Annotated in this window: 50 protein-coding genes and 1 riboswitch (1 of these 51 cut by a window edge); of the genes, 34 read left to right on the top strand and 16 right to left on the bottom strand. The window is 70.2% G+C overall.

Going from position 1 to position 56,752, the window contains the following annotated elements:
- Nucleotides 1-1,536 carry the 3' portion of a cation acetate symporter gene (locus tag ACGFU7_RS28625; protein ID WP_393699450.1) on the top strand. Its footprint begins 57 nt before the window's first position, so the window shows 1,536 of its 1,593 coding nt (coding positions 58-1,593); its start codon lies off the left edge, out of view; it ends in the stop codon at nt 1,534-1,536.
- Nucleotides 1,537-1,565: 29 nt separating this feature from the next.
- On the opposite strand, the gene ACGFU7_RS28620 is transcribed toward ACGFU7_RS28625, so the two are convergent.
- Both ACGFU7_RS28620 and ACGFU7_RS28615 read right to left on the bottom strand, forming a co-directional pair.
- On the bottom strand, nt 1,566-2,249 hold the full coding sequence (locus ACGFU7_RS28620) for a response regulator (protein WP_393699449.1): 684 nt from the start codon (nt 2,247-2,249) through the stop codon (nt 1,566-1,568).
- A complete protein-coding gene (locus ACGFU7_RS28615; protein WP_393699448.1) occupies nt 2,246-3,937 on the bottom strand; it encodes an ATP-binding protein in 1,692 nt (563 codons plus the stop codon). Before ACGFU7_RS28615 ends, ACGFU7_RS28620 begins: the two co-directional genes overlap by 4 nt.
- A 117-nt stretch (nt 3,938-4,054) precedes the next feature.
- Here ACGFU7_RS28615 and ACGFU7_RS28610 point away from each other — a divergent pair, with 117 nt between their 5' ends.
- Nucleotides 4,055-5,074: a LacI family DNA-binding transcriptional regulator gene (locus tag ACGFU7_RS28610; RefSeq protein ID WP_393699446.1), complete on the top strand. Its 1,020-nt coding sequence runs from the start codon at nt 4,055-4,057 to the stop codon at nt 5,072-5,074.
- Between the two features lie 64 nt (nt 5,075-5,138).
- Here the strand turns inward: ACGFU7_RS28610 and ACGFU7_RS28605 are convergent, their stop codons facing one another.
- Nucleotides 5,139-6,455 carry a citrate/2-methylcitrate synthase gene (locus ACGFU7_RS28605; protein ID WP_393699445.1) on the bottom strand — a complete coding sequence of 439 codons (1,317 nt, stop codon included), beginning with the start codon at nt 6,453-6,455 and terminating at the stop codon, nt 5,139-5,141.
- Between the two features lie 109 nt (nt 6,456-6,564).
- Between ACGFU7_RS28605 and ACGFU7_RS28600 the strand changes: the two genes are divergently transcribed.
- Together ACGFU7_RS28600 and ACGFU7_RS28595 are read left to right on the top strand one after the other, a co-directional pair.
- Entirely contained in the window at nt 6,565-7,725 is a 1,161-nt protein-coding gene (locus tag ACGFU7_RS28600) for a citrate synthase/methylcitrate synthase (RefSeq protein WP_393699444.1), read from the top strand.
- 21 nt (nt 7,726-7,746) lie between these two features.
- On the top strand, nt 7,747-8,880 hold the full coding sequence (locus ACGFU7_RS28595; RefSeq protein WP_393699443.1) for a CobW family GTP-binding protein: 1,134 nt from the start codon (nt 7,747-7,749) through the stop codon (nt 8,878-8,880).
- A 29-nt stretch (nt 8,881-8,909) separates the two neighbouring features.
- On the opposite strand, the gene ACGFU7_RS28590 is transcribed toward ACGFU7_RS28595, so the two are convergent.
- The gene (locus ACGFU7_RS28590) at nt 8,910-11,360 is read right to left on the bottom strand and encodes a DNA topoisomerase (ATP-hydrolyzing) subunit A (RefSeq protein ID WP_393699441.1); all 2,451 of its coding nucleotides are present in this window, start codon (nt 11,358-11,360) and stop codon (nt 8,910-8,912) included.
- Between the two features lie 270 nt (nt 11,361-11,630).
- On the opposite strand from ACGFU7_RS28590, the gene ACGFU7_RS28585 reads away from it, so the two are divergent.
- From ACGFU7_RS28585 to ACGFU7_RS28570, 4 genes are all read left to right on the top strand, one after another.
- Nucleotides 11,631-13,013, top strand: coding sequence for a M16 family metallopeptidase (locus ACGFU7_RS28585; protein ID WP_393699439.1), 1,383 nt, complete (start codon nt 11,631-11,633; stop codon nt 13,011-13,013).
- 26 nt (nt 13,014-13,039) lie between these two features.
- Entirely contained in the window at nt 13,040-14,422 is a 1,383-nt protein-coding gene (locus ACGFU7_RS28580) for a M16 family metallopeptidase (protein ID WP_393699554.1), read from the top strand.
- A gap of 360 nt (nt 14,423-14,782) precedes the next feature.
- A riboswitch (cyclic di-AMP (ydaO/yuaA leader) is annotated at nt 14,783-14,949 on the top strand.
- Nucleotides 14,950-14,962: 13 nt separating this feature from the next.
- Entirely contained in the window at nt 14,963-15,769 is an 807-nt protein-coding gene (locus ACGFU7_RS28575; RefSeq protein WP_393699438.1) for a M23 family metallopeptidase, read from the top strand.
- A gap of 225 nt (nt 15,770-15,994) precedes the next feature.
- Nucleotides 15,995-16,708 (top strand): GntR family transcriptional regulator, encoded by a 714-nt coding sequence (locus ACGFU7_RS28570; RefSeq protein ID WP_393699436.1) that lies wholly within the window; start codon nt 15,995-15,997, stop codon nt 16,706-16,708.
- Between the two features lie 142 nt (nt 16,709-16,850).
- Here ACGFU7_RS28570 and ACGFU7_RS28565 read toward each other — a convergent pair whose 3' ends face one another.
- On the bottom strand, nt 16,851-17,132 hold the full coding sequence (locus tag ACGFU7_RS28565) for an HPr family phosphocarrier protein (RefSeq protein WP_393699435.1): 282 nt from the start codon (nt 17,130-17,132) through the stop codon (nt 16,851-16,853).
- A 172-nt stretch (nt 17,133-17,304) separates the two neighbouring features.
- Here ACGFU7_RS28565 and ACGFU7_RS28560 point away from each other — a divergent pair, with 172 nt between their 5' ends.
- From ACGFU7_RS28560 to ACGFU7_RS28540, 5 genes are all read left to right on the top strand, one after another.
- Entirely contained in the window at nt 17,305-20,259 is a 2,955-nt protein-coding gene (locus tag ACGFU7_RS28560; protein WP_393699433.1) for a GNAT family N-acetyltransferase, read from the top strand.
- A 129-nt stretch (nt 20,260-20,388) separates the two neighbouring features.
- Nucleotides 20,389-20,985: a DUF5998 family protein gene (locus ACGFU7_RS28555; protein ID WP_093898945.1), complete on the top strand. Its 597-nt coding sequence runs from the start codon at nt 20,389-20,391 to the stop codon at nt 20,983-20,985.
- Entirely contained in the window at nt 20,985-22,172 is a 1,188-nt protein-coding gene (locus tag ACGFU7_RS28550; protein ID WP_393699431.1) for an alkaline phosphatase family protein, read from the top strand. Before ACGFU7_RS28555 ends, ACGFU7_RS28550 begins: the two co-directional genes overlap by 1 nt.
- A gap of 68 nt (nt 22,173-22,240) precedes the next feature.
- Complete coding sequence (locus ACGFU7_RS28545; RefSeq protein WP_393699429.1) at nt 22,241-22,891, top strand: thymidine kinase; 651 nt, start codon at nt 22,241-22,243, stop codon at nt 22,889-22,891.
- 43 nt (nt 22,892-22,934) lie between these two features.
- A complete protein-coding gene (locus ACGFU7_RS28540) occupies nt 22,935-23,813 on the top strand; it encodes a PaaX family transcriptional regulator C-terminal domain-containing protein (protein ID WP_393699427.1) in 879 nt (292 codons plus the stop codon).
- Nucleotides 23,814-23,833: 20 nt separating this feature from the next.
- On the opposite strand, the gene ACGFU7_RS28535 is transcribed toward ACGFU7_RS28540, so the two are convergent.
- Complete coding sequence (locus ACGFU7_RS28535) at nt 23,834-24,610, bottom strand: VOC family protein (protein ID WP_393699425.1); 777 nt, start codon at nt 24,608-24,610, stop codon at nt 23,834-23,836.
- A 233-nt stretch (nt 24,611-24,843) separates the two neighbouring features.
- Between ACGFU7_RS28535 and ACGFU7_RS28530 the strand changes: the two genes are divergently transcribed.
- On the top strand, nt 24,844-25,671 hold the full coding sequence (locus ACGFU7_RS28530) for a sulfurtransferase (RefSeq protein ID WP_393699424.1): 828 nt from the start codon (nt 24,844-24,846) through the stop codon (nt 25,669-25,671).
- Between the two features lie 188 nt (nt 25,672-25,859).
- On the opposite strand, the gene sepH is transcribed toward ACGFU7_RS28530, so the two are convergent.
- Nucleotides 25,860-26,921, bottom strand: a complete 1,062-nt coding sequence (gene sepH, locus ACGFU7_RS28525; protein ID WP_393699423.1) for a septation protein SepH — start codon at nt 26,919-26,921, stop codon at nt 25,860-25,862.
- A 497-nt stretch (nt 26,922-27,418) separates the two neighbouring features.
- On the opposite strand from sepH, the gene ACGFU7_RS28520 reads away from it, so the two are divergent.
- Nucleotides 27,419-28,372, top strand: a complete 954-nt coding sequence (locus ACGFU7_RS28520; protein WP_393699421.1) for a hypothetical protein — start codon at nt 27,419-27,421, stop codon at nt 28,370-28,372.
- Nucleotides 28,373-28,385: 13 nt separating this feature from the next.
- On the opposite strand, the gene ACGFU7_RS28515 is transcribed toward ACGFU7_RS28520, so the two are convergent.
- Both ACGFU7_RS28515 and ACGFU7_RS28510 read right to left on the bottom strand, forming a co-directional pair.
- Nucleotides 28,386-29,708 (bottom strand): D-arabinono-1,4-lactone oxidase, encoded by a 1,323-nt coding sequence (locus tag ACGFU7_RS28515; RefSeq protein ID WP_393699419.1) that lies wholly within the window; start codon nt 29,706-29,708, stop codon nt 28,386-28,388.
- Complete coding sequence (locus tag ACGFU7_RS28510) at nt 29,665-30,912, bottom strand: MFS transporter (RefSeq protein ID WP_393699418.1); 1,248 nt, start codon at nt 30,910-30,912, stop codon at nt 29,665-29,667. The genes ACGFU7_RS28515 and ACGFU7_RS28510 overlap by 44 nt, the downstream gene beginning before the upstream one ends.
- A gap of 153 nt (nt 30,913-31,065) precedes the next feature.
- Between ACGFU7_RS28510 and ACGFU7_RS28505 the strand changes: the two genes are divergently transcribed.
- Together ACGFU7_RS28505 and ACGFU7_RS28500 are read left to right on the top strand one after the other, a co-directional pair.
- Entirely contained in the window at nt 31,066-32,193 is a 1,128-nt protein-coding gene (locus ACGFU7_RS28505; protein ID WP_393699416.1) for a ferrochelatase, read from the top strand.
- A gap of 35 nt (nt 32,194-32,228) precedes the next feature.
- Nucleotides 32,229-33,047, top strand: a complete 819-nt coding sequence (locus ACGFU7_RS28500; protein ID WP_393699414.1) for an inositol monophosphatase family protein — start codon at nt 32,229-32,231, stop codon at nt 33,045-33,047.
- 81 nt (nt 33,048-33,128) lie between these two features.
- Here ACGFU7_RS28500 and ACGFU7_RS28495 read toward each other — a convergent pair whose 3' ends face one another.
- Nucleotides 33,129-33,302: a hypothetical protein gene (locus ACGFU7_RS28495; RefSeq protein ID WP_176740391.1), complete on the bottom strand. Its 174-nt coding sequence runs from the start codon at nt 33,300-33,302 to the stop codon at nt 33,129-33,131.
- A 377-nt stretch (nt 33,303-33,679) separates the two neighbouring features.
- On the opposite strand from ACGFU7_RS28495, the gene ACGFU7_RS28490 reads away from it, so the two are divergent.
- From ACGFU7_RS28490 to ACGFU7_RS28475, 4 genes are all read left to right on the top strand, one after another.
- Nucleotides 33,680-34,333 (top strand): response regulator transcription factor, encoded by a 654-nt coding sequence (locus ACGFU7_RS28490; RefSeq protein WP_383078773.1) that lies wholly within the window; start codon nt 33,680-33,682, stop codon nt 34,331-34,333.
- Between the two features lie 6 nt (nt 34,334-34,339).
- Nucleotides 34,340-35,569 carry a sensor histidine kinase gene (locus ACGFU7_RS28485; RefSeq protein WP_393699412.1) on the top strand — a complete coding sequence of 410 codons (1,230 nt, stop codon included), beginning with the start codon at nt 34,340-34,342 and terminating at the stop codon, nt 35,567-35,569.
- A gap of 404 nt (nt 35,570-35,973) precedes the next feature.
- Nucleotides 35,974-36,270 carry a DUF4193 domain-containing protein gene (locus ACGFU7_RS28480; RefSeq protein WP_003965732.1) on the top strand — a complete coding sequence of 99 codons (297 nt, stop codon included), beginning with the start codon at nt 35,974-35,976 and terminating at the stop codon, nt 36,268-36,270.
- A 12-nt stretch (nt 36,271-36,282) separates the two neighbouring features.
- Nucleotides 36,283-37,245, top strand: a complete 963-nt coding sequence (locus tag ACGFU7_RS28475) for a hypothetical protein (protein ID WP_393699410.1) — start codon at nt 36,283-36,285, stop codon at nt 37,243-37,245.
- Nucleotides 37,246-37,356: 111 nt separating this feature from the next.
- Here the strand turns inward: ACGFU7_RS28475 and ACGFU7_RS28470 are convergent, their stop codons facing one another.
- On the bottom strand, nt 37,357-37,812 hold the full coding sequence (locus tag ACGFU7_RS28470) for a DUF3093 domain-containing protein (protein ID WP_393699409.1): 456 nt from the start codon (nt 37,810-37,812) through the stop codon (nt 37,357-37,359).
- A 58-nt stretch (nt 37,813-37,870) separates the two neighbouring features.
- On the opposite strand from ACGFU7_RS28470, the gene ACGFU7_RS28465 reads away from it, so the two are divergent.
- From ACGFU7_RS28465 to ACGFU7_RS28455, 3 genes are read left to right on the top strand one after another with little or no spacing between them, the layout of a single operon-like run.
- A complete protein-coding gene (locus ACGFU7_RS28465; protein WP_393699407.1) occupies nt 37,871-38,455 on the top strand; it encodes a PaaI family thioesterase in 585 nt (194 codons plus the stop codon).
- Nucleotides 38,455-38,988, top strand: a complete 534-nt coding sequence (gene dut / locus ACGFU7_RS28460) for a dUTP diphosphatase (RefSeq protein ID WP_093898960.1) — start codon at nt 38,455-38,457, stop codon at nt 38,986-38,988. Before ACGFU7_RS28465 ends, dut begins: the two co-directional genes overlap by 1 nt.
- Before the next feature lies 1 nt (nt 38,989).
- The gene (locus tag ACGFU7_RS28455) at nt 38,990-39,763 is read left to right on the top strand and encodes a DUF3710 domain-containing protein (RefSeq protein WP_393699405.1); all 774 of its coding nucleotides are present in this window, start codon (nt 38,990-38,992) and stop codon (nt 39,761-39,763) included.
- 443 nt (nt 39,764-40,206) lie between these two features.
- On the opposite strand, the gene ACGFU7_RS28450 is transcribed toward ACGFU7_RS28455, so the two are convergent.
- From ACGFU7_RS28450 to ACGFU7_RS28440, 3 genes are all read right to left on the bottom strand, one after another.
- Nucleotides 40,207-41,637 carry a M1 family metallopeptidase gene (locus tag ACGFU7_RS28450; RefSeq protein WP_393699404.1) on the bottom strand — a complete coding sequence of 477 codons (1,431 nt, stop codon included), beginning with the start codon at nt 41,635-41,637 and terminating at the stop codon, nt 40,207-40,209.
- 23 nt (nt 41,638-41,660) lie between these two features.
- A complete protein-coding gene (locus tag ACGFU7_RS28445) occupies nt 41,661-42,569 on the bottom strand; it encodes a M20/M25/M40 family metallo-hydrolase (protein WP_393699403.1) in 909 nt (302 codons plus the stop codon).
- A gap of 285 nt (nt 42,570-42,854) precedes the next feature.
- Nucleotides 42,855-43,052 carry a hypothetical protein gene (locus ACGFU7_RS28440; protein ID WP_393699401.1) on the bottom strand — a complete coding sequence of 66 codons (198 nt, stop codon included), beginning with the start codon at nt 43,050-43,052 and terminating at the stop codon, nt 42,855-42,857.
- A 66-nt stretch (nt 43,053-43,118) separates the two neighbouring features.
- Here ACGFU7_RS28440 and ACGFU7_RS28435 point away from each other — a divergent pair, with 66 nt between their 5' ends.
- From ACGFU7_RS28435 to ACGFU7_RS28415, 5 genes are all read left to right on the top strand, one after another.
- Nucleotides 43,119-43,874, top strand: coding sequence for an ABC transporter ATP-binding protein (locus ACGFU7_RS28435; RefSeq protein WP_393699399.1), 756 nt, complete (start codon nt 43,119-43,121; stop codon nt 43,872-43,874).
- 216 nt (nt 43,875-44,090) lie between these two features.
- On the top strand, nt 44,091-46,634 hold the full coding sequence (locus tag ACGFU7_RS28430; protein WP_393699397.1) for an ATP-binding protein: 2,544 nt from the start codon (nt 44,091-44,093) through the stop codon (nt 46,632-46,634).
- Nucleotides 46,635-46,704: 70 nt separating this feature from the next.
- Nucleotides 46,705-47,424, top strand: coding sequence for a response regulator (locus ACGFU7_RS28425; RefSeq protein ID WP_393699552.1), 720 nt, complete (start codon nt 46,705-46,707; stop codon nt 47,422-47,424).
- Nucleotides 47,425-47,572: 148 nt separating this feature from the next.
- Nucleotides 47,573-47,989: an OB-fold nucleic acid binding domain-containing protein gene (locus tag ACGFU7_RS28420; RefSeq protein WP_393699396.1), complete on the top strand. Its 417-nt coding sequence runs from the start codon at nt 47,573-47,575 to the stop codon at nt 47,987-47,989.
- 3 nt (nt 47,990-47,992) lie between these two features.
- Nucleotides 47,993-48,757, top strand: a complete 765-nt coding sequence (locus ACGFU7_RS28415; RefSeq protein ID WP_393699395.1) for a DUF3159 domain-containing protein — start codon at nt 47,993-47,995, stop codon at nt 48,755-48,757.
- Nucleotides 48,758-48,834: 77 nt separating this feature from the next.
- On the opposite strand, the gene ACGFU7_RS28410 is transcribed toward ACGFU7_RS28415, so the two are convergent.
- Both ACGFU7_RS28410 and ACGFU7_RS28405 read right to left on the bottom strand, forming a co-directional pair.
- Nucleotides 48,835-49,512 carry a potassium channel family protein gene (locus tag ACGFU7_RS28410; RefSeq protein WP_393699394.1) on the bottom strand — a complete coding sequence of 226 codons (678 nt, stop codon included), beginning with the start codon at nt 49,510-49,512 and terminating at the stop codon, nt 48,835-48,837.
- Nucleotides 49,512-50,180 carry a TrkA family potassium uptake protein gene (locus ACGFU7_RS28405; RefSeq protein ID WP_072485889.1) on the bottom strand — a complete coding sequence of 223 codons (669 nt, stop codon included), beginning with the start codon at nt 50,178-50,180 and terminating at the stop codon, nt 49,512-49,514. Before ACGFU7_RS28405 ends, ACGFU7_RS28410 begins: the two co-directional genes overlap by 1 nt.
- 262 nt (nt 50,181-50,442) lie before the next feature.
- Between ACGFU7_RS28405 and ACGFU7_RS28400 the strand changes: the two genes are divergently transcribed.
- From ACGFU7_RS28400 to ACGFU7_RS28380, 5 genes are all read left to right on the top strand, one after another.
- Entirely contained in the window at nt 50,443-51,135 is a 693-nt protein-coding gene (locus tag ACGFU7_RS28400) for a GntR family transcriptional regulator (RefSeq protein ID WP_393699392.1), read from the top strand.
- 160 nt (nt 51,136-51,295) lie between these two features.
- Nucleotides 51,296-52,354, top strand: a complete 1,059-nt coding sequence (locus ACGFU7_RS28395) for a 1-aminocyclopropane-1-carboxylate deaminase (protein WP_393699390.1) — start codon at nt 51,296-51,298, stop codon at nt 52,352-52,354.
- Between the two features lie 113 nt (nt 52,355-52,467).
- Nucleotides 52,468-54,516: an APC family permease gene (locus ACGFU7_RS28390; protein WP_393699388.1), complete on the top strand. Its 2,049-nt coding sequence runs from the start codon at nt 52,468-52,470 to the stop codon at nt 54,514-54,516.
- Between the two features lie 100 nt (nt 54,517-54,616).
- A complete protein-coding gene (locus ACGFU7_RS28385; RefSeq protein WP_393699387.1) occupies nt 54,617-55,945 on the top strand; it encodes a class I SAM-dependent RNA methyltransferase in 1,329 nt (442 codons plus the stop codon).
- Between the two features lie 485 nt (nt 55,946-56,430).
- A complete protein-coding gene (locus ACGFU7_RS28380; protein WP_393699385.1) occupies nt 56,431-56,673 on the top strand; it encodes a hypothetical protein in 243 nt (80 codons plus the stop codon).
- Nucleotides 56,674-56,752: the final 79 nt, after the last annotated feature.

Below are 56,752 nucleotides of genomic sequence, written 5' to 3'. Positions count from 1 at the left end.
ACGCTCGCCATCACCACCTGGGTGAGCCGCAACCGGCAAGGCTCGGCCGAGGAGTTCTACGCGGGCGGCCGGCTGTTCTCCCCCATGGAGAACGGTTTCGCCATCGCCGGCGACTACATGTCGGCCGCGTCCTTCCTCGGCATCTCCGGTCTGATCGCCCTCTTCGGCTACGACGGCATGCTCTACTCGGTCGGGTTCCTCGTCGCCTGGCTCGTCGTCCTGCTACTGGTCGCCGAACTGGTCCGCAACTGCGGCCGGTTCACACTCGCCGACGTGGTGGCGGCGCGGATGGCGGAGCGCCCGGTCCGGATCGCCGCCGGCACCTCGTCCGTCACCGTCTCCGTGCTCTATCTGGTGGCACAGATGGTGGGTGCGGGCAGCCTGGTCGCCCTGCTCCTCGGCGGTACGAGCGGCGCCGCCCGTTCCTGGACCGTCATCGGTGTGGGGGCGCTGATGGTGATCTACGTATCGCTCGGCGGGATGCGTGCCACCACCTGGATCCAGATCGTCAAGGCCGTTCTGCTGATGGTGGGAGCGGTCGTGCTCACCGTGCTCGTCCTGGTTCACTTCCACGGAAACTTCAACGCCCTGCTCAACTCCGCCGCCGAACGGAGCGGGCACGGAAGCCGGTTCCTCTCGCCCGGCCTCCGGTACGGCGGAACCTGGACGGCACGCATCGATTTCATCAGCCTGGGCCTGGCCCTGGTACTCGGTACGGCGGGGCTGCCGCACATCCTGTCGCGGTTCTACACCGTGCCCACCGCCCGTGCGGCCCGCCGTTCGGTTGTCTGGTCCATCGGGCTCATCGGCAGCTTCTATCTGATGACGATCGCGCTCGGCTTCGGCGCGGCGGCACTGGTCGGCTCGGCCGAGGTACGGGCGTCGAATCCCGCGGGGAACACGGCGGTTCCGCTGCTGGCCCTGGTGCTCGGCGGCGGCGAAGGATCCACCGGGGGAACGATTCTGTTCGCCGTGGTCGCCGCCGTCGCCTTCGCGACCATCCTCGCCGTCGTCGCAGGGATCACCCTCGCCTCGTCCGTCTCCGTGGCCCATGACCTCTACGCCTCGCTCAGGCGTCCGGGGTCCAAGCAGCACAGCGAGGTCACCGTGGCCCGGGTCGCCGCAGCCGGCATCGGGGTGGCCGCCATCGGGCTCGGCCTGGTCGCCCAGGACCTGAATGTGGCGTTCCTGGTGGGGCTCGCCTTTGCCGTCGCCGCTTCGGCCAACCTCCCGGTGCTGTTGTACTCCCTGTTCTGGCGGAACTTCACCACCCGGGGAGCGGTCTGGTCGGTCTACGGCGGGCTGATCCCCGCCGTGCTGCTCGTGCTGCTCTCCCCGGTCGTCTCCGGCAGCCCCGCCTCGCTCTTCCCCGGCGTCGACTTCCAGCTCTTCCCCCTGGAGAATCCCGGCCTCGTCTCCATCCCGCTGGGCTTCCTGGCCGGCTGGGTCGGAACGGTCACGTCCACCGAACCGCCCGATGCCGCCAAGCATGCGGAGACCGAGGTCCGTGCGCTGACCGGGGCAGGGGCGGTGTAGTCGCGCCCGCACCGTACGGACCGGATCTCTCAGGCCTGCCCGCCGGTGGACCAGGTGTAGCGGTGTTCCGGGCGGCCCGTCTCGCCGTACCGCAGCGTCAGCCGCACCCTGCCGGTCCTCTCCAGCAGCTTCAGATATCGCTGGGCGGTCTGCCGGCTCATCCCGGCGCTCTCCGCGATCTCCTGCGCGGAGAGCGGCCCTTCGGCGTTCCGGAGCGCCTGCCTGACCAGCTCCGCCGTGGTCGGTGAGTGGCCCTTGGGCAGGTCGGGTTCGCCCGCCGCCCACAGGGCGCCGAAGAGCCGGTCCACCTCACCCTGTTCCGCCTCGCCACCGCGTTCGAGGGTGTGGCGCAGCGCCGCGTACGCCTCGAGCTTGGTACGCAGCCCCGCGTAGGTGAACGGCTTCACCAGGTACTGCAGCGCGCCGTGGCGCATGGCCTCCTGAACGGTGGCGACGTCGCGCGCCGCCGTCACCATGATCACGTCGGTGTGGTGACCGAGGCTGCGCAGCTCACGCACCATCGTCAGACCGTTGCGGTCGGGCATGTAGTGGTCCAGCAGGACAAGGTCCACGCGCTGTTCCTCGATCGTGGCGAGGGCTTCGGCGGCGGAGTGCGCCTGCGCGGCCACCCGGAATCCCGGCACCCTGGAGACATAGGCCGCATTGACCTTCGCGACCCGGATGTCGTCGTCCACGACCAGGACCTCGATCACTGAGCTTCTCCCGCGATGCCGGTTTTCGGTTCGGTCATTTCCCGTTCAGCCATTTCCGGGTCCGTCATGTCCGGGTCGGCAAGGGCCTCCGGCAGTACGACGGTGAACTCGGCGCCACCGTCCGCGGCGCCGTCGACGGTGACGCTGCCACCCTGCCGTTCCGCCAGCCGCCGCACCAGTGCGAGGCCCAGGCCGCGTTTGCCGTGCGCCGGGAGTTCCTTCGTCGACCAGCCCTCCGTGAAGATCGATTCGCGCTGTCCGGGCGGAACCCCGGGGCCGTTGTCGCGGACCCGCAGCACCACCGTACGGCCCTCGGCGCGCAGGCCCACCTCGATCAGGGCGCCGTCCGCTCCGGCCGCCGCGTCCAGTGCGTTGTCCACGAGATTGCCGACGACGGTGACCAGCCCACGAGGGTCCACCAGCCGGTCCGGGAGCCGGGTCCCGGGGGCCATGCGCAGCGCGACGCCGCGCTCCGCCGCGACCGTGGCCTTGCCGACCAGGAGCGCGGCCAGCAGCGGGTCATGCACCTTCTCGGTGACCTGCTCGGCCGTTGCCCGGTGGACGCCGACCACCTCGGTGACGTACTCCATGGCGTCCTCGTGCATGTCCAGCTCCAGCAGCCCCAGGAGGGTGTGCATCCGGTTGGCGTGCTCGTGGTCCTGGGCCCGCAGTGCGTCGATCAGGCCGCGGGTGGAGTCGAGCTCGCGGCCGAGGTGTTCGAGTTCCGTGCGGTCGCGGAGCGTGGCGACGGCACCACCGTCGTCGGTCGGCATCCGGTTGGCGAGCAGGACGCGGGTGCCCTGCACCGTCAGCAGATCGTCGCCGACCACCCGGCCGGCCAGCACATCGGCGGTCCGCCCCTCGCCGAGCACGGCGTCGAGCGGGCGGCCCGCGGCATCGGGGCCGAGCCTGAGCAGCCGCTGCGCCTCGTCGTTCAGGAGCCGGATGCGGCCGGTCCGGTCGAGTGCCACGACCCCTTCCCGGATGCCGTGCAGCATCGCCTCGCGCTCCGTCAGCAACGCGGAGATATCGGAGAAGGCGAGGTCATGGGTCTGCCGCTGGAGGCGCCGGGAGATCAGATAGGCGGCGAGCGCGCCGACGGCGAGCGCCCCGCCCGCGTAGGCGAACAGTCCGGGAATCGCCGCGAGGAGCCGGGCGCGGACACTGTCGTATGCGATTCCGACGGAGACCGCGCCCACGATGTGGTCCGTCCCGTCGCGGAGCGGTACCTTCCCGCGGGCCGAGCGGCCGAGCGTGCCGCTGTCGATCTCCATGACGTTCCGGCCCGCGAGCGCGTCGCTCGGGTCGGTGGAGACGACCTTGCCGATCTGGTCGGTGTCGGTGTGCGACCAGCGCACCCCGCGCCGGTCCATGACGACGATGTACTCGGCGCCGGTGGCGCTTCTGATGCGCTCGGCCGCCGTCTGTACGGGCCCGTCGGCGGCCGGGGCCGTGGAGAGCAGCGACTCGGTGATCTGCGGCTGGGCCGCCGTGCTCTGCGCGATGGCGAGTGCACGGCGCATCGCCTGATCGTCGAGCTGGGCGCTGAGGGGTGCCAGGAAGAGGCCGGTGGCGAGTACGGTGACGCCGGTGGCGACGGCCAGCTGCATCAGCAGGACCTGGGAGAAGACCCGCTGCGGCCAGCCGAGCCGGCGTGCTCTCCTGGCGGTGGGCGGTGGGGCGCTCATCGTATGAACGGTAGAGGGCATTCCGGTGCTTTCCGAAATTCCCCTCTGCTTTGCGAGATTCTCCTCGTTTCCGCATTTACGCAATCCACTTGCATTCTTTGCGTTAATCTTGCGCGCATGACGCGACGACTTGCTCAAGTGGCGCAGAAGGTGGGAGTCAGCGAGGCCACGGTCAGCCGGGTGCTCAACGGCAAGCCCGGCGTCTCCGACGCCACCCGGAAGGCCGTCCTCTCCGCGCTCGACGTCCTCGGTTACGAGCGCCCGACCCAGCTGCGCGGCGAGCGGGCCCGGCTGGTCGGCCTGGTCCTGCCCGAGCTGCAGAACCCGATCTTCCCCGCCTTCGCCGAGGTCGTCGGCGGCGCGCTCGCTCAGCAGGGCCTCACCCCCGTGCTGTGCACCCAGACCAAGGGCGGCGTGTCCGAGTCCGACTACGTCGAGCTGCTCCTTCAGCAGCAGGTGTCGGGTGTGGTCTTCGCCGGTGGGCTCTACCACCAGGCCGACGCCCCGCACGATCACTACAAGGTGCTCGCCGACCGCAGGATCCCGGTCGTCCTGATCAATGCCGCCATTGACCACCTCGGTTTCCCCGGGGTCTCCTGCGACGACTCCGTCGCGGTGGAACAGGCCTGGCGCCATCTCGTCTCGCTCGGCCACGAGCGCATCGGCCTGGTGCTCGGCCCCTCCGACCACGTCCCCTCGCAGCGCAAACTGGCCGCTGCCCGCGCGATCGCCGCGGAGTCGGGCACCACCGTGCCGGACGAGTGGGTGGCGCGGGCCATGTTCTCGCTGGAGGGCGGGCAGGCCGCCGCCATGCGCCTGCTCGACCAGGGCGTCACTGGCATCATCTGCGCCAGCGATCCGCTTGCGCTCGGAGCCGTGCGCGCCGCGCGCCGTCGAGGTCTCTCGGTCCCCGCCGATGTCTCGGTCGTCGGCTACGACGACTCGGCCTTCATGAACTGCACGGAGCCTCCGCTGACCACCGTCCGTCAGCCGATCGAAGCCATGGGGCGCGCCGCCGTCGAGCTGCTTTCCGTGCAGATCGGTGGGCGTACCGTGCCGTCCGACGAGCTGCTCTTCGAGCCGGAACTGGTGGTGCGCGGCTCCACCGCCCAGCCGCCGCGCTCCGCGTCCCGCTGACCGTCTCGATTTTGCGTTGTACGAGCTGTCTATTGCAGCGGTGAACCCTAGTTGCACGGGCTGTCTATTGCAGGGGTCCGCCCGTGGCGGTGGGCAGCGGCTGAGGGGGGCGGGGGCCTCCGTACTGGCCGCTGGGGCGCATACGCAGCGGCCGTTCCCCGTACTCCTCCAGTGCATGCGCGATCCAGCCCGCCGTGCGCGACACCGCGAACACCGTCTCGCCCGCCTCCGCGGCCATGCCGGAGGAGACCGACAGCACGGCAAGCGCCAGATCGACATTGGCGTGCAGGGGCGCGTGGCGGGCGGTCGTGGTGACCACGTCGCGTGCTGCGGCGAGCGCCGGAGCCGCCTGCGGGACGTCCCCGAGCAGGGCGAACAGAGTCTGCGCCCGCGGGTCCTCGGAGGTGTAGAGGCGGTGGCCGAGCCCCGGCACCCTGCGTCCGGTACGGAGATGATCCGCGACCACCGGGACCGCGCTGCCCCGCTCCAGCACCTCGGTCAGCATCCGGTGCGCCAGCCCGCTCGCGGCCCCGTGCAGTGGGCCCTCCAGGACTCCGAGGCCCGCGGAGACAACCGCGTACGGATGGGCATGGGCGGATGCGGCGACCCTGGCGGCCAGTGTCGACGCCGCGAGATCGTGGTCGATCAGCAGGGCGAGGGCGGTGTCCAGCGCGGCGATTGACGGCTCGTCGGCCGGCCGGGCGGTGAGTTTCGGCCACAGCCGCCGTGTCAGACCGGCCCTGACCCCGTCCGCCGTCCCCTCGGATCCGTCACCCGTCGAAGGTGCGCCCGAGGCCAGGGGCAGTGCTTCGACCAGGGTCGGAATCAGGCTCCGTGCACTGGCGAGCACCGCCTCGCGCGAGAGGTCGAAGCGGAGCGCATCGGCAGTCGCCGCGGCGATCACGGCCACCCTCAACCGGTCCGTCGAGCCGCTGTGCGCGGGCAGCGCGTCGACCGCCCTGCGCGCCGCGGCCAGCGCCTCGGCAGGTGCCGTGAAGCGGATGCCGGGCCGCAGATCGCCGGTCCAGAGCCATTCGGCGACCTCCTCGTAGGCGTACTGCCTGGCCAGTTCGGTCGCGTCGACACCACGGAAGTAGTAGCGGTCGCTCTCGATCAGTGTGATGCCGGTACGGAAGACCAGATCACCGGTGGCGGCGGAGGGCTCCCGGCGGCTCGTGCGCCGGGCCAGCGCATCTACCTCCGCGGCGTCGAACGAGCTGCCGCGTCCGCCGGGAGCGCGCCTGCTGCTCAGCTGACCCCGGCTGACATAGGCGTACACCGTCTCGGGCTTCACGCCGAGGCGCTCAGCCGTCTCCCGGGTGCTCAGCCGCTGCGGGGCCGTCGCACCGGGGCCGTCCCCGGGTGCTGCTTGATCCTTCATGTCGCCAACCGTATCCATATTGATTCAATCAACATTGACAGGATTGAAGTCAATCATAGATGGTCGAATCAATGTTGATGAACCCGCCGGGACGCTCACGGAGGAAGAAATGCCGACCATGACCAGCGGAACCCCGCTCGACGTACCCCGAGGGCTTGCGGGCGTCGTCGTCACCGACACGGCCCTCGGCGATGTCCGTGGGCGCGAGGGCTTCTACCACTACCGGCAGTACTCGGCGATCGACCTGGCACAGACCCGCAGCTTCGAGGACGTCTGGTACCTGATGTTCGAGGGCGCGCTGCCCGATGCCGCAGCCCGTGCCGAATTCGCCGCCCGCACCGCCGCCCTGCGCCGGCTGCCCGCAGAAGTACGCGAGACCCTGCCTGCCATAGCCCGCGCGGGAGCCGTCTCGGGACCCCTGGCCGGTCTGCGCACCGCCCTCTCCCTCCTCGGCGCCTCGGCCGGCTTCCGACCGGTGTACGACATCGATGCCGACCGGCGCCGCAGCGACGCCCTGGCCGCCTGTGCCGCCGTCCCCACCGTGCTCACGGCCCTGCACCGGCTCGGCCAGGGCCTCGAACCGGTCGAGCCGCGCGACGATCTGCCCTACGCGGCCAACTACCTCTACATGCTCACCGGTTCCGTACCGGATGCCGCACGCGTCAGGGCCGTGGAGCAGTACCTGATCTCCACCATCGACCATGGCTTCAACGCCTCGACCTTCACCGGCCGCGTCGTCGCCTCCACCGGCGCCGATGTCGCGGCCTGTCTGGTGGCGGCCGTCGGCGCGCTCTCCGGACCGCTGCACGGCGGAGCGCCCAGCCGCGCCCTCGACACCCTGGACGCCATCGGAACCCCCGACCGCATCGACGGCTGGATCCGTGAACGGGTGCTCGCGGGCGAGCGGATCATGGGCTTCGGGCACCCCGTCTACCGCACCGAGGACCCCCGCTCACGCATGCTGCGGGGCATCGCCCAGGGCTTCGGCGGCCCGCTCGTCGACTTCGCCGTCGAAGTCGAGCGGCAGATCGAGGCGATCCTCGCCGAGCTCAAGCCGGGCCGTGAGCTGCACACCAACGTGGAGTTCTACGCCGGGGTCGTCATGGAGCTGTGCGGGCTGCCGCGCGAGATGTTCACGCCGACGTTCTGCGCGGCGCGGGTGGTCGGCTGGAGCGCCAATATCCTGGAGCAGGCGGAGGACTCGAAGATCATCCGCCCGGCGGCCCGATACGTCGGTACGCCCCCGCCGCAGCCGGTCCCGGCGCCCTGACGTCCCCGAGGAAGGTCCCCGTTGAACCCGTCGTCCCCGCCCCGCAAGCAGCAGATCCCGGTCATCGTCCTTGCGGGGTTCCTGGGATCCGGCAAGACGACACTGCTCAACCACCTCCTCCGTAACCGCGCGGGAAACCGGATCGGCGTGATCGTCAACGACTTCGGCTCCATCGAGATCGACGCCATGACGGTCTCGGGGCAGGTCGGCTCGACGGTCTCACTGGGCAACGGATGCCTGTGCTGCGCGGTCGACGCGAGCGAACTCGACACCTTCCTGGACACGCTGACACGGCCCGCCGCCCGCCTCGACGTGATCGTCATCGAGGCCAGCGGACTGGCAGAGCCGCAGGAACTCGTGCGCATGCTCCTGGCCAGCGACAATCCGCACATCGTGTACGGGGGACTGGTGGAGGTCGTCGATGCCGCAGAGTTCGATGCCACCCGCCGGCGCCATCCGGAGACCGACCGCCATCTCGCCGTCGCCGATCTTGTCGTGCTGAATAAGACCGACCTGGTCGGGAGCGAGGAACAGGCCCGTATCCGGGACGTCATTGCTGCGGCAGGTGCCCCGGCCGGCGGCGCAGCGGCGGGTGGCAGCGCGGCCGCCGTCATCTGCGCCACATACGGACGCATCGACCCCGAGCTGCTCTTCGACCCGGCGCTGCGGCCGGACGGTGAGGAGAAGGCACGCCAGCTCACCTTCGAGGACCTGCTCCGGGCGGAGCGGACCGAGGAAGAAGCCGACACCGGACACGAGCACCATCTGCATGCCGCGTACGAGAGCGTCTCCTTCACCGCGGAGGTACCTATGAACCCCCGCCGATTGATGGAGTTTCTCGACTCCAGGCCGCAGGGTCTCTACCGGATCAAGGGGTTCGTCGACTTCGGCGTGGGAGACCGCCGAAACAAGTACGTCCTGCACGCGGTCGGCAGGTTCCTGAGGTTCGCCCCGCAGCCGTGGACACGCGACGAACCGCGCCTCACCCAGCTGGTGCTGATCGGATCAGGCATCGACCCGGAGCAGCTGTACAAGGAGCTGGCCGGCTGCCGCGAGAGCGCCGCGCCGGCCCCTGACACGACGCAGGACGCCGCACATGAGCGAAGCATGTGGGGCGTCCTGCGGTACGTACAACGGTCCGACGACGACGCGTAGCGGCAGGCCACCCGTCGTCGGCCGGCTTCCTACACCGGTCCCGCGATCACTGCGACCGGCTTGATCAGCGGCGTCCCCGAACCGTCGCGCCGCGGGTCGGGCTCCGGCAGCTCGCTCGGCGTGCCGTTCTCCTGCGAGGCCCGGGCAGGCGTCGCGCCCGCCCAGCCGAACACCAGAACGTCCTCGCCCTTGAGGAACCGCTGACAGCGCACCCCACCGGTGGCCCGGCCCTTGCGCGGATACTGGTCGAACGGGGTGAGCTTGGACGTCAGCACCGAGTCGTCCAGCGTGCCGTGCGAGCCCGCCACCGTGAACACCACGGCGTCCGCCGCCGGATCCACCGCGGTGAACGAGATCACCTCGGCATCCGCCGTGAGCTTGATCCCCGCCATGCCTCCCGCGGGCCGGCCCTGTGGCCGCACCTGTGCCGCCGGGTAGCGCAGCAACTGCGCGTCGGACGTGATGAAGACCAGGTCCTCCTCGCCCGTACGCAGTTCGGCCGCGCCGACGATCCGGTCACCGTCCTTGAGGGTGATGACCTCCAACTCGTCCTTATTGGCCGGGTAGTCCGGCACCACCCGCTTGACGATCCCCTGAAGGGTGCCGATCGCCAGGCCGGGGGAGGCCTCGTCGAGCGTGGTGAGGCAGATGACCTCCTCGTCGCTCTCCAGCGTGAGGAACTCCGAAACCAACGCCCCGCCCGAAAGGCTGGGTGCCGCATGGGTGTCCGGCAGCTGGGGCAGATCGATCACCGTGAGCCGCAGCAGCCGCCCCGTCGACGTCACCACGCCCACATCGCCACGGGCCGTCGCCGGTACGGCCGACACGATCGCATCGTGCTTGGCGCGCTTGGCATCCTCGGCGAAGACGATCGGATCGTCATTGGCGGTACGGGCCAGCAGGCCGGTCGAGGACAGCAGCACCCGGCACGGGTCGTCCGCGACCTCCAGCGGCACCGAGGCGACCTGCGAACCGGCCGACTCCAGCAGCACCGTACGCCGGTCGGTACCGAACTTCTTGGCGACCGCGGCCAGTTCGGAGGAGACGAGCTTGCGCAGCTCGGTGTCCGATTCGAGGATGGCGGTCAGCTCGTCGATCTCGGCGTTGAGCCGGTCCCGCTCGCTCTCCAGCTCGATCCGGTCGAACCGGGTCAGCCGGCGCAGCGGGGTGTCCAGGATGTACTGCGTCTGGGTCTCGCTCAGCGAGAAGTGCTCGATGAGCCGCTCCTTCGCCTGCGCCGAGTTGTCACTGGACCGGATGAGCCGGATGACCTCGTCGATGTCGATCAGCGCGACGAGGAGCCCCTCGACCAGGTGCAGCCGGTTGCGACGCTTGGTCCGGCGGAACTCGCTGCGCCGGCGCACCACGTCGAAGCGGTGATCGAGATAGACCTCCAGGAGCTCCTTGAGGCCCAGGGTGAGCGGCTGTCCGTCGACCAGCGCCACATTGTTGATGCCGAAGGACTCCTCCATCGGCGTCAGCTTGTAGAGCTGCTCCAGCACGGCCTCCGGCACGAAGCCGTTCTTCACCTCGATGACCAGGCGCAGGCCGTGCTCGCGGTCGGTCAGGTCCTTCACGTCCGCGATGCCCTGGAGCTTCTTCGCCGAGACCAGATCCTTGATCTTGGAGATCACCTTCTCCGGACCGACGGCGAAGGGCAGTTCGGTGACGACCAGACCCTTGCGGCGCGCCGTCACATTCTCCACGGCGACGGTCGCACGGATCTTGAACGTGCCGCGTCCGCGGGCGTACGCGTCCTTGATACCGCCCAGGCCCACGATCCGGCCACCGGTCGGCAGATCGGGACCGGGGACGAACCGCATCAGGGTCTCCAGGTCCGCGCCCGGATGCTTGATCAGATGGCGGGCGGCGGCGATGACCTCGCCCAAGTTGTGCGGCGGCATATTGGTAGCCATGCCGACCGCGATCCCGGACGACCCGTTGACCAGGAGGTTCGGGTACGCGGCCGGGAGAACGGTCGGCTCCTGCTCCTGGCCGTCGTAATTCGACTGGAAATCGACGGTGTCCTCGTCGATCGACTCCGTCATCAGTGACGTCGCGTCGGCCATCCGGCACTCGGTGTACCGCATGGCGGCCGGCGGGTCGTCGTTTCCGAGCGAGCCGAAGTTGCCGTGGCCGTCGACCAGGGGGAGCCGCATGGAGAACGGCTGCGCCAGACGGACCAGCGCGTCGTAGATCGACGCATCGCCGTGCGGGTGCAATTTGCCCATGACTTCGCCGACGACACGGGCGCACTTCACATAGCCGCGGTCGGGGCGCAGGCCCATCTCGTTCATCTGGTACACGATGCGGCGGTGCACCGGCTTCATGCCGTCACGGGCGTCAGGCAGGGCCCGTGAGTAGATCACCGAGTACGCGTACTCAAGGAAGGAGCCCTGCATTTCGTCGACGACGTCGATGTCGAGGATCTTCTCCTCGAAGTCGTCCGGCGGCGGGGTCTTCGTGCTGCGGCGGGCCATCGCTGCTGCGACTCCTTCACGGATTCTGTTCGGGCAACCTCAGGTTCTGACGCGGACCATTGTGGACCGCCGCACTGACATCGCCGACCTCGACCCGTCCCAAGAGCCGTTCCCGACCCCTGCCGAGGTGGTTTCACGACCCGTCTTGCGGGGGATGCGCCCCTCTTTCACGCGAACTTCCGCGGTATGGGAACTTCGCCAGGTGTCTGTGCGCTTGCTTACAGTGGCAGGTCTCGCAGGAAATCCAGTATCGCGATCGAAGGGACGTACATGCCCATGGGTCACACGGCCACAGCCCAGGCCGGCTCCGGCGGCTTGACAGCGACCGAGCACCGTCTGGCCAACGGCCTGCGCGTGGTGCTCTCCGAGGACCATCTGACCCCGGTCGCCGCGGTCTGCCTCTGGTACGACGTCGGCTCGCGCCACGAGGTCAAGGGACGCACCGGTCTGGCTCACCTCTTCGAGCACCTGATGTTCCAGGGCTCCGGCCAGGTCAAGGGGAACGGACACTTCGAGCTGGTGCAGGGAGCCGGCGGTTCGCTCAACGGGACCACCAGCTTCGAGCGCACCAACTACTTCGAGACCATGCCCACGCACCAGCTGGAGCTGGCTCTCTGGCTCGAGGCGGACCGGATGGGCTCGCTGCTCGCCGCGCTCGACGAGGAGTCCATGGAGAACCAGCGCGACGTCGTCAAGAACGAGCGCCGCCAGCGCTACGACAACGTTCCCTACGGCACAGCGTTCGAGAAGCTGACGGCACTGGCCTACCCCGAGGGCCACCCGTACCACCACACGCCGATCGGCTCGATGGCGGACCTGGATGCCGCGACTCTTGAGGACGCGCGCACCTTCTTCCGTACGTACTACGCGCCCAACAACGCGGTGCTCTCGGTCGTCGGCGACATCGACCCCGAGCAGACCCTCGCCTGGATCGAGAAGTACTTCGGCTCCATCCCGTCCCACGACGGCAAGCAGCCGCCGCGCGACGGCACACTCCCCGAGACCATCGGCGAGCAGTTGCGCGAAGAGGTGAACGAGGAAGTTCCGGCGCGGGCGCTGATGGCCGCCTACCGGCTGCCGCACGACGGCACCCGTGAGTGTGACGCGGCAGACCTCGCGCTGACCGTGCTCGGCGGCGGCGAGTCGTCGCGGCTGCACAACCGCCTGGTCCGCCGTGACCGTACGGCCGTGGCGGCCGGGTTCGGGCTGCTGCGGCTGGCCGGTGCGCCCTCGCTGGGCTGGCTGGACGTCAAGACGTCCGGCGGCGTCGAGGTGCCGCAGATCGAGGCCGCGGTCGACGAGGAGCTTGCCCGGTTCGCCGCCGAGGGCCCCACGCCCGAGGAAATGGAGCGTGCGCAGGCCCAGTTGGAGCGCGAGTGGCTGGACCGGCTCGGTACGGTCGCGGGCCGTGCCGACGAACTCTGCCGGTTCGCCGTGCTGTTCGGCGACCCGCAGCTCGCCCTGACCGCCGTACAGCGGGTTCTCGATGTCACCGCGGATGAGGTCCAGGCGGTCGCCAAGGCCCAGCTGCGCCCCGACAACCGGGCGGTGCTGGTCTACGAGCCGGTCGAATCGGCCGAGCCCGCAGACGCAGCGGACACCGATGAGAACGACGCCGAAGACACCGACGCGCACGAAGGAGCGGACAAGTGACCGACGCTGCCGCGACTGGAGTTTCGATGCAGTACCACCCACAGCCCGCCCCCGGCGTCGCCCGCCCCTGGGCCTTCCCCGCGCCGGAGCGCGGCGCCCTGCCCAACGGCCTCACGGTGCTGCGCTGCCACCGCCCCGGCCAGCAGGTCGTGGCAGTCGAGATCTTCCTCGACGCCCCGCTGGACGCCGAGCCCGAGGGCCTCGACGGCGTGGCCACGATCATGTCGCGGGCGCTGTCCGAGGGCACCGACAAGCACACCGCCGAGGAGTTCGCCGCCGAGCTGGAGCGCTGCGGCGCCACCCTCGACGCGCACGCCGACCACCCCGGTGTCCGGGTCTCCCTGGAGGTCCCGGCCTCCCGGCTGGCCAAGGCGCTCGCGCTGGTCGCCGAGGCGCTGCGGGCGCCCGCCTTCGCCGACAGCGAGATCGAACGGCTGGTACGCAACCGGCTCGACGAGATCCCGCACGAGCAGGCCAACCCGGCCCGGCGCGCCGCCAAGCAGCTCTCCAAGGAGCTCTTCCCGGCCGCGGCGCGGATGTCGCGCCCGCGCCAGGGCACCGAGGAGACGGTGGAGCGGATCGACTCGGCAGCTGTGCGTGCCTTCTTCGACGCTCACATCCGGCCGTCCACGGCGACCGCCGTGATCGTCGGTGACCTCACCGGCATCGACCTGGACGCCCTGCTCGCCGACACCCTCGGCGACTGGTCGGGAGACACCGCCGAGCCACGTCCCGCCCCGCCGATCACCGCCGACGACACCGGCCGAGTGGTGATCGTCGACCGTCCGGGCGCGGTGCAGACGCAGCTGCTGATCGGCCGGATCGGCGCCGACCGGCACGACAGCGTGTGGCCGGCCCAGGTGCTGGGCACGTACTGCCTGGGCGGCACGCTCACCTCCCGGCTGGACCGTGTGCTGCGCGAGGAGAAGGGCTACACCTACGGCGTACGGGCCTTCGCCCAGGTGCTGCGGTCGTCGGCCCCGGATTCCGCCTCGGGGGCGACCGGTGCCGCGATGCTCGCCATCAGCGGATCGGTGGACACGGAGTCCACCGGACCGGCGCTGAAGGACCTGTGGACGGTCCTGCGGACCCTGGCGGCCGAGGGGCTGACCGATGAAGAGCGCGAGACGGCCGTGCAGAACCTCGTGGGTGTCGCACCGCTGAAGTTCGAGACGGCGGCCTCGGTCGCGGGCACCCTCGCCGACCAGGTCGAGCAGCACCTCCCGGACGACTACCAGGCACAGCTGTACGCCCGGCTCGCGGAGACCGGCACGGTCGAGGCGACCGCAGCGGTGGTCAACGCCTTCCCGGGCGACCGGCTGGTCACGATCCTTGTCGGTGACGCGGCGCAGATCGAGGAGCCGATCCGGGCCCTGGGCGTCGGAGAGGTGTCGGTGGTCGCCGGCTGACGGGCGTACCCGTCGTGGACGCCGGACGATCGTCCGGCCCGCCGCGGGCGACGGCCGACCGGCCGCCCTGTCGCGTGTGACAGTTCACCGGTCGACTGTCACGTTCGACCGAGCACCAGCCGCACCGGCAGCGCTGACCAGTCCACCGACCCGTCATATGTCCGCATACCGGGACAGAAGGAAGACCCCTGTGAGTCAGATCTCGTCGGGGTCTTCCTTTTTGTCCGTTTTGGTGGGGAGGTTGCCTGTCTGCCCTGTGGGATGCGCTACAAAACGGCCTGTCCGTTTGGTGAATGAAAGTGACCCCGCTTAGCGTCGGCTGGGCTGTCCGTCACTCGTATGCCGCATCCGTGACGTACCGGGCAGCCATCGCCGAGTCCCCGTCAGGCGCGAGCCTGGGGAGCCGGGGACCCATGAAGTCCCTGGGGTGAATCGGATGCCTGAGCCTCGGTGAGGCCGGGGCGTCCGTAGGAGACCTTCCTGCTCCGAACCCGTCAGCTAACCCGGTAGGCGAGAAGGAAGGAAAGGATCAGCCACTTCATGGCGTTCACCCGTGCCACCGGGAAGCATCGTGCCCCGAACCGTCTGACGCGCAGGAGCGCGAAGATCGCCGGCGTCGCGGCTCTGGCCACCACCGGCGTCATCGGCGGCATGGCCTCTCCGGCCCTCGCCGCGGACGCCTCCGTCAGCGACACCGGTCTCAACCAGGTCATCGCCATCGAGGGCGCCCTCGCCGACCAGATCGACGCCCAGGCCGACGCGCAGAAGCACCAGGCCGATGTCGCGGCCAAGGCGAGGGCGGAGGCCCAGCGGAAGGCCGAGGCCAAGAAGAAGGCCGAAGCCAGGAAGAAGGCGGAGGCGAAGGCCGACGCCAAGCGCGCGGCCGAGGCACGCGCCGAGAAGGCCCGCGCCGCCCGGTCCGCCGAGCGCACCCGCCTGGGCTCCTTCCAGCTCCCGGTCGCCGGTTCGTACGTCACCACCGGTTACAAGTCCAGCGGCTCGCTCTGGTCCTCCGGCAGCCACTCGGGCATCGACTTCCACGCCGCGTCCGGCAGCTCCGTCGTCGCCGTCGGCGCCGGTACGGTCGTCGAGGCGGGCTGGGGCGGCGCGTACGGCAACAACATCGTGCTCCGGATGACGGACGGCACGTACACGCAGTACGGCCACCTCTCCTCGATCGGTGTCTCCGTCGGCCAGAGCGTCGGCGCGGGCCGGCAGATCGGCCTCTCCGGCTCGACCGGCAACTCCACCGGACCACACCTCCACTTCGAGGCCCGGACCACACCGTCGTACGGCTCCGACATGGACCCCGTCGCGTACCTGCGCGCCCACGGCGTCAACGTCTGACCGACGCTCCACCCGCAGCACCCCCGAAGGCCCCGGCAGCACGCCGGGGCCTTCGCCGTACCCGGCCCCGCGCCCGCCCGCAGTACCTGCCCGCCGAACCGTCCTGTGGCCAAAAGATATTCATGGATTTACACCCGGCATCGGAAATGCGGCCGCATTGCAATAGAGTCACGGAAGAGGCGTCGGTCGGCCGCGTTTCGCGGGGATTAAGGCGGAGGTTCGGACATGCGTATTCCGGCGCATTCGGTATGCACGGCGATCCGTGACGACATCGTCTCCGGTGTCTTCGAACGCGGCAGCCGGCTCACCGAGGAGTTGCTGGCGCGTCGTTACGGGGTCTCCCGTGTCCCGGTACGGGAAGCGCTGCGCACCCTGGAGTCCGAGGGCTTCGTGGTCACCCGCCGGCACGCGGGCGCCTGCGTCGCCGAGCCCACCGAGCAGGAGGCCGCCGACCTCCTGGAGGTCCGGATGCTGCTGGAGCCGCTGGGCGCCGCGCGCGCCGCGCAGCGCCGCACCGAGGCACATCTCAAGGTGTTGCGCGGTCTGGTCAGACTCGGCCAGGAGCGGGCCCGGCGGGGCGAGGGGGAGGATCTGCGCTCGCTGGGCGGCTGGTTCCACGAGACGCTGGCGCAGGCCTCCGGCAGTCCAGGGCTGATCGCGCTGCTCACCCAGCTCCGGCACAAGATCGCCTGGATGTACACGGTCGAGCAGCCGGCCCGGCCGGTGGATTCCTGGGCCGAGCACGGAGCCATCGTGGACGCGGTGGTGCGGGGTGACGCGGAACGGGCCAGGGCGCTGGCCACCCAGCATGCCGAACGGGCCGCGGCCGCTCACCGGCTGCGCCGCACCGACAGGCCGGGCCGCCGGCCCGCCGCCTCCCGCGCCGACCGGGTGAGGACTTCGCAACATTCCGTAAACACCACGGGCGTTCGGCATTAACAATTACGCCGTATACAAAGAGTCGTAACTCTGTGAGGGCTTTCTTTGGGCTGCCCGAATTCGCTCCGGTCGTCCCGGGTCAGGAAAGCGAAAAAGCCGCAGCCCCGAATATGGGTGCCGCGGCTCTCTCGCAGAAAATGGTTCAGACGGTCTCCGGAAGCTCATCCAGCCCTTCGGCAACCAGCTTCGCCAGACGGTCCAGGGCGGCTTCGGAGTCGTCGGCCTCGGATGCGAGCACGATCTCCTCGCCACCGTGCGCTCCGAGACCGAGCACCGCGAGCATGGAGGCGGCGTTCACCGGGTTGCCGTCGGCCTTGGAGATCGTCACGGGGACGCCGGAAGCCGTGGCGGCACGGACGAAGATGGAAGCGGGGCGGGCGTGCAGGCCCTCGGACCAACCGACGTTGACGCGGCGCTCAGCCATGGTTCTGCCCTTCACGAATCAATGGTTGTCTAGACCAGTCTCTCATGTGGTGCGCGATGCTCCGGCCGACTCGCGGCACGCCCACAACCCGTGCTGTACCGCCGATCAGCCCCCTCAGACTGCCCCGGCGCCAAGACCTACGCGACCGCTGACGGAGCCGTAGTCTTTGCGCATGCAGCCCTCGCCGGAGCAGAGTCCGCATCACGCGTACCCCGACCACTGGGAAGCGGACGTGGTCCTCCGCGACGGAGGAACCGCCCGGATCAGGCCCATCACCACGGGCGACGCCGAACGGCTGGTCAGCTTCTACGAGCAGGTCTCCGACGAGTCGAAGTACTACCGCTTCTTCGCCCCGTATCCGCGTCTGTCCGACAGGGACGTGCACCGCTTCACCCATCACGACTACGTCGACCGGGTGGGGCTCGCGGTCACGGTCGGCGGCGAGTTCATCGCGACCGTCCGCTACGACCGGATCGACGAGCGGGGCCGGGCCGCTTCCGCGCCCGCCGACGAGGCCGAGGTCGCCTTCCTCGTCCAGGATGCGCATCAGGGCCGGGGTGTGGCCTCGGCGCTCCTCGAACACATCGCGGCCGTCGCCCGCGAGCGCGGCATCCGCCGCTTCGCGGCCGAGGTGCTGCCCGCCAACAACAAGATGATCAAGGTGTTCCGGGACGCCGGGTACACCCAGCAGCGCAGCTTCGAGGACGGCTCCGTCCATCTCACCCTGGACCTCGAACCGACTGCCGAGTCCCTCGCCGTCCAGCGCGGCCGTGAGCAGCGGGCCGAGGCGCGCTCCGTGCAACGGCTGCTCGCCCCCGGATCCGTCGCCGTCATCGGCGCAGGCCGCACTCCCGGTGGGGTCGGCCGCACGGTCCTGCGCAACCTCCTCGGGGCCGGCTTCACCGGCCGTACGTACGCCGTGAACCGCGCCTTCGCCGCGGACCAGGGCACGATCGACGGTGTCCCCGCCCACCGTTCCATCGGCGAGATCGACGAACCGGTCGACCTCGCGGTCGTCGCCGTCCCCGCCGACCGGGTTCCGGAGGCCGTCGCCGACTGCGGTGAACACGGCGTCCAGGGCCTGGTCGTCCTCTCCGCCGGATACGCCGAATGGGGCGCCGAAGGCAGGGAACGGCAGCGCGAACTGGTCCGCCAGGCCCGCTCGTACGGTATGCGGATCATCGGTCCGAACGCCTTCGGCCTCATCAACAACGCCGAGGCCGTCCGGCTGAACGCCTCCCTCGCCCCCGAGCCGCCCGCCCCCGGGCGCATCGGCCTCTTCACCCAGTCCGGAGCGATCGGCATTGCGCTGCTCTCCGGGCTCTACCGGCGCGGCGCCGGCCTCTCCACCTTCATCTCCGCGGGCAACCGCGCCGACATCTCGGGCAACGACTTCCTGCAGTACTGGTACGAGGACCCGGACACCGATGTCGCCCTGCTGTACCTCGAATCGCTCGGCAACCCCCGCAAGTTCACCCGCCTCGCGCGGCGCACCGCGGCCGTGAAGCCGGTGGTCGTGGTGAAGGGCGCCCGGCACAGCGGCTCCACCCCGCCCGGCCACGCGGTGCCGGTCAGCCGGATCCCGGACGCGACGGTCTCAGCGCTCATGCGGCAGGCGGGCGTGATCCGCGTCGACACCGTGACGGAAATGGTCGACGCGGGTCTCCTGCTCGCCGATCAGCCCCTCCCGGCGGGCCCGCGCGTCGCGATCCTCGGCAACTCCGAGTCGCTCGGCCTGCTCACGTACGACGCCTGCCTGGCCGAGGGGCTGCGCCCGCGCCCGCCCCGCGACCTCACCACCGCCGCCACCCCGCAGGACTTCCGGGACGCCCTGGCCGAAGCCCTCGCCGACGAGGGCTGCGACTCGGTGGTCGTGACGGCGATCCCGTGGGTGGGCGAGAACGGCGAGGCGGAATCGGGCGACGGAGAGGTGCTGGCGACCGCGCTGCACGCCGCCGCCGCGGCCGGTCCCGCCAAGCCGGTGGCCGTCGTCCATGTGGAGATCGGCGGCCTGGCGGAGGCCCTCGCCGCGGCCACCAGCACGGTCGCGCTGCCGCGCCCTTCGGCACAGCCCTCCGCAGCCGCGACGTCCCCGCGCACCGGAGCCGCCACCGCGACCGGCCCCGACCCTGCGCACACCCCCTCGGCACCCGGCACCGCCCCCGGAACCGCCACATCCACCGCCGCCACCGACGGCCCCGGTACTGCCACCACCGGCGCGGACAGCAACGACGGCCCCGGCCCCCGTATCGGCCGCATCCCCGCCTACCCCGCCGCCGAGCGGGCCGTGCGTGCCCTGGCCGAAGCGGTGAGGTACGCGCAGTGGCGACGGCAGGCCGCCGTGCCCGGCAAGGTGCCCGAGTTCCTCGACGACACCATCGACGAGCCGGGCACCGCCGACCTGATCGACGCCCTCCTCGGCCCCGACCCCGACCCGCGGGGCAGGCCGCTCGCACCCGACGAGGCGCGCGAACTCCTGGGCCGCTACGGCATCACCGTACGACCGACGCTTCCGGCCCCCGACCCGGAAACCGCTGTCGTCGCGGCGGCGCAGCTCGGCTATCCCGTGGCGCTCAAGACCACCGCGCCCCATCTGCGCCACCGCGCCGATCTCGGCGGTGTCCGGCTGGACCTCGCCAACGAGAGCGCGTTGCGCCGGGCGTACGGCGAGCTGACCGACCTGCTCGGCAAGCCCGCCGAGCTCCAGCCCGTCGTCCAGGCCATGGCACCGCGCGGTGTCGACACCGTCGTACGGGCCACGATCGACCCGGCGGCGGGTGCCGTCCTCTCCTTCGGGCTCGCAGGCGCGCCCTCCGAACTTCTCGGCGACACCGCCCACCGCCTCGTTCCGGCCACCGACCGCGATGCCGCCGAGCTGATCCGGTCCATCCGGGCGGCCCCGGTGCTGTTCGGCTGGCGCGGCGCGGCGCCCGTGGACACCGCGGCGCTCGAAGAGCTGCTGCTGCGGGTGTCCCGGCTGGTCGACGACCATCCCGAGGTGGTCTCCATCGCCCTGGAACCGGTCGTGGTCGCCACCCAGGGGCTGACCGCCCTCGGTGCGAGCGTCCGGCTCTCGCCGCCCCCGGCCCGCACCGACCTCGGTCCCCGCCGCCTCCCCAACTACTGACCGGGAGCGCACCGTTTCGTCCCCGATCGCCGGACAGGCGCGAAAGCGGGTCCCTTCACCGCTCGGGCCCCGGTCCCCCCTGCCGCACAACGTCCCCGGCAGTCATCCGCCCCCCGTAGGATGGTCCTCATGGCAAAGACCGGTACGACGACCCAGGGGCTGCGCGCGGCGATCGAGCGCAGCGGCTACTACCCGGCCCTCGTGGCCGAGGCGGTGGAGGCCGCCGTGGGCGGTGAGCCGGTCGCTTCGTACCTGGTGCACCAGGAGACCACCTTCGACTCCAACGAGGTGCGCCGCCACGTCACGGTCCTGGTCCTGACGGACAACCGTTTCATCGTCAGCCACACCGACGAGCAGAACGCGGACACCAGCTCCCCGACGCCGTACGCCACCACGTCCACCGAGTCGGTCAAGCTCGACCGGATCTCGTCGGTCGTGGTCAGCCGCGTCGTGGCCAACCCCGAGAAGTACGTACCGGGCACGCTGCCCCGCGAGGTCGTCCTCACCATCGGCTGGGGTGCGGTCTCCCGGATCGACCTGGAGCCGGCCGCCTGCGGCGACCCCAACTGCGAGGCCGACCACGGTTACACCGGCAGCTCCACCGCCGACGATCTGAGCCTGCGGGTCAGCGAGGCCGGTGACGGCCCGGACACCGTGCGTCAGACCCTCGCCTTCGCCCAGGCGCTCTCCGAGGCCACGGCCGCGACCGCGGCGACCGGCCGCTGATGGCCCAGCCGGCCTGGCAGGACCCCGTTCTGCTCCCCGTCGACACCGCTCCCGTCCCGGAGTACGGCAGCGGCTCGCTCTCGGATCTGCTGCCCACGCTCGCCGCAGGACAGGGCGTACCCGGCTTCACCGCCGCGATCCCCGAACTCACCCCCGCCGACCGGAACTGCGTGTTCCTGATCGACGGTCTCGGCTGGGAGCAGATCAAGGCCCACCCGGACGAGGCACCGTTTCTGCACTCCCTGCTGCCCACCTCGCGCGGCGGCACCGGCCGTCCGATCACGGCGGGCTTCCCGGCCACCACCGCGACCTCACTGGCCTCGGTCGGTACCGGACTTCCGCCGGGGGAGCACGGCCTTCCCGGCTACACCGCGCGCAATCCGGAGACCGGCGAGCTGATGAACCAGCTCCGCTGGCAGCCCTGGACCTCGCCGAAGGCCTGGCAGCCTTACCCCACCGTCTTCAAGCTCGCCGACGCCGCGGGTGTGCGCACCGCCCAGGTCTCCGCCCCCGCCTTCGAGCAGACCCCGCTCACCAAGATCGCGCTCAGCGGGGGCTCGTTCCTCGGCCGGCTGTCCGGCGAGGAGCGGATGGACGTCGCCGCCGAACGGCTCGCCGCAGGTGACCGTTCGCTCGTCTACACGTACTACAGCGAGGTCGACGGCAAGGGCCACCGCTTCGGCGTCGACTCCGACGCCTGGCGCGGACAGCTGATGTACGTGGACGGCCTGGCCCGGCGGCTGGCCGAACAGCTCCCGCCCCGCTCGGCGCTGTACATAACCGCCGACCACGGCATGATCGACATCCCCTTCGACGAGCAGTCCCGGATCGACTTCGACGAGGACTGGGAGCTGCGCGCGGGCGTCGCCCTGCTCGGCGGCGAGGGCCGGGCCCGTCATGTGTACGCCGTCCCGGGGGCCGAGAACGATGTGCTGACCGTCTGGCGGGAAGTGCTCGGCGAGCAGTTCTGGGTGGCGAGCCGGGACGAGGCGATAGCGGCCGGCTGGTTCGGCCCGAAGATCGACGAACGTGTCCACGGCAGGATCGGCGACGTCGTCGCGGCGGCCCACGACGACGTGGTGATCACCGCCTCCGTCAATGAGCCGCACGAGTCCGTGATGGTCGGAATGCACGGCTCGATGACCCCCGTCGAGCAGCTCGTCCCGCTGCTCGAAGTACGCTCGTAACCGCGTTTTCCCTCGCCAGCCTTCCCCACCACCGTGCTTCGCCCCGCCCGAAAGGTGCTCAGCCCCTCATGCCCGAGCTTGTGTTCTTCTCCGGAACGATGGACTGCGGAAAGAGCACGCTGGCGCTGCAGATCGGCCACAACCGTTCGGCGCGCGGCCTGCAAGGCGTGATCTTCACCCGTGACGACCGGGCGGGGGAAGGCAAGCTCTCCTCACGGCTGGGGCTGGTCACCGAGGCCGTCGAGGCCGATGAGGGCATGGATCTGTACGCGCACCTCGTCGACCTCATCAGCCGGGGCGGCCGGGCGGACTACGTGATCGTGGACGAGGCGCAGTTCCTGGCTCCCGTCCAGATCGACCAGCTCGCCCGTATCGTCGACGACCTCGGCATGGACGTCTTCGCGTTCGGCATCACCACCGACTTCCGGACCAAGCTGTTCCCCGGATCCCAGCGGCTGATCGAACTGGCCGACCGGGTCGAGACGCTCCAGGTCGAGGCGCTCTGCTGGTGCGGTGCACGGGCCACACACAACGCCCGTACGGTCGGCGGCGAGATGGTCGTCGAAGGCGCCCAGGTGGTCGTGGGAGACGTCAACCAGCAGGCGGGCGAGGTCGGTTACGAGGTGCTGTGCCGACGTCACCACCAGCGCAGGACGACCAGCGCGAGCGCCCGCGCGGGCGCGCTCTCGCCGGACGTGCTGCCCGTCACCTCTGCCTGAACCGTCCCCTCGGGCGTCCGGTGCGGATGCTTAGGATGACGCTGTGAACACGGTGAGCGGAAAAGAGGCCGAGTCCGAATCGGGCCCGCTGGGCAAGGTGCAGCCGAGGCAGCTGATCGTGACGGTCTACGGGCTGTACTCGCGCGACACCGACGGCTGGATGTCCGTGGCCTCGCTGATCCAGCTGCTCGCCGACCTCGGTGTCGAGGGGCCGACCGTACGGTCCTCGGTCTCCCGGCTGAAGCGCGCCGGACTGCTCGAAGCCGAATCGGTGTCCGGAGCGGCCGGATACCGGATCTCACCCGAGACCGAGCGGATTCTGCGCGACGGCGATCCGCGGATCTTCGCGGCCCGGAGGGCCACCGTGAACGAGGGCTGGGTGCTGGTCGTCTTCTCCGTGCCCGAGTCCGAACGCGCCAAGCGCCACACCCTGCGCACCCAGCTGACCCGGCTCGGCTTCGGTTCCGTGTCCGCCGGGGTGTGGATCGCACCGGGACATGTGCACGACGAGGCGGAGGACATGCTGGCCCGGCACGGGCTGCGCTCGTACGCCGACCTCTTCCGGGCTGACTATCTGTCGGTGGGCGGGGGCAAGGACGGCAGCGGGGACCTTGCGGCGAAGGTGCGCTCCTGGTGGGACACCGCCCGGCTGCAGCAGCTGTACGTCGAATTCCTTGCGGTGCACCGTCCGGTGGCCGAGCGGATCGCGATCGCAGGTCCGGTGACGGACCCCGAGGCGTTCACGACGTACATCAGGGTCCTCACCGACTGGCGCCGGCTTGTCTACCTCGACCCCGGTGTCGCACGTGAACTGCTGCCCACCGAGTGGAGCGGCACCGAGGCGTCCGAGCTCTTCGACGAGCTGCACGCCCGGCTGGCAGGCCCCGCCCATCGGCATGTCGAACGGGTCCGGACCGGCTGACCCGCCCCGCAGCCCGCGGCTCAGGGAGCGGCCGACCGTACGATCGTGAACACCGCGCCCTCCGGGTCGGCCACGGTCGCCACCCGGCCGCTCGACCCTTCCCGGGGCGGCTGCAGAATGTGTCCGCCGAGCTCCACCACGCGATGCGCGGCCTCATCGGTGTCGTTGACCTCGAAGTACGTCATCCAGTGCGGGCCGCGGTCCCGCGGCAGGGCACGGCCGACGCCGTGCAGCGAGGCCACCGGACGGCCGTCCAGATGCAGGGTCTGATAGTCGAAGTCGGCCGAGACGACCGCCTCCGCCTCGTAGCCGAAAACCGTCTGGTAGAACTTGCAGACCATTGATGTCTCCTGGGTCACCAGCTCGTTCCAGACCGGGGTGCCATGGGTTCCGGCGAGCGCCGTACCGATGTGCGCGGCGGCCTGCCAGATCCCGAAGACCGCGCCGCTGGGGTCGGAGGCGATGGCGAGCCGGCCCGCCTCGCCCGCGTCGAGCGGTCCGACGGCGACCGTGCCGCCGCAGGAGCGGATCACCTCCGCCGTGACATCGGCGTCGTCGGTGGCCAGATAGGTCGTCCAGGCGACCGGCAGATGGCGGTCGGGCGGCAGCTGCCCGATGCCCGCGACCACTTTCCCGTCGATCAGCGCGCGGACGTAAGGACCCAGCTGGTCCGGACCCGGCACGAACTCCCAGCCGAACAGGTCGGCGTAGAAGTCCTGGGTCGTGCTCAGGCCGTGCACGATCAGACTCACCCAGCAAGGTGTTCCGGGCGTGCGCCGGGCGGCAGCCTCGGTCATCGTCACTCTCTCCTCGGACCATCGTGGTGGCCGTACGGGGGGAACGGGGCCGGTGTGCCGTCATGCGGTACAGGATGTGTACGCCCCGTGCAGATGCTTGCACCACCCGGCGCACGATGTGCCCCGGCCGCGCCGCACTTTTCGGGATCTCGAAAGAGAGAGGCCGTTTTAATGCGATACGTCCGTTTCGAAGGTGTTACGGGTGGGGCGGCTCCTGCGCGAGGATGGCACCCATGAAGCCCATCATCACCGCATCCGAATGTGTGAGCGAGTCGGCGGGGCCACGTCCGCCGGTGCTCCTGGACGTACGTTGGCAGCTGGGCGGCCCGCACGGCCGTCCCGACTACGAGGCCGGTCACATCCCCGGCGCGGTCTTTGTCGATCTTGATGCGGAACTTGCCGGTCCGGCAGGCAGCGGCGGCCGTCATCCGCTGCCCGATCCGGAGGAATTCGGCGCGGTGATGCGCCGAGCCGGTGTCTCCCGGGACACTCCGGTGGTTGTGTACGACGGCGGCCAGGGCTGGGCGGCGGCGCGCGCCTGGTGGCTGCTGCGCTGGACGGGGCACGAGGACGTCCGGGTCCTGGACGGCGGTCTCGCGGCCTGGAAGGGGGAGCTCCGGACGGAGATCCCGACCCCGGCCGAGGGCGACTTCCGGCCCGTACCCGGCGCTCTGCCGTTGCTGGACGCGGACGGGGCGGCGGCGCTGGCCCGCTCGGGTCTGCTGCTCGACGCGCGAGCCGCCGAACGCTACCGGGGCGATGTGGAGCCGATCGACCGCGTGGGCGGCCATATCCCGGGTGCCGTCTCGGCCCCGACCTCCGAGAACGCGGGGGACGACGGCCGATTCCTGCCCGCAAAGTCGCTGGCGGCCCGCTTCGAGGGGCTCGGCGCCGACCGGGCGCCGGAGGTGGGCGTCTACTGCGGCTCCGGGGTCTCCGGCGCCCATGAGGTGCTGGCCCTGGCCGTCGCCGGGATCCCCGCGGCGCTGTACGCGGGCTCCTGGTCCGAGTGGTCCGGCGACGAGTCCCGCCCTGTCGCGAAGGGCCCCGCCCCCCAGTGACGGAGCGCGCACCGGCCCGAGCGTACGGAACCGCCGTAACAGGTTCCGTACGCGCATGGCATGAGCGGCGCACACGATTCGAGGGGCACACGCGGCACGAGCGGCGCGCACGGCACGAGGCCCGCATGCCGCACGAGGGCCCGTACGCAGCGGCGTACGGGCCCTCCTCATGCTGCGGTCACCCCGCCTCAGTCCTGCTTCTTCCGGCGCGTACCGAAGACGATCTCGTCCCAGCTCGGCACGGCGGCCCGGCGGCCCGGTCGGACGCCGTCCGCCTCGGCCTGGCGGTCCGTCGTCCCGGTCAGCCGGTCGCGATGACCGGCCACCGCTCGCGGCATCAGCACATCCGCATAGGCGGAACCGGCGCCTGCGGAGGCTGCCGCGGCCGGCGGCTCATCGGCCTGCGGCTCCTGCACGGCGGGCTCGATGGCCGGAGGCCCGGGCGGTGCGGGCCGCTCCGGCACCACCATGTCGCCGCGGAAGCTCGGTACCGCCTCCAGCAGGCTGGTCAGCGAATCGCGCTCGCCGGCCGAGATGCCGCCGATGTGCTCCTCCAGCTCGGGTGCGGGGGCCGTGGGGCGCTCCATCTGGCGGTCCAGGGCACGGTCCAGCGGCCGGTCGCGGGGCAGCCGGGCGATCCGGGGCACGAACGGGAAGCTCGGCTCGGGCGCAGCGACGTCGTCGGTCTCGCCGATCAGCGAACGCGCCTCGTCGTCCACGGCCTGGACCAGCCGACGCGGCGCGTCGTACGTCCAGCTCGCCGAGTGCGGCTCGCCCGCGACCCGGTAGACCAGCAGGACTTCCCAGGTGCCGTCGTCACGGCGCCAGGAGTCCCACTGGACGGTCTCCTTGTCGGCGCCGCGCAGCAGCAGTCGCTCCTGCACCGCCTCGCCGAGCTGGGGGCCGGCGTTCTCGCCGGGACGGCGCACAGGAGTCTTCCGGGCCCGCTCGGCCATGAAGGCGCGTTCCGCGAGCACGGGGCCCTCGAAACGGCGGACACGGTCGACCGGAATCCCGGCGAACTGAGCGACCTCCTCCGCGGAGGCACCGGCTCGTATCCGGGCCTGGATGTCGCGGGGACGGAGGTGGCTCTCCACCTCGATCTCGATCTGACCGAGCCGCGCGCGGTCGTTGCGCACGGCGGCTCGCAGCCGCTCGTCGATCGGAAGCGTGTACTCCGTGCTGTCCGCAGCCTTGAGCACCAGTCGTGTGCCGTCGTTGGAGACGGCCACGACACGCAGTTCGGGCATGGGGACCTCCCGGGTGGTGCCTGCCGACGTCACGTGCGTCGCTGCTTCCGCTAGTCGAGTGTGGCCTGCCCGGGTGCAGCCTGCCACAACATTGCCGTGTTGCCCGGCGTGTCGGGCGTGAGCCCTTGATCGCCGGTATGACACGGTGACCTATTGTGCAACACAAAGTGACCAATGGTCACTCTGTGTAGTCAGTCTCCGTGCGATGCCGTGGCGCCGCCGGATCGAGTGCCTCCTTCGGCCCCCTCCCGAAGGTCCCGGACACCCACGCGGGAGTCCGGCCTCAGGGCTCGCCACAGTACTCCATTCGGGCCATGTGGGTGGACCGCCGCGCCGCCGAAGTTCTCGTGAGGTGCGGGAGTTGAGCTACCCGGCCGGGTGCGGAATGACCTTCGTGCGTGTTCTGCTTCACAGAATCCCCCTAAGCGGAACTATTCACTTCGCTCAAATGTCCCTTCCTGTTGCATGGTGGGAGAGATGTCAATCAAGGGCTGGAAATGGTGCAGAAGCCGGAAAGTGACATAGAACCCAAAGGAAGGCGTATAGATCTGAGCCTGCCGCAGGTGGCGGGCAGCGCCGTGGCAGCAATCGCGGCAGCGGTGGCGGCCTCCCAACTGGGCGTGTACGGAACGATCCTCGGCGCCGGAGTGATGAGCGTCGTCGCCACGTGCGGCGGTTCGGTCTTCCAGCACTTCTTCCGTCGCACGGGGGAGCAGATCCGCGAGGTCACGGTCCAGGTGAAGCACCCTGGCCGTGAGGTGACCGTACATACGCGTGAGACGGGTGGTGCGCGCGAGGTCACGACCGTGCGGCGCGGGACGGACGCCACGACCGTACTGCGCAACGTGGCGGACGATCCGGACCATACGCAGCTGCTGAGGCCGCTCGACAGGACCCAGTTGCTCACCACGGGACGCCCGGACCCGGACGAGGAGTTCTCCGAAGCCACCACCCACGGCACCCGTATCCGCGGCTGGAAGCGGTCGGCGCTCGGGGCGGTCGTGGTCTTCGCCGTGACGATGGCCGGCATCACCACATTCGAGCTGATCTCCGGCAACGACCTGAGCGGTGGCGGGGGAACGACCGTCGGCTCCGTCGTACGCGGCGGGGAGCGGGGCTCCGGGTCGAACGACCCGGCGCCGGCGACCAGCACCGACCCCGGCCAGGGGCAGACCCCGGGCCAGGAGAGCGGCGCGACGCCCGGTACGGACTCGCAGGGCGGACAGAGCCGGAACCCGGACTCCGGTCAGGGCGACGGTTCCTCGGCCGATGCGACGCCCAGCCCCACGCCGTCCGACAACACCGGTGGCCGCACGAGTCCTTCTCCGGCGACCACGCCCTCCCCGGCAGCGCCCGGCGACGGTGGCACAGCCGCACCGGACCCCACGGGCGCGGGTGACGCCCCGGTGCAGGGCGACCGCGCGACCACGGGCACGGACACCGGGCAGTGAACGGCCGCGACGCTCAGTCGCCCAGCACCCGGCGCAGATAGTCGTTGCCGAAGAGCCGGTCCGGGTCCAGCCGGTCGCGTACGGCGGTGAACTCGCCGAACCGCGGGTACACCCCGGCGAGGTACTCGGCGTCGCGAGTGTTGACCTTGCCCCAGTGCGGGCGGCCGGCGTGGGCGGTCATGATCTGCTCGACCGCCGTGAAGTACGCCTGGTAGGGCGTGCCCTTGTACAGATGGACGGCGATGTACGCGCTCTCCCGGCCCGAGGCCGTGGAGAGCGCGATGTCGTCCGTGGGGGCGGTACGGACCTCCACCGGGAAGCTGATCCGCAGCGGCGAACGCTCGACCATCGCCTTGACCTCGCGCAGCGCCTCCACGGCGGCCTCGCGCGGCAGCGCGTACTCCATCTCCACGAAGCGGACCCGGCGCGGACTGGTGAAGACCTTGTACGGGATGTCGGTGTACGTACGGGCCGACAGGGCGCGGCTGGAGAGCTTGGCGATCGACGGAATGGTGGCGGGGACCGCCCGGCCGAGCGAACAGGCCACCTGGAAGATCCCGTTGGAGAGGAGTTCGTCGTCGATCCAGCCGCTGACCTTTCCGGGCGGGGCGGCGGGGCCCGCGCTGCGGTTGTTGCGCTTGGTGTTGCAGTTGCCGGTGTGCGGGAACCAGTAGAACTCGAAGTGCTCGTTCTCGGCGACCAGCTCGTCGAAGCCGTTCGTGACCCGGTCGAAGCTCATGGGCTCCTCACGGGCCGTCAGCAGGAAGACCGGCTCCACGGCGAAGGTGATCGCCGTGACGACACCCAGGGCGCCGAGCCCGATCCGGGCGACGGCGAAGATGTCGGCGTTCTCCTTCTCCGAACAGGTGAGCACCGTGCCGTCGGCCGTGACCAGTTCGAGGGCGCGGATCTGCGCGGATATGGACGCCGAGTCGCGGCCGGTGCCGTGGGTGCCGGTCGAGGTGGCGCCGGCGACGGTCTGCTCCATGATGTCGCCCATGTTGGTGAGCGACAGGCCCTCCCGAGCCAGGGCGGTGTTCAGCCGCTTCAGCGGGGTGCCTGCCTCGACGGTCACCGTCATCGCCTCGCGGTCGATCTCCCGGATGCCGGTGAGCAGATCCGGGCGGATCAGCACACCGTCGGTGGCCGCTGTCGCGGTGAAGGAGTGCCCGGTGCCGACCGGCTTCACCCTCAGACCGTCCTCGGACGCCCGGCGCAGCACCTCGGCGAGCTCCGCCACGGAGGCGGGGGACACGGCCCGTACCGGACGGGCGCTGACGTTCCCCGCCCAGTTACGCCACGCGCTCGTCGTCGTCCGTGCGTCGGTGTCGGTCATCTTCCCCGCGCCCTTCCGTAGGCTCCGGCCCGCTGAGCCGGCGATACCCCAGGAACGCCACCGCGGCCGCGAGCGCTCCCGCCACGGCGGGCACCGCGTACCCCGCCTCGGCTCCGGATGCGTCGACCACCCAGCCGGCGGCCGAGGAGCCGAGCGCCACACCGACGGCGAGCCCGGTACCGGTCCAGGTCATGCCCTCGGTCAGCTTGGTGCGCGGTACGTGCTGTTCGACGAGGGCCATGGTGGTGACCATCGTCGGTGCGATGGCGAGGCCCGCGACAAAGAGCGCCACGGCCAGAAACGGGAGGTTCCCGGCCAGTTGGAGGGGGATCATACTCACGGCCATCGCGCACACCCCCACCAGCCACCGGGTGGACGGCTTCCCCTTGAGGTGCAGCAGTCCGAAGACCGCTCCGGCCAGGCAGGACCCCAGCGCGTACACGGCCAGCACGAGGCTCGCCGCGGCCTTGTGACCCTGCTCCTCGGCGAAGGCCACCGTCACCACGTCGACCGCCCCGAAGATCGCGCCGGTCGCCACGAACGTGACCACGAGCACCTGGAGGCCCCGGGAGCGCAGCGGGGTGCCGCCGGTGTGCTGCTCGCGCGGATGCGGCACAGGCTCGGTGGCGCGCTGCGCGGTCAGCCAGAAGACACCGACCAGCAGGAACCCGGCGGCGAGAAGCGGCCCCGCCTCGGGGAACCAGGCGGTGGACAGACCGATCGAGATGATCGGCCCGAAGATGAAGCACACCTCGTCGACGATCGACTCCCACGAGTACGCGGTGTGCAGCTGCTGCGGCGAACCGTGGTAGATATCCGCCCAACGGGCCCGGATCATCGAACCCACGCTGGGGACGCAGCCGGCGCCCGCCGCGAAGACGAAGAGCGTCCAGTCCGGCAGCCGCTGCTGCGCGCAGATCAGGAGACCGGCCACCGCCGCCAGCGCGACGAGGGTGGCGGGACGCAGGACGCGGCGCTGCCCGTGCCGGTCGACGAGCCGGGAGATCTGCGGTCCGATCACCGCCGCCGACATCGCCAGCGTCGCGGAGAGCGCGCCGGCGAGCCCGTAACGGCCGGTGAGCTGGGAAACCATGGTCACCACACCGATGCCCATCATGGACAGCGGCATCCGGCCGAGGAATCCGGCCGCCGAGAACCCCTTGGTGCCGGGGGCGGCGAAAATCGCGCGGTAGGGACTGGGCAAGGAGGGCTCCGGAACAGCGTGATCGCACGCGCCTGTAATGCGTGAACGTAGCCGATACAGCTTACGGTCGGGGTGATCCGTCCGACACCGGGGTGGGCCGGGGAGGCGATGTCGGTGGGAGCGCTGTCCGCGGCGAGTGGCAGGATCGATGCCATGTCCGATCTGCGCGATCCCGCTTCCTACGACGCCCTGCTGCTGCTCTCCTTCGGCGGCCCCGAAGGCCCGGACGACGTGGTCCCGTTCCTGGCGAACGTGACCCGTGGGCGTGGCATCCCCGAGGAGCGGCTGAAGGAGGTCGGCAAGCACTACTTCCTGTTCGGCGGCGTCAGCCCGATCAACGCCCAGAACAGAGCCCTGCTGGACGCCCTGCGCAAGGACTTCGCGGAGCACGGACTCGATCTGCCGGTGTACTGGGGCAATCGCAACTGGGCGCCGTACCTCACCGACACCCTGCGCGAGATGACCGCGGACGGACACCGCCGCATCGCCGTCCTCGCCACCAGCGCCTACGCCTCCTACTCCGGCTGCCGGCAGTACCGCGAGAACCTTGCCGAGTCACTGGCCGCGCTGGAGGCCGAGGGGTTGCCGGTGCCCCGGGTCGACAAGCTCCGGCACTACTTCAACCATCCCGGGTTCGTACGGCCCATGGTGGACGGCGTCCTCGCCTCCCTGGCCGACCTCCCCGAGGACGTACGGGCCGGGGCACACCTCGCCTTCACCACGCACTCCATCCCCACCTCCGCCGCCGACACATCCGGCCCCGTGGAGGACCACGGCGACGGCGGCGCCTATGTCGCCGAACATCTCGACGTCGCCCGCCTGATCGTCGACGCGGTGCGCGAGGAGACCGGCGTCGAGTACCCCTGGCAGCTCGTCTACCAGTCGCGCAGCGGCGCCCCGCACATCCCGTGGCTGGAGCCCGACATCTGCGACCACCTGGAGACGCTGCACGGCGAAGGCGTCCCCGCCGTGGTGATGGCCCCCATCGGTTTCGTCTCGGACCACATGGAAGTGCTGTACGACCTCGACACGGAGGCCACCGCGAAGGCCGCCGAGCTCGGACTTCCGGTGCGCAGGTCCGCGACCGTGGGCGCCGACCCGCGGTTCGCCGCGGCCGTGCGCGAACTGGTGCTGGAGCGCGCCGCCACCGAGCAGGGGCGAGGCATGCAGCGGTGCGCACTGGGCGCGCTCGGCCCGAGCCATGACCTCTGCCCGGTCGGCTGCTGCCCGGCCCGGGCCCTCAAGCCCGCCGCCGCGGGCGCCGACAGCCCGTACGCGTAAGCCCCTGCCGCACGCCTAGAGACCCCTGGAGCGCCGTGACCGACCCGAACCTGTCCGAACTGCTCGACCTCGCCCTGGAGGCCGCCCGCCGCGCCGGTGCGCTGCTGCGCGACGGCCGCCCGGCCGATCTGGGGGTGGCCGCGACCAAGTCCAGCCCGATCGACGTCGTCACCGAGATGGACATCGCCGCCGAGAAGCTGATCACCGGCTTCCTCGCCGAACGCCGCCCCCAGGACGGCTTCCTCGGCGAGGAAGGGGCGAGCGCGGAGGGCAGCAGCGGTATCCGCTGGGTCATCGACCCGCTCGACGGCACCGTGAACTACCTGTACGGACTGCCGACCTGGGCCGTCTCCATCGCCGCCGAACAGGACGGCGAGCGGGTCGTGGGCGTGGTGGAGGCCCCTATGCGCCGTGAGACGTACCAGGCGGTGCTCGGCGGCGGCGCGTTCGCGAAGGGCGGTGTGTACGGCGAAGGCACCGCGCTGCGCTGCCGGCCCGCGCCGCCGCTCGACCAGGCGCTCGTCTCGACCGGCTTCAACTACGTCAGCCACGTCCGTACGCACCAGGCGGACGTGGCCCAGAAGCTGATCCCGCGGCTGCGCGACATCCGGCGCGGCGGCTCCGCCGCCGTGGACCTCTGCGATGTGGCGTCCGGCCGTCTCGACGGCTACTACGAGCGTGGGCTCCACCCGTGGGACCTGGCGGCCGGTGACCTCATCGCCCGCGAGGCGGGCGCCCGCACCGGCGGCCGTCCCGGGCTGCCTGCCGACGGTGATCTGACGGTCGCCGCGACGCCGGGGGTCTTCGAGCCGCTGCAGGGCCTCCTGGAGGAGCTCGGAGCCTGGCACGACTAGAACCGGTCGACCGGGTCCTTCCGGCGCGCGAGAAGGGCCCCTGACGCCGGTGACGGCATCAGGGGCCCTCCCCGTGACGGCTCAGACGCTGGTGGCGCCGATTTCAACGCCGTGCTCGGCGGCGAGGCGGTGCAGGTCGTCCAGCTCGCCCTGCTCGACATCCGCGAGGAAGTCGTCGCCCGTCTCCCGAGCTTTCGTGAGGTCGGACTCGGTGGTCTTGATGCGTTGCAGCAGACCTGCGGTGAAAGCGTCCATAATGCGCCCCCTCATCGTGGGTCGGTGGCACGGGGGTGTGCCCGGGTTTCCCTCCGCACGGAGGCGGTAGGGCGGGTGATCACGCGCTCTCCGGGGACGGAGTGGCCTGTGGCACGCCACATTCAAGGCGTGATCGCGGGTGTGAATGCGTCCTCCCCAGCCCAAAGCTCAGAGAAACCTCAACTGGCCCGGAAATCCGGTGAATTCCCCGGAGCCCCAGGTCGGCCAGCGCCGTCTTACCGCCGGTTTATACGCGTTGCGGGCAGGATGGAGCCGCACAGACCAGTACCGATGAGCGGCCCGGATCACGGACCGTGGGTACATCGGGACGTTCTGAAGTTTCCTACGTACTGAAGTTTCTAAGGAAGGACAGCGCCGTGCGCGTACTCGTCGTAGAGGACGAGCAGCTGCTCGCCGATGCGGTGGCCACCGGATTGCGCCGGGAGGCCATGGCCGTCGATGTCGTGTACGACGGTGCGGCGGCCCTGGAGCGCATCGAGGTCAACGACTACGACGTCGTGGTGCTGGACCGGGACCTCCCCCTGGTGCACGGCGACGACGTCTGCCGGCGGATCGTCGAGCTGGGCATGCCCACCCGGGTGCTCATGCTCACCGCCTCCGGGGACGTCAGCGACCGGGTCGAGGGCCTGGAGCTGGGCGCCGACGACTATCTGCCCAAGCCCTTCGCCTTCAGCGAGCTCACCGCGCGGGTACGGGCGCTGGGCCGGCGTACGACGGTGGCCCTGCCGCCCGTTCTGGAGCGGGCCGGAATCAAGCTCGACCCCAACCGCCGCGAGGTCTTCCGGGGCGAGGCGGAGATCCAGCTCGCGCCGAAGGAGTTCGCCGTGCTGGAGGTCCTGATGCGCAGCGAGGGCGCCGTCGTCTCGGCCGAGCAGCTGCTGGAAAAGGCATGGGACGAGAACACCGACCCGTTCACCAATGTCGTCCGGGTGACCGTCATGACACTGCGCCGCAAACTCGGCGAGCCGCCGGTGATCGTCACCGTGCCCGGCTCCGGCTACCGGATCTGACGGCCGGTGCCCGCCGTCCCCGCGCCGCCGACGGCGCCCCCGAAGCCCACCTGGGAGCCCAAACAGCAGGAGCCTCCCTACTGGCTGCGCCCGACCATCCGGATACGGCTCACGCTGCTCTACGGCGGCATGTTCCTGATCGCGGGCATTCTGCTGCTCTCGATCATCTACATGCTGGCCGCCCAGGCCCTCCACGTAGGCAGCGAGCTGCCGTTCAAGATCGTGAGCGGCCAGGTCACCAGTGACGTGTGCAACTTCAACGAAAAGTCCACGCCGGACGCCTTCAACGCGGCGATGAACTCCTGCGTCAACCATCAGCGCCAGCGGGCGCTGGACACGCTGCTGAACCGGTCGCTGCTGGCCCTGGTCGGCCTCAGCGTCATCGCCTTCGCCTTCGGCTACGCCATGGCGGGCCGGGTGCTCTCCCCGCTGGGCCGGATCACCCGGACCGCCCGCAGGGTGGCCGGAACCGATCTGTCTCGCCGGATCGAGCTGGACGGCCCGGACGACGAGCTGAAGGAGCTCGCCGACACCTTCGACGACATGCTCGACCGCCTGGAGCGGGCCTTCACCGCCCAGCAGCGGTTCGTCGGGAACGCGTCGCACGAGCTGCGCACCCCGCTCGCGATCAACCGCACGCTGCTGGAGGTCCATCTCTCCGACCCGCAGGCCCCGCCGGAGCTGAAGCAGCTCGGCAAGACCCTGCTGGCCACCAACGAGCGCAGTGAGCAGCTGGTCGAGGGCCTGCTGCTGCTCGCCCGCAGCGACAACCAGATCGTCGAGCGCAAACCGGTCGACCTCGCCGAGGTGGCCTCGCGTGCGATCGACCAGACACGCGGCGAGGCCGAGGAGCGGGGCGTGGAGATCCGCGGCGAGCGGGCCCCGGCCGTTGTCCAGGGCAACGGCGTCCTGCTGGAGCGGATCGCGCTGAACCTCGTACAGAACGCCGTGCGCTACAACGTTCCGGAGCAGGGCTGGGTGGAGGTCACCACCGAGCTGCAGTCAGGCCAGGCCGTGCTGGTGGTCTCGAACACGGGCCCGGTGGTGCCTGCGTACGAGATCGACAACCTCTTCGAGCCCTTCAGGCGGCTGCGTACGGAGCGAACAGGCAGCGACAAGGGGGTGGGGCTCGGCCTGTCGATCGCGCGGTCCGTGGCGCGCGCTCACGGCGGCCGTATCGTCGCGGAGCCCCGCGAGGGCGGTGGTCTTGTGATGCGAGTCTCACTGCCGGTCTGAGGGGCCGGGCGGGGCGATTCGTGCACGAATTACTTTGTTCGCTTTGAGCGGAATTTTCGGGACCTGTGCCCGGAGTGGCCGTGTGTGATCGATCACAGGAGCGAATTTCTGGATGCCAACGCTCCGTGATCAGGGCCATCACCGGAAAACCCGCAAAAATCGGGGTTTTCGGGGTTCGATATCACGGGAAGTACACGGGGTGGCGCCCGTGAAGCGCAAGACCAGGACCGTGTACGGTCCCCTTCGCCACCCAAGCCGACCACTCCCGAGCGGTCCTTTTGGGTGTCGATTGAGTAACAGACCTTGATGTGAGGCAAAATCTCCGCCTCAGGTCGGGCACAAGTCCGGCCTCTCACGCGTTACGTGCGCTGAGACACCGCAGACACCCAGAGGGGGAGAGCGACATGGCAACGGATTACGACACCCCACGCAAGACCGATGACGACGTGGACCAGGACAGCCTTGAAGAGCTCAAGGCTCGCCGGAGCGACAAGACGGCGTCCGCCGTCGACGTCGACGAGTTCGACGCGGCCGAAGGACTGGAGCTGCCCGGCGCAGACCTGTCCAACGAAGAGCTGGCCGTAAGGGTCCTGCCCAAGCAAGCCGACGAGTTCACGTGCATGAGCTGCTTCCTCGTGCACCACAGGAGCCAGTTGGCGCGCGAGAAGAACGGCCAGCCGATCTGCCGCGACTGCGACTAGGTCGGGCCGACCGTGGCAGGCGACACACCGTTCCGGAAGCGACGCTTGCGGCGCAAGAGGTCGTCGGAGGCGAATCAGGGCGGTACAGGCCCGGCAGAAGGCGTAGCAGCGCCTGCCGAGCGGTCCGCCCTGCCACCCTCCCCGGGTGAGCGGGACGACGAGCGGGGCCGGTCGGCCTCGCTCGAAGCAGTCACGGCAGTCGGAGGAGTTGAAGGAGTCGACACGGCCGATGGGGCCGGACAGGTCGACAGGACGGAGCCCGTGACCGGGGCAGGCCGTCTGAGTTCAGTGAAACGGGGAGTACACAAGGGTGGGGAGAGCGCCAAGGCAGCGATCGGTCATATCGCCGACCTGATCATCGAAACCGCTCCCCGCATCCCTGTGCGCGATCTCGCGACCCTGCGCAAGCAGTTCCCGGGCCTCGGGCCCGAGGAGCTTGCCGACAAGCTCATCGCGGGCGCGAGCAAGGCCACAGCCACCGTCGGCGCCGGTATCGGCGCGGCGGCCATGATGCCCGTACCGCCCGCCATGCTCGCCGAGCTGGCGGCGGAGATCACCGGTGTGGCCGCGATCGAGATGAAGCTCGTCGCCGAGCTGCACGAGGTCTACGGACTGCGCCCGCCGGGCGGGCTCACCCAGCGTTCCACCGCCTACCTCACGTCCTGGACGGAGGAGCGCGGTATCGATGTCACCCACCCCGCGACGGTCAATGCCGCGCTGGGCGGCCAGATGAAACGTGAGCTGCGCCAGCAGATCGTGAAGCGCACGGTGCGCGATCTGCCGAACCTGATCCCGTTCATGGTCGGCGCCGCCGTCGGCGCGATGATGAACCGGCGCGACACCAGAAAGCTTGCCGAACGGGTCAGGAAGGACCTGCGCAAGCGCCAGATCCCCTGGGACCGGCTTCCGGAGCTGCCTGCGCTGGAGCGACCGAGGGGCCTGCGCAAGGATCTGCCGGGCGAGCTGGAGAGCTAGGGCGTCCCCGGGCGCCGACGGGAGCTGTTCCCGCCTGACCGGGCTTGTGGGGCCGGGAGAGGCCGCCTGGAGGGCCCGCGAGGAGCCCCCCGAAGGAGAGAAACCCCGAGGCTAGGCCCGCACCGCGCTGAGCGCTGCGACCAGGGCCAGCGGCTCGCGGGTCGACAGATAGACATACGGAGTCGGGTCCTGCGGGTCGGTGACCTCCACCCGGACCGCCGTCGGGATGTAGCTGCGCAGCAGCATGAACGCGCGGGTGTCCGCCTTGTACGAGCGCCACGCGCGCGCCTCCTCCGCGTCCAGCACCTCGGCCTCGCCGAGCGCCGTCACCGGAATCCGCGCGTCACCGGCCACCAGGGCGCCCGCGACCACCCGGATCCTGGCCGAACCGTACGAGCTCACCGCGACCGCCGACAGGGCCGTGCCGCCCACCAGGCCGGCCAGCAGGGGCAGGGTGCCGAGCGGCAGCAGCATCAGGGCGCAGGCGATGCCGACCAGGAAGGCGATGAGCCACCACGAACGAGGCGCGGTCAGTCGTTCGTCGAAAGGCGGGGTGGAAGGCTGCATGAACCCAAGCTTGGCACGGCGCGACCTGCGGGTGGCCGCGCGGGTAAGGTCTGCGCCTGTGAGTGGAACATCTGCGGCTCTGAAGCCCCCGGCCGACGCGGTGAAACCGGTCCGGCACCCCGAAGCCCCGGCCCCCGGCGAACTCCTCGGCGCGCACTACGAACACTGTTTCGGGTGCGGCGATGGACAGCCGCATGGGCTGCACCTCCAGGCGCGGGCCGGCGAGGGTGTCAGAGTCACCGCCGAGTTCACGGTGAAGGCCGCCCACCAGGGCGCCCCGGGCCTGGCCCACGGTGGCGTCCTGGCCACAGCGCTCGACGAGACGCTCGGCTCGCTGAACTGGCTGCTGCGGGTGATCGCGGTGACCGGGCGGCTGGAGACCGACTTCGTGCGTCCGGTGCCGGTGGACACCGTGTTGCACCTGGACGCCGAGATCACCGCCGTGCACGGCCGGAAGATCTACTCCCGGGCGACCGGCCGGATCGGCGGCCCGGACGGGCCCGTGGCGGTCCGCGCCGAAGCCCTCTTCATCGAGGTCAAGGTCGACCACTTCATCGAGAACGGCCGCCCGGCCGAGATCCAGGCGGCGATGGCCGACCCGGACCAGGCCAAGCGCGTCCGCGCGTTCGAGGTGAACCCCTGATGCGTCACCCCGTAGACGTACTGATCCGCCGTGTCGACCCGGACGTGCCGATTCCGGCCTACGGACACCCGGGCGACGCCGGGGTCGATCTGGTGACCACGGAGGCCGCCGAACTCGCACCGGGTGAGCGGGCTGTGCTGCCCACCGGGGTGTCGATCGCGCTGCCCGACGGATACGCCGCGTTCGTGCACCCGCGGTCCGGCCTCGCCGCGCGCTGCGGAGTCGCTCTTGTGAATGCTCCGGGGACGGTTGATGCCGGGTACCGTGGAGAGATCAAGGTGATCGTCATCAATCTCGACCCGCGCGAACCCGTGCGGTTCGAGCGGTTCGACCGGATTGCCCAACTGGTCGTCCAGCAGGTCGAGAAGGTGCGCTTCCACGAGGTGGCGGAACTTCCCGGCTCGGCCCGCGGCGAGGGAGGCTTCGGATCCACCGGAGGGCATGCTTCCGGTGATGTTGATGGCGTCAGGGGCGGGATTACCCAGGGCGGGAACAGCTACGCTTCGGTCGTACCCGACCGGGAAGGACAGTGACGTGTTCGGACGTCGCAAGAAGAGTGGTTCCGCCGAGGACGTGGCGGACGAAGCGCGCGAGGCCGAGCAGGTCGTCGACGAGCTCGATGACGCCGATGGAGCCGACAGCGGCTCGCGGCGGGTGAATCTCCCGCCGGCGCCGCGGCCGGACGGACCGTGGGACTTCACCGAGGTCTCCCAGCCCGGCGAGGGCCGGGTCGACCTGGGCGGCATCTTCGTTCCCGGCGTCGAGGGCATGGAGCTGCGCGTCGAGGTGGCCGGTGACGCGATCGTCGCCGCGACCGTGGTGCTGCGCGACAGCGCCATCCAGCTGCAGGCCTTCGCCGCCCCCAAGAAGGAGGGCATCTGGGGCGAGGTCCGCGAGGAGATCGCCTCCGGCATCACCCAGCAGGGCGGGATCATCGACGAGGTCGAGGGCCCGCTGGGCTGGGAGCTGCGTGCCCAGGTCCCCGTACAGCTCCCGGACGGGACGAACGGCGTGCAGCTGGTGCGCTTCGTCGGCGTCGACGGGCCGCGCTGGTTCCTGCGCGGAGTGATCTCCGGCCAGGGTGCCGTGCAGCCGGAGGCCGCGGGGCTGCTGGAGACGATCTTCCGGGACACCGTGGTCGTCCGCGGCGAGGGCCCGATGGCGCCGCGCGACCCGATCGTCCTCAAGCTCCCCGACGACGCCCAGATGGTGCCCGAGGGCGTCCAGCAGGAGAGCCAGGAGGGCTCGAAGTTCTCCGGTGGCATGGGCCAGCTCCAGCGCGGACCCGAGATCACCGAGGTCCGCTGAGCAATACGGGCAGCCGCCCGGCACAGCTGAAGGCCGGTGGGCCGTATCCCCTGGAAAGGGGGGTACGGCCCACCGGCCTTTCTGCGCCCAGAGCGGGCTCCGGGGCGCACGACAGGGGTGCGTATGGGGCACGTATGTGCGCCGTCAAGGGCTGACCCTTCCCCGTAAGGAAGCCATCAACGCAGGCCGGGACGGCTGTGACGCGAGGTTTGCTCATGAGGTCCGAGAATCCGTACCTCATCTAGGAGCACACGATGGCCGATGTGGCCTTCGTCGTCACCACGATCGCGGTGTTCGCGTTGGTTGTCCTCCAGCTCAACATCGCCCTCAAGCAGCTGGCGAACGGGTCTTGAGGACTTGAGGACTTGTTGGCACTGAGGCCGGCCGCAGTGGCCGGCCTCAGGGCGTTGACGGACGGGGAACGTGCCCCGTGGCACGCCGGTCTAGCCGGTCGGCGTGCCCAGGCTGCCCGGGTAGAGGTACTTCTCCGGCGGGATCACCGTGCCGTCGACCCACGCCCCGAAGAAGCCCTTGAGGTCCTTGCCCGAGACCTTCGCCGCCAGCGCCTCGAACTGCCGGAACGAGGCATTGCCGTACGCGTGGTCCCGGGTCCAGGTCTTGAGCGTCCGGAAGAACGCATCGTCACCCACCGTGCGTCGCAGGGCGTGCAGCATCAGCGAACCCTTGAAGTACAGCGCGAAGTCCAACTCCTTTCCCGCGCCCGGGTCGTAGAGCTTGGTGGACCAGAACGACGGGTCGTCCCTGCTGTTCTCGACCTCGGGCCGGTAGTAGTACTCGTCGAGATCGGCGCCCTTGTGCTCCTCCCACAACTGCCCGGCGTACTGGGCGAAGCACTCCGCAATGCAGCCGTCCCGCCAGTCCTTGAACGACACGCTGTCGCCGAACCACTGGTGGGTGTTCTCGTGTGCCACTGAGGCGTCGAAGAGCATTCCGCTGTACGTGGGGCGACTCTGCGTCTCCAGGGCGAGAGGGCCGTGGATGGGTTCCTTCGTGGCGCCGACGACGATGGCGCCCGCCGAGGAGAACGGATACGGGCCGAACTTCGTGGTCAGGAAGTTGAGTATGTCCGTCTGCTCGGCCTCCGCCTCCGGGTCGATGACGGCGTCCGGGCTGTATGCCGTGATGACCGGCGTTCCGGCGGCCGTCTTCCCCCGGTGAACGGTGAACCTGTCGATGGCGACCGTGCTGAGGTACGTCGCCAGCGGCTTGTCCTCGTGCCAGCGGAACGTCTTCATGCCGTTCTTAACGGTGGTCGGGCCGGGCAGACCGTTGCCGATGACCGTCCAGCCGTCGGGCACCGTCGCGGCGAGGGCGAAGGTGGCCTTGTCGGACGGGTGGTCGTTGGCGGGGTACCAGGAGGTCGCGGCGTGTGGTTCGCCGGTCACGGTCGCGCCACCGTTCTTCAGCGTGTGCCAGCCCTCGGCGTCGGGCTTGCCGGCGTACTTCACCCGTACTGTGAAGGTCGTGCCCTTCACGACCGGGCGGGCCGGGGTGATGACCAGCTCATGGGCGCCGGACCGGGAGAACGCCTTCACCGGGGTGCCGTTCACCGTGACCGATGCCACGGTGAGGCCCTTGAGGTCCAGGCTGAAGCGGTCCAGGCCGGCCAGGGCGCGGGCGGTGACGGTGGTGTCGCCGTCCAGGTGGTCGGTGCGTGCCGGGTCGTAGGCGATGCGTACGTCGTAGTGGGACACGTCGTAGCCGGAGTTGCCGTCGTCGGGGAAGTACGGGTCACCGATGCCCGGGCCGCCGATGGCGGCGGAGGCGGTGACGGTGGTCAGTGCGACGCCGCTCACCGCAGCGGCCACGAGGGCAACAGCGGTCCTGCGGCGCGGGTTCAGCAGTCTGCGCATGTCTCGTTCCTGAGGATGGGGGGTCAGCGCCGGGGAGTGGTGGCGGCGAGTTTCCACAGCACGCCGATGAGGGCGTCGGTGCTGGTCGTCTCCGTCTTCGGGTCCACGTTGGCGAGGTCGTCGCATGCCTCGTGGATGCAGTCCGAGATGCCGGTGCTGAAGCCGGAGGACGGGATGCCGGCGTTGGCGAACGACTCATGGTCCGAACCGCCGACGCCGATGTCGAACGTGGGGATGTTCCGCTCGGCGAACCACGCCTCGAACGCCTGCTGGGCTTCGGTCTCGCCACGCTCGTCGTCGTGGATCACCAGCCACTGCCGGGTGTTCTTGCTGCCCGCTTGATCGAAGTTGAGGTAGACGTCGATCCTGCGGCGCTCGGCCGAGGAGAGTTTCTTGACGTAGTCCGCCGAGCCGATCAGGCCCAGCTCCTCCGCGCCCCACCATGCGAACCGAAGGTGCCGCTCGGGCTTCAGATGAGACTTGGCCACCTGAAGGGCGGCGGCCAGGACCGCAGCCGAGCCTGAGCCGTTGTCGTTGATTCCCGGGCCCTCCTTGACGCTGTCGAGGTGGGCGCCGGTCAGCAGCACATGGTCGGGATCGCCGCCCGGCCAGTCGGCGATCAGGTTGTGGCCGCTGGCGCCGTTGTAGGTGAACGGAACCAGTTTTGTGCGGAAGCCCGCCCGGTCCAGGACGCTCTTCACATACGCCACCGAGTCCGCGTACCCCTTCGTGCCGTGCGCGCGGTTGCCGCCATTGCCGTCGGCGATGCGCTGCAGGGCGCGAAGGTGGGGCATCACCTGCTGCTCGGAGACGGTGGGGGTGGTGGGGGCCTGCGCGTCCGCGGTGGCGGTTGCGGCGGGCACCGCGGACAGGGCCAGGGATATTCCGAGGGCTCCGGCGGCCAGCCCGGGAAGGCTCCTTCGTAACGTCATGCGCACCCTTTCAAGGACGGGGCAATCGCCCCGGTGGACCCTGGCAAGGCTGGTCAGTCGGTGTCAGGAAGTTGTCGGGAAGCAGTAGTGCTTCGATAAAGGAAGTCGTCCGGGCCGGTCGGATGATCATCCGGAGAGGATGAGAGTGACCAGAGGGACCGGTGGGGAATCGGGGACGGCGGACGCCTGCGCCGCTGCGCCGCCGCGGGCACCACGGCCTGGTGCCCTGCGCCGCCGGACTCCTGGTGCTGCTCGCGGGCACCGTGCCGGCGGCGCCGGCCGCGCTCAGCGCGCGGTCGAACCCTGTGCGACGGCAACCCCGACGGCGGCGCGGAGGAATTCGCCGTACTCGGCCGGGTGGGGCAGCCGCGGCTGCCCGACGGCTGTCTGCGACGTTACGGGCTTCGCCACCGGGTGCGGCTCGCCGCCGAGGACGACCACATCGGCGTCCGGCCGGACGCCTGACCACCGCCCTTCGGCCACTGCCCAGCCCTGTGCCCGATGCACATACTGGCGGCCGACGGGACCGATCGCGCACGGGGGAGAGGCATGACCGACAACACCGGCCGGACGAGCACCGGCGGGCAGAGCGGCGCGGCGGTCGCCGAGGACCCGGCCCGCGGACCCATGGTCCGGGTCGAGGACCTGCACCGCTCGTACGGCACCGGCACCGGCACCGCAGCCGTGCACGCGCTGCGCGGGGTGTCCTTCGAGGTGCCGCGAGGCGAACTCGTCGCGATCAAGGGACGCTCGGGCTCCGGCAGGAAGACACTCCTCAACCTCGTCGGTGGCCTCGACAGCCCCGACGGCGGCCGGATCACCGTCGACGGCACGGACCTCGCCGAACTCGGCGAGAACGGGCTCCTGGAGCTGCGCCGGGACCGGATCGGCTTCATCTTCCAGTCGTTCGGCCTGATCCCGATCCTGACCGCCGCGGAGAACGTCGGCGTACCCATGCGGCTGCGCAGGGCGGACCCGCGCGAGCGCGAGGACCGGGTGGCGCTGCTGCTCTCCATGGTCGGTCTCGCCGACCACGCCGCTCAGCGCCCCGGCGAACTCTCCGGCGGCCAGCAGCAGCGTGTCGCGATCGCCTGCGCGCTCGCCAACCGGCCCTCGCTGCTGATCGCGGACGAACCGACGGGGCAGCTCGATGCGGAGACCGGGCTCGCGGTGATGGAGCTGCTGCGGGCGGTGGTACGGAGCGAAGGGGTCACCGCGCTGGTGGCGACGCATGATGCGCAGCTGCTGGGGCTGGCGGACCGGGTGCTGGAGCTGAGCGACGGGCACATCGTCGAGCACGAGTAGTGGGGGCAGGGGGGAGGGGCCCCGGGTTCGCCTCCGTGGCCATTCTGCCCTCTCTGTCCTCAATTGCCGGGCGGACTTGATTTTCCGGCTGAGGCGTCAGAATCCTGTCAATTCGGCCCCTCGCCCCACCCCCGTCCCATTTGTCGAGAATCCTCGGGGTAACTTCGAACCGGCTGCCGCATCGGCGGCAGCCGGTTCAGAGAAGACAATGGGGCCATGGCACGCGGCAAGCTTCGGATCTACCTGGGTGCGGCACCCGGCGTCGGCAAGACGTACGCGATGCTCTCCGAGGCCCACCGCCGTGTCGAACGGGGCACCGACTGCGTCGTCGCCTTCGTGGAGCACCACGACCGCCCGCGCACCGAGGTCATGCTGCACGGCCTGGAGCAGATCCGGCGCCGTGAGATCGAGTACCGCTCCGCCGTCTTCACCGAGATGGACGTCGACGCGGTCCTGGAGCGCGCCCCGGCCGTCGCCCTGGTGGACGAACTGGCGCACACCAATGTGCCGGGCTCCCGCAACGCCAAGCGCTGGCGGGACGTCGAAGAGCTCCTCCAGGCCGGCATAGACGTGATCTCCACCGTCAACATCCAGCACCTGGAGTCGCTCGGCGACGTCGTCGAGGCGATAACCGGCGTACGGCAGCGCGAGACCGTCCCCGACGAGGTCGTCCGCAGGGCCGACCAGCTCGAACTCGTCGACATGTCGCCCCAGGCGCTGCGCCGCCGGATGGCCCATGGCAACATCTACAAGCCGGACCGGATCGACGCGTCCCTGTCCAACTACTTCCGCCCCGGCAACCTGACCGCCCTGCGCGAGCTGGCCCTCCTCTGGGTTGCCGACCGGGTCGACGAATACCTTCAGCAGTACCGCGGCGAGCACAACATCCGGACCACCTGGCAGGCCCGCGAACGGATCGTCGTCGGACTCACCGGCGGTCCCGAGGGCCGTACGCTCATCCGCCGCGCGTCCCGGATGGCGGCCAAGGGCTCCGGCAGCGAGATCCTCGCCGTCTACATCGCCCGCAGCGACGGACTGACCTCCGCCTCGCCCAAGGAACTCACCGTCCAGCGCACCCTCGTGGAGGACCTCGGCGGCACGTTCCACCATGTCATCGGCGACGACATACCGTCGGCCCTCCTCGAATTCGCCCGTGGGGTGAACGCCACGCAGATCGTCCTCGGCTCCAGCCGCCGCAAGGCCTGGCAGTACATCTACGGACCGGGCGTGGGCGCCACTGTCGCCCGTGAGTCGGGACCCGACCTCGACGTCCACATCGTCACCCACGAAGAGGTCGCCAAGGGCCGGGGTCTGCCCATCGCCCGCGGCGCCCGGCTGGGCCGGGTCCGGATCATCTGGGGCTGGCTGGTCGGTGTGGGCGGCCCGGCCCTTCTCACGCTGCTCCTGACCCGCCTGGACAACGGCCCCGGGCTCGCCAACGACGTCCTGCTCTTCCTCTTCCTGACCGTTGCCGCGGCCCTGCTCGGCGGGCTGCTGCCCGCCCTCGCGTCGGCCGCCGCAGGCTCGCTGCTGCTGAACTACTGGTTCACCCCGCCCACCCACACCCTGACCGTGCAGGACCCGGAGAACTTCGTCGCCATCGTGATCTTCTTCGCGGTGGCGGTCTCGGTCGCCTCGGTCGTCGATCTGGCGGCCCGCCGTACCCATCAGGCGGCCCGGCTGCGCGCCGAGTCGGAGATCCTCTCCTTCCTGGCCGGCAGTGTGCTGCGCGGCGAGACGACTCTGGACGCGCTCCTGGACCGGGTCCGCGAGACCTTCGGCATGGAGTCCGTCGCCCTGCTGGAGCGGCAGAGCGATGTCGATCCGTGGACGTGCGCAGGGAGCGTCGGGCCGAGCCCGGTGGCCCGCCCGGAGGACGCCGATGTGGACATGCCCGTCGGCGACCACATGGCGCTCGCGCTCTCCGGCCGGGTGCTGCCCGCCGAGGACCGCCGGGTGCTCGGCGCGTTCGCCGCCCAGGCCGCCGTCGTGCTGGACCGCCAGCGCCTGGTCGGCGAGGCGGAGGACGCCCGGCGGCTCGCCGAGGGAAACCGGATCCGGACGGCGCTCCTCGCCGCCGTCAGCCACGATCTGCGTACTCCGCTCGCCGCCATCAAGGCCGCCGTCAGCTCCCTGCGCTCCGACGACGTCGCCTGGTCAGACGAGGACCAGGCCGAACTCCTGGAAGGCATCGAGAACGGCGCCGACCGCCTCGACCACCTCGTGGGCAACCTTCTGGACATGTCCAGGCTGCAGACCGGCACCGTCACCCCGCTGATTCGTGAGATCGACCTCGACGAGGTGGTCCCGATGGCGCTCGGAGGCGTTCCCGAGGGCAGCGTGGACCTGGACATCCCCGAGACCCTGCCGATGGTCGACGTCGACCCCGGGCTGCTGGAGAGGGCCGTCGCCAACATCGTCGAGAACGCCGTCAAGTACAGCCCTTACGGAGAACGCGTCACGGTGGCCGCCAGCGCGCTCGGCGAACGCGTCGAGCTACGGGTGGTCGACCGCGGCCCCGGCATCCCCGACGACGCCAAGGAACGCATCTTCGAGCCCTTCCAGCGCTACGGCGACGCCCCGCGCGGCGCGGGTGTCGGACTGGGCCTCGCCGTCGCCCGCGGCTTCGTGGAATCCATGGGCGGCACGCTGGACGCCGAGGACACCCCCGGCGGCGGCCTCACCATGGTGCTGACCCTCAAGGCGGCATCGGGATACGTTCCCGTCAGCCCCGACCTGCCCGCGCGGGTCACCTCATGACCTCGCAGGTCACTTCATGATCTCCGCAACGTCCCGGGAGATCGCCGTACAGCAGAAAGGCAGGGCCCCCATGACCCGGGTGCTTGTGGTCGACGACGAGCCGCAGATCGTACGCGCCCTCGTGATCAACCTGAAGGCGCGCAAGTACGAGGTGGACGCCGCGCCCGACGGCGCGACCGCCCTCCAGCTCGCCGCCGCCCGCCACCCCGATGTCGTCGTCCTCGACCTCGGACTGCCCGACATGGACGGCGTCGAGGTGATCAAGGGGCTGCGCGGCTGGACCCGGGTGCCGATCCTGGTGCTCTCCGCCCGCCACACCTCCGACGAGAAAGTCGAGGCCCTGGACGCCGGCGCCGACGACTACGTCACCAAGCCGTTCGGCATGGACGAGCTGCTGGCCCGGCTGCGCGCCTCCGTCCGCAGGGCCGAACCCGTCGGCCAGCACGGCTCCGACGACGTCGTGATCGTCGAGACCGAGGGGTTCACCGTCGATCTGGCGGCGAAGAAGGTCCACCGCGAGGGACGCGACGTACGGCTCACCCCCACCGAGTGGCATCTGCTGGAGGTCCTGGTCCGTAACAGCGGCCGGCTGGTCAGTCAGAAGCAGCTGCTCCAGGAGGTCTGGGGGCCCTCGTACGGCACCGAGACCAACTATCTGCGGGTCTACATGGCGCAGCTGAGGCGCAAGCTGGAGGCCGATCCCTCGCACCCCCGGCACTTCGTCACGGAGCCGGGGATGGGCTACCGCTTCGAGCGCGGCTCAACGGGGGCGCCGGGCCCTGTCGCGTAACCGTGCGTTGCCGGGCCCTGTTCCGTGACCCGTGCCGGGCCCTGTCCGTAACCGCTGCCGGGTTCTGTCCCGTAACCCTTGCGAGTATCCCGTCCGAGTGAGACCCGGGACACCCGCTCGGAGTACGGGAGACCGGTACCCTTCGGGTATGAGTGCTGTCCCTCGATTCGAGAAGCCCGGCAAGGCTGCGAAGCCGTCCGGCCGCTTCCGGCGGATGCTCGACCGGCTGTCCAGCTCCCAGGAGGATCTGGAGTCCGAGGAGCTGCAGGAGGACTCGCAGGCTTCGGGGTGCACGCGGATCTCCGAATGCACCGACCGGCAGATCGTCAAGGTGACTGGTACGTTGCGGACCGTCACCCTGCGGCCGCGCGCCGGAGTGCCCGCCCTGGAGGCGGAGCTCTTCGACGGCACCGCGCCGCTGGACGTGGTCTGGCTGGGCCGGCGCTCCATCGTGGGCATAGAACCGGGCCGCAAGCTCATCGCCTCGGGCCGGATCGCCATGAGTCATGGACGCCGGGTGCTGTTCAACCCCAAATACGAACTCCGACCGCTCGGCAAGGAGTAGCCGGTGACGTCTCTTGACAAGCCGACGTCCGACAAGGACCGCACCACCCGCACCGACCAGCAGGAGGCCGACGCGAAGGCGGTCACCGAGGCAGCGCTCTTCGAGGCGTTCGGCGGTGTCCGGGGGATGGTGGAGACAGTCCTTCCCGGACTGCTCTTCGTCACGATCTTCACGATCAACAAGGATCTGCACATCTCGGCCATCGCGGCCCTGGTGGTGTCCCTGGCCCTCGTCGCCGTACGGCTGATCCGCAGGGACACCGTCAAGCACGCCTTCAGCGGTGTCTTCGGCGTGGCCTTCGGCGTGGTCTTCGCGATGATGACCGGCAACGCCAAGGACTTCTATCTGCCGGGCATGCTCTACACGCTCGGCCTGGCACTCGCCTACCTGATCACCACCCTCGCCGGGGTGCCGCTGATCGGTCTGATCCTGGGCCCGGTGTTCAAGGAGAACCTCTCCTGGCGCACCAGGAACCCCGGCCGCAAGAAGGCGTACGCCAAGGCCAGCTACGCCTGGGGGATGATCCTGCTCGCCAAGTGCGCGATCCTCTTCCCGCTGTACTGGTGGGCCGACACCACCCAGTTCGGCTGGGTCCTGATCGCCCTGAAGATCCCCCCGTTCCTCCTCGCGGTCTATCTGACCTGGGTCTTCCTCGCCAAGGCGCCGCCGCCCATCGATGTCTTCGCCGAGATGGAGGCGCAGGAGCAGGCCGAGAAGGCCCGCAAGGCGGAAGCGGCCGCCGCCGCGACACGTCACCAGGAGTTCTGAACCGCCCACGTCAGACGGAAGGGCCCGGAACCGTGCGAAACGGTTCCGGGCCCTTCCGTCTGCCTGCCCTGCGTCGGTCAGTCCTCCGAGTCGCCCCGGCGTACCGACAGCAGGTCCTCCAGCTGCTCCTCGCGGGCCTGTGCGGCCACGAACAGCAGCTCGTCACCGGCCTCCAGCGTCTCCTCGGTGCTCGGCGTCAGAACGCGCTGCCCGCGGATGATGGTGACCAGCGAGGTGTCCTCGGGCCAGGCCACATCGCCGACCTGGGTGCCGGCCAGCGCCGACTCCGGGGGCAGCGTCAGCTCGACCAGGTTGGCGTCGCCGTGGCTGAAGCGCAGCAGCCGGACCAGGTCGCCGACGCTCACCGCCTCCTCGACCAGGGCCGACATCAGACGCGGCGTGGAAACCGCCACATCGACGCCCCAGGCCTCGGTGAACAGCCACTCGTTCTTCGGGTTGTTGACCCGGGCGACGACCCTCGGCACGCCGTACTCGGTCTTGGCGAGCAGCGAGACGACCAGATTCACCTTGTCGTCGCCGGTCGCGGCGATCACGACGTTGCAGCGTTGAAGTGCCGCCTCGTCGAGTGAGGTGATCTCGCAGGCGTCCGCCAGCAGCCACTCGGCCATCGGCACCCGCTCCACCGAAATGGCCGTCGGCGCCTTGTCGACGAGCAGCACCTCGTGCCCGTTCTCCAGCAGCTCGCCCGCGATGGAACGGCCCACTGCACCGGCCCCGGCAATCGCGACACGCATCAGTGACCGCCCTCCTCAGGACCCTCGGCGAAGGCCGCCTCGACCTTTGCGATCTCGTCCGTACGCATCATCACGTGGACCAGGTCGCCCTCCTGCAGCACCGTCTGCGAGGTGGGCAGTATGGCTTCGCCCAACCGGGTGAGGAACGCCACGCGGACGCCCGTCTCCTCCTGCAGCGTGCTGATCTTGTGGCCGATCCAGGACGGTGTGGTGTGCACCTCCGCGAGCTGCACACCGCCGCTCGGATCCCGCCACAGCGGCTCGGCGCCCGAGGGCAGCAGCCGCCGCAGCATCTGGTCCGCGGTCCAGCGCACGGTGGCGACCGTGGGGATACCGAGACGCTGGTAGACCTCGGCGCGCCGGGGGTCGTAGATCCGCGCCGCGACATTCTCGATGCCGAACATCTCGCGGGCCACCCGGGCGGCGATGATGTTCGAGTTGTCGCCGCTGCTCACCGCGGCGAACGCACCGGCCTCCTCGATCCCCGCCTCACGGAGGGTGTCCTGGTCGAAGCCGACACCGGTGACGCGCCGCCCACCGAATCCGGATCCGAGGCGCCGGAACGCCGTGGGGTCCTGATCGATGACGGCGACCGTGTGCCCCTGCTGCTCCAGGGTCTGCGCGAGAGCGGCTCCTACTCGCCCGCAGCCCATGATGACGATGTGCACCTTGCGCCTACCTCGCAGTCCTGGTCGTCCGGCTGACCTGCGAAAACACCCTGCTCACACTTCTTCCTCAGCTTGCCGGGCAAACAACGGGGCAACGGTCTGTCCCGTTGCCCAGGATGAGCTTATGCGGCCGGGAGTGCGAAGCCTCATCCGAGTGCGCTTTCGCCGCGCCCCGCGGTGCGGACGGGGAGGGCCGCCGACCTCAGCCACTGCGGGACGGACTCTTGAGTAAGACGAGCACAGACATCTAACATGTCAGTTCATGGAGACCCTGCGCCCCGTCCGACGGACCCTGCTGCGGGACACCGCGTACGAGGCGATCCGTGACGCCATCGTCCGTGGCGACATTCCGCCCGGTGCCCCCGTCCGCGACGCCGACCTCGCCGAACGCCTCGGACTGTCCCGGGCCCCGGTCCGCGACGCACTGTCCCGGCTCTCCGGCGAGGGCCTCGTCGAGTCCAAGCCGCAGAGCTACACCCGGGTGACCCGGCTGGTGCCGCGCGACGTCCGGGACGCGGCGGCGGTCGTACGGGCCATGCACGAACTCGCCGCCAGGACCGCTGTACCCCGCCTCGCGGACTCGGACATCACCGCGATGCGCGAGGCGAACGACCGCTTCCGGGAGGCGACCCGCCGCGGCGACGTGGCGGACGCGCTGCGTGCCGACGACCTGCTCCACGACGTCCTCGTCACTGCCTGCGGCAACCGTGCCGTGGCCGCCACCGTCGAGCGCTACACCCCCTTGATCCGGCGCCTGGAGTGGCGGCAGTTCGGCACGGCGAGCGCGGCACACGGCTCGGCGGAGCTGCACGACCGGCTGATCGAGGCGTGCGCGGGGCGCGATGCCGAAGCCGCGGCCCGGGTCACCGCGGAGATCTGGCGGGCGCTCGAAGGACTCGCCGACGAACCGTCCGAACAGGATGAACAGAACGAACAGGACGAAACGTCCGACTAGGTCGACGGCCCGAGCACCGCTCGGATGCACCGCCCGGATGCACCGCCCGGACGGCGCTCGGACCGACCGCCACACCAACCCTGACCACCCGGCCACCGCCACATCAACCCTGACCACCCGATCACCGTCACCACACCAACCCCCGACCAAGGGAGCCCCCGTGACGCCCGCATCGCCCACCTCCCCGTCCTCTCCCTCCCTCTCCTCCTACGACCGCTACCCCCTCCTCTTCGGCCCCTCTCCCGTGCACCGCCTCGACCGGCTGACCGACCACCTCGGCGGCGCCGCGGTCTGGGCCAAGCGGGAGGACTGCAACTCCGGCATCGCCTACGGCGGCAACAAGACTCGAAAGCTCGAATACCTCGTCGCCGACGCCCTGGCGAAGGGCTGCGACACGCTCGTCTCCATCGGCGGCGTCCAGTCCAACCACACCCGCCAGGTGGCGGCGGTCGCCGCCCGCGTCGGCCTCAGGTGTGTGCTCATCCAGGAGAGCTGGGTCGAGTGGCCCGACGCCGTCTACGACAAGGTCGGCAACATCCTGATCAGCCGCCTGGCCGGTGCCGATGTCCGCCTGGTGCGCGCCGGGTTCGGCATCGGGGTCAAGGAGAGCTGGGAGCAGGCGCTGCGCGAGGTCGAGGAGCGCGGCGGCCGGCCGTACGCCATCCCCGCAGGCGCGTCCGACCATCCTCTCGGCGGGCTCGGCTTCGCCAACTGGGCGTACGAGGTCGCCGAGCAGGAACGCGCACTCGGCGTGTTCTTCGACACCGTGGTCGTCTGCTCGGTGACCGGCTCCACCCAGGCCGGCATGGTCGCGGGCTTCGCCGCACTCGAAGAGGAGGGCGGCCGTCCGCGGCGCGTGCTGGGCATCGACGCCTCCGCCGAGCCTGCTCGTACCCGCGAGCAGATCGCCCGGATCGCGGCCGGCACCGCACGGCTCATCGGGGTGCGCCGCGAGCTCACCGTGGACGACATCGAGCTGGACGAGCGCTACCACGCGGGTACGTACGGCATCCCCGACGACACCACCCTCGACGCGATGCGGCTCGCCGCCCGTACCGAGGGCATGATCACCGACCCCGTCTACGAGGGGAAGTCGATGGCCGGGACGGTCGACCTCGTGGCGCGCGGCGAGATCGCCCGTGACTCCACCGTCCTTTACGCCCATCTCGGCGGCCAACCCGCACTCAACGGCTACAGCGCCCTGTTCGCGGACGCCTGAGTGCAAGGATTTCGTTAAGGATTTCGTGGCTTTCTCGGCCGAGCGCAGGAGATTGCGAGGCCACGGGGGTGGTGGGTCTGCGGCTTCCATACGGAACGCATACGATCCTCTGCGTGTCCAAACTGACCGACCTGCCCAAACGGATTCTGATCGGACGGGCGCTGCGCAGCGACAAGCTGGGAGAAACGCTCCTCCCCAAGCGCATCGCACTTCCCGTCTTCGCATCCGACCCGCTGTCCTCGGTGGCGTACGCACCCGGAGAAGTTCTCCTGGTGCTCTCCATCGCGGGCGTGTCGGCCTACCACTTCAGCCCCTGGATCGCGCTCGCGGTCGTGGTCCTGATGTTCACGGTCGTCGCCTCGTACCGGCAGAACGTGCACGCCTACCCGAGCGGTGGTGGTGACTACGAGGTCGCCACCACCAACCTCGGGCCCAAGGCCGGGCTGACCGTGGCCAGTGCGCTGCTGGTCGACTACGTGCTGACCGTCGCCGTGTCGATCTCCTCCGGGGTGGAGAACCTCGGGTCCGCGATCCCGTTCGTCGTCGAGCACAAGACGACGTGCGCGATCGTGGCCATCGTGCTGCTGACGCTGATGAATCTGCGCGGCGTCAAGGAGTCCGGCAAGCTCTTCGCCATCCCCACGTACCTCTTCGTGGCCGGCGTCTTCATCATGATCATCTGGGGTGCGTTCCGGGGACTGGTCCTCGGCGACACCATGCACGCCCCGACCTCGGGCTACGAGATCAAGGCCGAGCACCAGGGACTGGCCGGCTTCGCGCTGGTCTTCCTGCTGCTGCGGGCGTTCTCCTCGGGCTGTGCCGCCCTCACCGGCGTCGAGGCGATCAGCAACGGTGTGCCCGCCTTCCGCAAGCCGAAGAGCAAGAACGCCGCGAACACGCTCGCGCTGATGGGCCTGCTGGCCGTCACCATGTTCTGCGGCATCATCGGCCTGGCCATGGCCACCGATGTGAAGATGGCGGAGAACCCGGCCGAGGACCTGATCAACAACGGTGTCGCGGTCGGCTCCGGCTTCGTCCAGGACCCGGTGATCTCACAGGTCGCGGCTGCCGTCTTCGGCGACGGTACGTTCTTCTTCATCGTCCTCGCGGCGGCCACCGCACTCGTTCTCTTCCTGGCCGCCAACACCGCGTACAACGGCTTCCCGCTGCTCGGCTCGATCCTCGCCCAGGACCGCTACCTGCCCCGCCAGCTCCACACCCGCGGTGACCGGCTCGCCTTCTCCAACGGCATCGTGCTGCTGGCGGGCGCGGCGATCCTGCTGACCTGGATCTACGGAGCGGACTCGACCCGGCTCATCCAGCTCTACATCGTCGGCGTCTTCGTCTCCTTCACCCTCAGCCAGACCGGCATGGTCAGGCACTGGAACCGCCACCTGGCGACGGAGAAGGACCCGGCCAAGCGCCGCCACATGATCCGCTCCCGCGCGATCAACACCTTCGGCGCCTTCTTCACCGGCCTGGTGCTCGTCGTGGTGCTCGCGACCAAGTTCACCCACGGCGCCTGGGTCGCGCTGCTCGGCATGGTGATCTTCTACGGGACGATGAGCGCGATCCGCAGGCACTACGACCGGGTCGCCGAGGAGATCGCCGCGGACGAGACCCCGGCCGACGAGACGATGCGGCCCTCCAGAGTCCACTCGATCGTCCTGGTCTCCAAGCTCCACCGGCCCACGCTGCGCGCCCTCGCCTACGCCAAGCTGATCCGCTCCGACCGGCTGGAGGCGCTCTCCATCAGCGTCGACCCGTCCGAGACCAAGGCGCTCAGGGAGGACTGGGAGCGGCGCGGCATCGACATCCCGCTGAAGATCCTCGACTCCCCGTACCGCGAAGTCACCCGCCCGGTCATCGACTATGTGAAGAGCCTGCGCCGGGAGAGCCCGCGCGACGTCGTGAGCGTGTACATCCCCGAGTACGTGGTCGGCCACTGGTACGAGCACCTCCTCCACAACCAGAGCGCCCTGCGCCTCAAGGGGCGGCTGCTGTTCACCCCGGGCGTGATGGTGACCTCCGTGCCGTACCAGCTGGAGTCCTCCGAGGCGGCGAAGAAGCGCGCAAGGAAGCGCGCCGAGTGGAACGCACCGGGTGCGGTGCGCCGCGGACCCGTGGAGCGCAGGCCCAAGGAACCCGCCAACAAGGGCTGACCGCGCCCGCTCGCTCGTGGTAAACGGCCGGACGACACCCACGTAGACTCGTGGGTTGTTGTCCGGCCGTTTTTTCCTTGATCTCTGGAGCCACCCCCTCATGCAGAACGAACCCACGTCGTCGCTGGTCGGGGAGGAGTACGAGGTCGAGGTCGGGCCCGTCGCACACGGCGGCCACTGCATCGCCCGCACCTCGGAGGGCCAGGTCCTCTTCGTACGGCACACGCTTCCCGGTGAGAAGATCGTTGCCAAGGTCACCGAGGGCGAGAGCGACTCCCGCTTCCTGCGCGCCGACGCGGTACGGATCATCGAGGCGTCCAAGGACCGCGTCGAGGCGCCCTGCCCGTACGCCGGTCCCGGCCAGTGCGGCGGCTGCGACTGGCAGCACGCCAAGCCCGGCGCCCAGCGCAGGCTCAAGGGCGAAGTGATCGCCGAGCAGCTCCAGCGCCTCGCGGGGCTCACCCCCGAAGAGGCGGGCTGGGACGGCACCGTCATGCCGGCCGAGGGCGACAAGCTCCCGAAGGGCGAGGTGCCCGCCTGGCGCACCCGCGTCCAGTACGCCATCGACGAGGACGGCCGCGTCGGCCTGCGCAAGCACCGCTCGCACGACGTGGAGCCCATCGAGCGCTGCCTGATCGCGGCCCCCGGCGTGACCGAGCTCGGCATCGAGAAGCGGGAATGGCCCGGCATGGCCTCGGTGGAAGCCATCGCAGCCACCGGCTCGCACGACCGTCAGGTCATCCTCACCCCGAAGCCCGGCGGCCGGCTGCCCCTCGTCGAGCTCGACAAGCCCGTCTCGGTGATGCGCGTCGACGAGCGCGACGGCGGCGTCCACCGGGTGCACGGCCGCGCCTTCGTCCGCGAGCGCGCCGACGACCGCACCTACCGGGTCGGCTCGGGCGGCTTCTGGCAGGTCCACCCGCAGGCCGCCAACACCCTCGTCCGCGCCGTCATGCAGGGCCTGCTGCCCCGCAAGGGCGACACCGCCCTCGACCTGTACTGCGGCGTCGGCCTGTTCGCGGGCGCCATCGGCCAGCGCATCGGCGAGAAGGGTGCCGTCCTCGGCATCGAGTCCGGCAAGCGCGCCGTCGAGGACGCCCGGCACAACCTGAAGGACCTGGAGCGGGTCCGCATCGAGCACGGCAAGGTCGACCAGATCCTGCCGCGCACCGGCATCACCGAGACCGACCTGATCGTCCTGGACCCGCCGCGTGCGGGCGCGGGCAAGCAGACGGTGAAGCACCTCGCGGGCCTCGGCGCCCGCCGCATCGCCTACGTGGCGTGCGACCCGGCGGCACTCGCGCGCGACCTGGCGTACTTCCGGGAGGGCGGCTACAAGGTGCGGATGCTGCGGGCGTTCGACCTGTTCCCGATGACGCATCACGTGGAGTGCGTGGCGATCCTCGAACCCATCGCAAAGGGCGCCTGACCTGCGATTTTGCCGCCCGGGTGGTTCCCTCGACCTGTTTTCCTCCGCACAACACATCAAGCAGGGAACCATCCGCCTTGTGCGCTCTGAGCTGAGGTTTCAGGCACGGACGGAGACCCGCTGTGTCGTGGTCCCGGCGTGGTTTTCGCACTATTGACGCTCAGACGACGCTCGTGCTGAAACTTCGTCACGCCTGGTCGTCCCCCTGCGGGCGACCAAGCGTGACGAGGTTTCCGTGAGCGGTACTGACTCCCAGCGGTCCGCCGGATGTGCTGGTCCCGTCTTGCGGGATCCGCCCGTTCGGCGGGTTGAATCGGATGGTGGCAGGCACCTGTCAGGACTTTCGAGAGGTGGGGCAGCGAGTCCGCCCGTCTTGGTGGCTCACGCACCGTGGTTCGCTGCGGTGACGGAATGAGGGAGTCCAGTACGTCGGCAGTAACCGGAAGTGGCGCGCAGAGCGCGCCTTCCCGCCTGAGGTGGACCCGTTGAAGCGCGCGTACATGAAGGCCCACCTGCGTGTCGGCGACGGCAACACCGTCGCGTCCCGCGTGTACTTCCGCGACGACGCCGCGCGCACCGGCAAGGTCCACGCCGGCTGGGCCTCGACCTTCGGCGAGAGGTTTGTGGACCCGGTGGCGGGGAGGCCCGGTGGGGGCTGGGCGACCGCGCAGCCGGAGATCACGTACCGGAGGCAGGTCGGTGGGGACGAACTCAGGGTCATTGCATGATCGAGATCTGTCTGGGTTCGTCACGTGAGACCGAGGGCTCGTAGGGGCCGGTGGTAGTCGCGGCCGGTGTGGCGGAGGG

This window comes from Streptomyces sp. NPDC048473, from assembly GCF_043200155.1.
Taxonomy (GTDB): Bacteria; Actinomycetota; Actinomycetes; order Streptomycetales; family Streptomycetaceae; genus Streptomyces.
The sequence above is the reverse complement of the archived record's forward strand: the minus strand, read 5'-3'. Positions and strand labels throughout refer to the sequence as shown.

What these genes read in the sequence shown, in the direction of transcription:
- ACGFU7_RS28615 (WP_393699448.1), bottom strand. Translation starts at nt 3,937, where the DNA reads ATGAGCGCCCCACCGCCCACCGCCAGGAGAGCACGCCGGCTCGGCTGG.
- ACGFU7_RS28610 (WP_393699446.1), top strand. Translation starts at nt 4,055, where the DNA reads ATGACGCGACGACTTGCTCAAGTGGCGCAGAAGGTGGGAGTCAGCGAG.
- ACGFU7_RS28605 (WP_393699445.1), bottom strand. Translation starts at nt 6,455, where the DNA reads ATGAAGGATCAAGCAGCACCCGGGGACGGCCCCGGTGCGACGGCCCCG.
- ACGFU7_RS28600 (WP_393699444.1), top strand. Translation starts at nt 6,565, where the DNA reads ATGCCGACCATGACCAGCGGAACCCCGCTCGACGTACCCCGAGGGCTT.
- ACGFU7_RS28590 (WP_393699441.1), bottom strand. Translation starts at nt 11,360, where the DNA reads ATGGCCCGCCGCAGCACGAAGACCCCGCCGCCGGACGACTTCGAGGAG.
- ACGFU7_RS28585 (WP_393699439.1), top strand. Translation starts at nt 11,631, where the DNA reads ATGCCCATGGGTCACACGGCCACAGCCCAGGCCGGCTCCGGCGGCTTG.
- ACGFU7_RS28580 (WP_393699554.1), top strand. Translation starts at nt 13,040, where the DNA reads ATGCAGTACCACCCACAGCCCGCCCCCGGCGTCGCCCGCCCCTGGGCC.
- ACGFU7_RS28575 (WP_393699438.1), top strand. Translation starts at nt 14,963, where the DNA reads ATGGCGTTCACCCGTGCCACCGGGAAGCATCGTGCCCCGAACCGTCTG.
- ACGFU7_RS28570 (WP_393699436.1), top strand. Translation starts at nt 15,995, where the DNA reads ATGCGTATTCCGGCGCATTCGGTATGCACGGCGATCCGTGACGACATC.
- ACGFU7_RS28565 (WP_393699435.1), bottom strand. Translation starts at nt 17,132, where the DNA reads ATGGCTGAGCGCCGCGTCAACGTCGGTTGGTCCGAGGGCCTGCACGCC.
- ACGFU7_RS28560 (WP_393699433.1), top strand. Translation starts at nt 17,305, where the DNA reads ATGCAGCCCTCGCCGGAGCAGAGTCCGCATCACGCGTACCCCGACCAC.
- ACGFU7_RS28555 (WP_093898945.1), top strand. Translation starts at nt 20,389, where the DNA reads ATGGCAAAGACCGGTACGACGACCCAGGGGCTGCGCGCGGCGATCGAG.
- ACGFU7_RS28550 (WP_393699431.1), top strand. Translation starts at nt 20,985, where the DNA reads ATGGCCCAGCCGGCCTGGCAGGACCCCGTTCTGCTCCCCGTCGACACC.
- ACGFU7_RS28545 (WP_393699429.1), top strand. Translation starts at nt 22,241, where the DNA reads ATGCCCGAGCTTGTGTTCTTCTCCGGAACGATGGACTGCGGAAAGAGC.
- ACGFU7_RS28535 (WP_393699425.1), bottom strand. Translation starts at nt 24,610, where the DNA reads ATGACCGAGGCTGCCGCCCGGCGCACGCCCGGAACACCTTGCTGGGTG.
- ACGFU7_RS28530 (WP_393699424.1), top strand. Translation starts at nt 24,844, where the DNA reads ATGAAGCCCATCATCACCGCATCCGAATGTGTGAGCGAGTCGGCGGGG.
- sepH (WP_393699423.1), bottom strand. Translation starts at nt 26,921, where the DNA reads ATGCCCGAACTGCGTGTCGTGGCCGTCTCCAACGACGGCACACGACTG.
- ACGFU7_RS28520 (WP_393699421.1), top strand. Translation starts at nt 27,419, where the DNA reads ATGGTGCAGAAGCCGGAAAGTGACATAGAACCCAAAGGAAGGCGTATA.
- ACGFU7_RS28515 (WP_393699419.1), bottom strand. Translation starts at nt 29,708, where the DNA reads ATGACCGACACCGACGCACGGACGACGACGAGCGCGTGGCGTAACTGG.
- ACGFU7_RS28505 (WP_393699416.1), top strand. Translation starts at nt 31,066, where the DNA reads ATGTCCGATCTGCGCGATCCCGCTTCCTACGACGCCCTGCTGCTGCTC.
- ACGFU7_RS28495 (WP_176740391.1), bottom strand. Translation starts at nt 33,302, where the DNA reads ATGGACGCTTTCACCGCAGGTCTGCTGCAACGCATCAAGACCACCGAG.
- ACGFU7_RS28480 (WP_003965732.1), top strand. Translation starts at nt 35,974, where the DNA reads ATGGCAACGGATTACGACACCCCACGCAAGACCGATGACGACGTGGAC.
- ACGFU7_RS28470 (WP_393699409.1), bottom strand. Translation starts at nt 37,812, where the DNA reads ATGCAGCCTTCCACCCCGCCTTTCGACGAACGACTGACCGCGCCTCGT.
- dut (WP_093898960.1), top strand. Translation starts at nt 38,455, where the DNA reads ATGCGTCACCCCGTAGACGTACTGATCCGCCGTGTCGACCCGGACGTG.
- ACGFU7_RS28450 (WP_393699404.1), bottom strand. Translation starts at nt 41,637, where the DNA reads ATGCGCAGACTGCTGAACCCGCGCCGCAGGACCGCTGTTGCCCTCGTG.
- ACGFU7_RS28445 (WP_393699403.1), bottom strand. Translation starts at nt 42,569, where the DNA reads ATGACGTTACGAAGGAGCCTTCCCGGGCTGGCCGCCGGAGCCCTCGGA.
- ACGFU7_RS28435 (WP_393699399.1), top strand. Translation starts at nt 43,119, where the DNA reads ATGACCGACAACACCGGCCGGACGAGCACCGGCGGGCAGAGCGGCGCG.
- ACGFU7_RS28430 (WP_393699397.1), top strand. Translation starts at nt 44,091, where the DNA reads ATGGCACGCGGCAAGCTTCGGATCTACCTGGGTGCGGCACCCGGCGTC.
- ACGFU7_RS28425 (WP_393699552.1), top strand. Translation starts at nt 46,705, where the DNA reads ATGACCCGGGTGCTTGTGGTCGACGACGAGCCGCAGATCGTACGCGCC.
- ACGFU7_RS28420 (WP_393699396.1), top strand. Translation starts at nt 47,573, where the DNA reads ATGAGTGCTGTCCCTCGATTCGAGAAGCCCGGCAAGGCTGCGAAGCCG.
- ACGFU7_RS28410 (WP_393699394.1), bottom strand. Translation starts at nt 49,512, where the DNA reads ATGCGTGTCGCGATTGCCGGGGCCGGTGCAGTGGGCCGTTCCATCGCG.
- ACGFU7_RS28400 (WP_393699392.1), top strand. Translation starts at nt 50,443, where the DNA reads ATGGAGACCCTGCGCCCCGTCCGACGGACCCTGCTGCGGGACACCGCG.
- ACGFU7_RS28385 (WP_393699387.1), top strand. Translation starts at nt 54,617, where the DNA reads ATGCAGAACGAACCCACGTCGTCGCTGGTCGGGGAGGAGTACGAGGTC.